Raw genomic sequence first — 57,671 nt, 5'->3', positions numbered from 1 at the left:
CGGTTTCATAGGTCAAAGGTTGGGCATCCGTACTAACATTCTCTTCTCCTACTAGGCGAGAACGAGTCCGACGCCGATTCCAAAAAGCACCAGCTATAAAAGCCGCAGTACCAAACACCCCGCCTCCCACTACACCAATTAACCCTAAAGGTGGCAAGCTGTTAGCTTTCGCGTCTTTTACCTCTGAATTCCCTTTCTTTTCTTCGGAGTGTCCGTCCGTCTCCCCACCTTCCTTGGGTTTACTACCGCCCCGCAACGACTGGGCGTAAAGTTGCGGCGCGCGTTGGGTAACGATTAAATCTTTCTCAAATAAACCGCTCTTGACTTCTACTAAATCCCCAGACTTTTGCCCTAATGTTACTTCCACAGACTGGAAAGCATTGCCATTTTTTACGTAAACCAGTTTCTTGCCATTTACATCCACGATAGCCGAATTGGGAATTGCCAAAATAGCTGTAGCTGTTAGGTCTGTTAGTACCTCTAATTCTGCGAACATTCCCGGCTTGAGTTCCCCACCCGCGTTGTTAAGTTCCGCTTGGACTGGTACTACCCGCGTTTGCCCTTCTACTAGCGAGCCAATGCGTGTAATCTGTCCCTCAAAGATACGGTTGGGTAAGCTGGCAACATTTATCCGCACCCTTTGACCTATCTTTAGCTTGTTTAAATCTTTTTCATAAATATTCGCCGTGGCAAAAACCTGAGTGTCATTAACGATCGTCATCAGCTTGCCACCCGCATCTTGCAGCGATTGACCGATGCTAACTGTGCGCTCTGCAACTGTGCCAGAAATGGGAGCCGTTACCGTTATCAATCCTTTGGCATTTGCTGTCGTTCCCAGTTGTTGCAACCGAGTTTGATAAGTAGCATCGCTTAATTTAAGACGAGCTTGAGCCACCTGTAAGTCTGACTGGGCGCGTTTAAGCTGCGCTTCTGCTTCCAAAACTTCCCGGCGGGTTTCGACTCTGCTAAGTTGGGCTTGGACTTCTGCCACGCGAGCCTGGGAATCTCGCAATTCCCGGAAGGGCAAGTCTACCTCAGCGCGTTTAACTTCGGATTCAGCTTGGACAACTTCCGAGCTGCCTTTGCCTCTGGCAAGTTCGGCTTTGGCTCTTTCTAATTTGGCTTGCGAGTCTAGCATCTGCCGTCGCGGCAGCGCCCCCTGTTCCACCAATAGCTTATCTTTGTCATATTGTTCTTGGGCGACTGCCAGTTCGGTGGTGGCTTGTGCAATTTGGGCAGTTGAAATCTGCAACTGACGCCGATAGTTTTCTTGGGCAACTTTTAAAACCGAGCGTTGGGAAACTACAGCTCGATCGCGGTTATACTGTGCTTGAGCCGCTGCTAATTGGGTTTGTGCTTGTGCTATCTCAGCATTCGATATTGTTTGCCGTCGTTCCAGGTTTTCTTTGGCTAGCTTTAGGTCTACTTGCGCTTTTTGCAAAGCAGCTCGAGCATCGGCTTGTTTTTCCTGGGAGTTAACCCGCAGTTCCACTAGTTCCGGACTGGATAAAACCGCCAGGGGTTGACCTGCTGTGACTTTGGCTCCCGGTTGTACCAATAACTCCATCACTTTTGCTGTTAGCGGTGCTGTCACTTCCACTCTTTGATTGGGCAGGGTTTCGATCTGACCTGTGGTTTTGATACCAATATCTAGCCGCTGACGGGCGGCGGGTTCGACTTTAATTTCTAGCTGTTTGGCTGTTTCTGCATCAACTTCGATCGAACCTGTTGGTTGGCTTCCGCCTTGGAATTCACTGCCGCCGCCATGATCGTGTCCAGCACCCGCTAACACGACTGTGGGGGTTGTTAGCAGCAGGCTCACAATAGCTAAAGATGCACAACGCAGTAGCACAAAAGAACGGTTAGATATTCCCATCGCAAAGAGTACCTTGGAATTACTGAAGAGCCAAGTCGCCGTGAGAGAGAGCGCTTGAGGATTACTAATTACATAGTATTTCATACCCAGATGAAATACGAGTGAAATTTTTTAGAAATTAGAGATCTCCTAAAAAGATTCTGGAAGCCTTAACCTATCTAGACAAAAACCTACAGCAGATTGCAGGTTTATGAAGTACACCCGCTTGCCGAACAATCCCCGCCCGGACACGGCTTAGCCTAAGTCCCTACCAGCCTAATTGGTGTACCTCACTTATATGAAAAGTGCTGTAATTCATCTGCATCTGGCACAGGAGCTGGGACTTCACCTGCAATGGCACTCTGGGCAACTGTTAAGACAAGACTCAGGATAGTTAGAACCTCCAGTGAAGTAACTCGGGAGGATTTGGACATGATTTGTTTCAAGCTTATTACAATAATTTCTTTTTTATTGTAATTTCAGCTCATGGTGAAATCAAGATGAAATTTTGGCTGACGCCCATTCCGTCCTTTGACTGTACCTGTCGGATTTTTTTTGAAAAATTTGGTACAACTATTTGACAAATGTGTGATATGTACGGTTGAACAGTCCTCTCTTATTTAGAGATGAAATGTACCCAGAAATTCCCATCTGCCATACAGACGCGGCGAATTAAGTCGTAGGAATAATGAAGATAAGCTCCATTGGCGTTGTTGTTATATCCGTTAGTAAACCATTCTCCATAAGGATCGTGAACAAAAAAGCCAGTTTCGTCATATCCAACTACGGGCATAATATGACCGAAAGATGTAAAATATCCATGTATAACAGTTGGGTTTCCATCTACTAACCAATCTTTAACTTCCTCAAATGTCGCATTCTCTTTAAAGGTGTCTTTAGCACCGTAATCTATGACAATTTTTACCAAGTCGTAGGGGTTCCACCGATTGTAACCTTTGTTGAGAGCGTATTCATAAAGTTCGTCCTCAAATTGACCGATATTGTTTCGGCGAGGTTTGCCGAGGAATTGCAAGCACATTGCCATTGATGTGACATTGCAAGCACCAGTCGGGTTATAGTAATTATCGAGTTGGGGTTTGTAAGGAAAATTAGCCAGTTGAAAGCTCTTAGGCTTAAGTTTTGGATAAATTACCTTTCCTTCTTCTAAAATTTGGACGTGGGGCCTATAGACATACCAGATTTTAGAATTTTTAAAGGAATCTTTTCGGAAAGCTACTCGGATGCGATCGCGAACTACTTCATAAGAGACAAGCTCAAATACTTTCCCCGCTTCTACTTTTTGTTTCTCTGCATCAGATAAATCAAACACATCGATAGGTCTAGCCAGGAGAAATGTGTCCTTAACTATCTTGAGGACAGGAGGTGGAAATTTGAGATCAGATCGCTTGGCTTCAATAAGTTTCCCGGCTGTTTTTGCTCCGATAAATCCTGGTTCGTCAGTACACTGGATCAGCTTGTGAAATCGATTCAGAGCCGCAGTAGAGACTGGGCCAAAGATGCCGTCGGCTGGAGGGTCTAGCAAACCTAAGTCGATGAGGCGAATTTGAATTTGGCGAGTTAGCTCTCGATCGGCAGCGATCGCCTTCACGTCATATCTTTTATCTTTTCCCAGAATGTCTTGCAGTTTCATAATTGATTTTTTAAACTTTTGAACTCGGCGAATCTACGAATCTACGAATGATGAATGCTTGCTACTAAAGAACATTCACCCAAAAATCAGCAATGACAATTTTGCCATTGCGGTTGAACTGGCCCCACAGCTTGTATTTTCCGGGCTGAGGAAAACTGGTCATAAACTGTACTATACCATCGGGAGAATCTTTCATAGCATGGGCATGAATGTAATCTGCTTTTGTCAGTGGAGATGACTGTTTGAGGATGACTAAATGCCCCCGTTCTCCCAAATAAGGCTGCAAATCTGTAACGGGTTGATTGTTGGACTTCTGTTGCAAGTTAAACATTAAGGTGACTTCTTCACCTGCTTTGACCTTTGGTTGAGAAAAGGTGAGATTAGCTTTGGTATCTCCAAACGTTTTGGTCGAATTAAAATCAATTGCTGCGGCTGGCAGATTGTCGCCGGCAACTTGTTGTTTCATCACAGAAACTTGTTCTTTTTCGCCTGATGGTTTGTAGTCACCAAACAGCGTGTAACTGCCCGATCGCGGAAAATTAGCCTCGACTTCAAAGCTACCGTTTCCTTTGTAGGTGGGATGAAGGTGGCTGAAAAATTGCAGATTGTTGCTGACAACAATTAGGTGCATCAGCTTTTGTTGAAAAGTGTCAAAATTAGCGATCGCTTTCCCGGCTGAATCTCGAACCTCGATCGATAACTTAACTGGCGTTTTGGGGGCGATGTCTCTTGAAGCAGTGAGTTTTGCCTGAGTCGCTGTCGTCTGAGTCGCTGTTGAATGTCCTCGATCGGGGTTATTGGATTTTTCCCCATGTTGCATTCCAGCCATTGAGGCATCGCCCTGTTGCATGGGTGGCATTTGAGAGCTTTGATTTGGGACTTTGCTATTGGTTAGCCCACTGGCTGCGATCGCCCCAGCAGCAACTAAACCAGCAAAACTGTAAATCATTAATTTTTTATCCATACTGTTACCTCATTGATTCAAAACCTTCAGTTGAATTGGCTCTAGCCTGCCTCTTCCTTACTGTTTGCAGACAAGGTGAGTATTACAAATCCCACCTTGCCGAAGCGCGATTAATTAAGCAGCAGCAGTTGCCATCTGGCGGCATTCCGCAGCACAGCGCCGACAAACTTCAGCGCATTTTTGACAGTGTTCGTTTTGATGTTTCTCGCACTCGCTAGCGCAAGCTTCGCAGATATCCGCACAGACTTTACAGATTGCCTCTGCAAAGCGCGAACCGCGACTCATAAAACTAGCGCAAGTCCAGCAGATGCTTGCACAATCGCGGCACAGACGCGCACATTCTGGCATTTCTCCGATGCAGGAGTCAGCGCATTTTTCGCATTCAGTAGCGCACTGAACCACTGTATCGCAACAGGATTTACCGTTGTGTTGGTGTTCGTTCATAGATAAAGAACCCTGAAAAATTTGATGTTTTAAACGATTGGGCAGCATTTAACTGTCCTTAACTTCAGATTGACATCTATAAATGAAATCAGGATGAAATTGTTAAACGCATTTTTGGCATTTTCGATCGCCACCAAACCCGGGTATGTTGCGGAAATCCCGATTAAATTCCCAGAATGTATTGGCTGTAATTCTTGGGTAAAACTTTTTGCAACAGGTAAATAATCCCAAAACAAACTAGCAAATCCACCGTTACTAAAAATACGAGCTTGAGCAGCGGCTCAGCAGGAGACACAATTGTATAAGACACTGAAAAAACAGACCTTACTACCATCAAATCCAGCAGGTAGATGGGGAATGAGTAAGCAGCCAATATTTTGATTAATCCAGATACTTTACTGGGAAGTCTGATGCTTTGAGAAAATGCCAAGATCGACAGTACGAACAAAATTGCGTATCCTTGAGTAGATAGTTTAAAAAACGATCTGGCAAACCAGGCATCAGAATTTACTTCACTAAGTAGGTAATATTCCCAAATACTAGCTAGATAGAACAAGATAGTTGCTGCTAAAACAGGCATTTTGTGGCGCTGAAGGTATTTTTGAATGTTGTCATAATAACTGCCAAGAACTAAACCAGTTGAAAACGGCAAAATCCAACTAAAAATCCAGCGCTCCATCAGCGGTATAGGTATTGAAGGTAAGTATTTGAGAGCAGCTAAGTAAAAGACTATGGTAAAAGCTATTTGAATTGTGAAACCCAAAGCCAAAATTTTTCGGGGTTCTAAGAATCTTAATTTAACTAGAAGCCACCACCACAAATAGCATTGCACGATCGCAACTATAAAGTAATAGGGGGGCATCACAGAGCCTGTCAGCACATCTCTGACTAATCCAAGTAGATCGAATTGTTTGAGGTTGCTCAAATTATTTAAGATGTAGAAAACTACTGACCAAAAAAGATAGGGCGGTATAATTCTCGACAGCCTTTTCTTTAATATCAGCGTCGGATTATTCTGATTGTCAAGCTTGTTGGCAAGAAAAAACCCGCTGAGCAGTAAAAATGCAGGTACGCAGAAAAGCTGGAGTGTATCGATCGAGATCAATAGAATTCTGCGATCTTGACCAAATGCAAAGAAACCTGCATGAATAATCACAACACTGACGATCGCCAAAGCTCTGATTAAATCGAATTCAGCAAACCTAGTAGATGCTTTTTGCATTGTAAAAACAGGGGTAGTGATGGTAGCCGCACTCGGCTGGAAACGATATTTATCAAGGGTTTCAGTCTTAAGTTGACACCTGCGGGCAGTGATGTATCCCTACTGCATGGTGGGTGCAACACCAGAAACGTTACAGTCTGATTAGACAGCGTTTAACCGCGCTCAACTTAAGGTTTACATTCATAAATGAAATCAGGATGAAAATTTTAATATTGATGCGAATTTATAGTCCGGCTAAATAGCTCATTCTCTGACAGAAATTCGGTATAATACAATAAAGTGGCAGAATTACCCTACTGTAAAAATGACCGAATGAAACTTATAAAAATGAGCGAGCCAAAATTTAAAAACCCAATTCTCCAATGGATGGGTATGGGGATAGCAATGCTGGCGTGTTGCCTTGTGCCTATGGCTGCTTTCTTCTTTCTAAACGGAAGTTGGCGGGCATTAGTTGGTCACGACAACAAACAGCCCGCCAGCAACCAGTCAACCAGTCAACAGCAGCTTCAACCTCCTACAAAGTCTACCGAGTGAAGGTGAATCGACCGTCTACCTTTTGACCGTTAATATCAGCAGTAATCTTCATCTGATACTGACCAGCCACTTTTCCAGGCAGCAAAGCTGTATAGTGCTGCTCTTTCTGGTCATAAGTGAAGGTAACAGTCTTTTGAGTGCGATCGGGCATCTGAATTTGACCGGTTATCTTCGCATTAGGTATTGCCTGGTGGTTGTCGCCTTTTTGCAAATAGAAATCCAGGTGAGTTTGAGTGGCTTCTTTCCCGACAACTAACTCTAGATGATAGGGCCCTGATTCAACGACTTGACCGCCTTTGTTTTGAGCGGCGGCTATCTCTGTTCTTGCAATGGGTTTTGAAGACGAGACGGCAGAACTGTTGGCTGAAGTAGCAGCTTGGCTGTTGTTACTTCCAACTCCCAAAAATATTAGCCCCACAGTACCCAGAACAATTAAACCTGACTTTACTGTTTTCATGGTCTTTCTTCCTTAGATTAGGGATTTTGTACTCTTATAAATTTCCGAGCATTGACTTTCATTAATGCTAGGACATCCAACCAAATGATTATTCCTTCTATTCGTCGCTCAACCGGATAATCTTGGTAATTTAGACTATTCATTTTGCGAGAAAGCTATGGTGCTTCTCCTCTGTTTAAATCATTTTAGGGGATTTCCGATCAATTGTAATAAAACTTGCATTCTATTGACTGAAGGTAAAACGACCGTCAACTTTTTCTCCGTTAATATCCGCAGTCACCTTCACTGGATAATTTCCTGCATCTTTGCCTGGAAATACAACGGCGTAATGTTTGCCATCAGCATCGTATTTGAAGTCCAGCGTTTGCTGCTCTCCATTCGGAGACTGCACTTGTGCCGTCACTTTTGCATTAGGAATCGGTTCGTGGGTATCACCTTTTTGCAAATAAAGATCTAAGTGAGTTCCGGTATCCTCTTTCAGAGTTAAAAGTTCTAGGTGGTAAGGTCCAGACTCGACAACTTGACCTCCTTTAGATGGTTTGGGAGATTCTGTTTTAGCAGATGCTGCAGGAGAAGCGGCCGGACTGGAAGTATTAGGTTGAGAGGCAACAGGAGCGGATGTTGGGCTGCTGTTTGGGCCGGTTCCTTGGTCGCTTTTGCTGCAAGCTCCCAAAAACAGCAATCCGACACTGCCTAGAATAACTAAGCTTGACTTGAGCGCTTTCATTCGATTTATTTTTTGGGTACAATAATTAGAATATGACACCCAAAAATGAAATCTGGATGAAATCTTCAGACTTTCATACAGGTATTCGGATCGTGACCTCGGAAATTCAATATTTTTATCATTTTTAATCTTTCCCCCCCTTGACTCTATAGCCGACTTGAGGGTTTATGCTATATATAGTTTTCCAAAGAAACTTTTCGATTCTAGATTCCCAGGTAAAAATTCATGATTAAAGCAACTCAGACTAAACGCTTCACTCTTGCAGCTTTGACGGCAGTTCTCCTGACAGCCGGTACAGCCGCGGTTGTCTTTGCCGCCGGCCCCTGTACTACTCCTACTCCTGACTGCCCTCAAGCTAATTGCGATAAATAATCCTTATTTTTCCACTGCGTGTAGATTCCATCGCCAATTTTTCGCCGGATAAGCAAGAAAATATCCGACAGCAGCACGATCTCAATTTTGAGTGACTGCTGCTTTTTTCTCCAATATTATTCTTGACAATATAGAGTATTTTATCGAAAAATTGGATGACTATAACCACTACACAAAACTGAAAGTGGCTATCACTATAATGATTGGGTTCAAACTTGCCTAAAACTGCTATGAAAAAAATTGGAACAGAATCCTTAGAACAGCAGCTACTAAAAAGTCGTTCAACAATTATACTTACTCACATCAAATCTGGTAGCTAGTTTTCTAATTGCTCTTTTACCCTGCTTCTCGAATAGTGCGATCTTGCTTGTGTGCAGACTATATAGTGTGCACACAAGTAAGTCCTGAGATAGTATAACACCCTGGCGGGGTGACAACCCCGCCAACTGTAATCGACAATTAAAGCGATGGCGATGGGGAAACTAATGATGATGCCAAGAAGTAAATACTGATTAGCGATCTCTCAAAATTTTGATGGTTTACTCCATGCGATCGAGGATGTCTTACGCCTTGCGTCCGGCGCCGCCTTGGCGGTTGCTATAATTGTTTGCGTAAATTGAACGCGAGACATGATACTTCTATTGTTAAAGAAATAATCATCGCGCTCGCAGCCGCAATTGCACCCGATGCCCCAAGCTGAACTGCACCGAACGCAACTAAAAGCAATATAGTCGTGCCAATCCAAGTTGCATAATTCAGACCTTTGGTTTGACCTGCCCCGACCAAAAAACCTTGAGTAGCATTTTGTACCGCCACCAGAAGGGGTACAAACGCGCACAACAGCAATACGGGACGGATACTCTCAACCAGGGCTTCATCGTTGCCGATAAAACTTTGCACAACCTGCAACCCAAATGGCGTTGTACTACCTAAAAACAACAGTAGCGAACAAAATCCACCCACACTGAGGGCAAATGCAATTAATTGGCGATCGCTCACTTGATCTCGATTTTTGATAATCACCTGCTGCACCATGCGAGTCGCATTGGCAATCACCAAAACCAATCCCCAAGCCGCAGGCCAAGCCGCCAATGCAATATTAGCGTCTTGGGCGCGGGCAATAATTCCCACCAGGACAGCACGTCCGCCCCAGACTACCAGCATTGAAGAGCCTAATGGCCAGTAGAAATTCCACACACTTTTGAGATTGGTGGGTAGCTTTAACTCAGAATCAATTGTTCCAGGCGAACGAGTGGCTCCTAGCCGGTGCGCCGCAATGGTTACAACCAGCGCCTCTGAGAGAACCCCCGCGATCAAAGCAGTCCCCGCCAGCACTGCGCCTGACATTTTCAACACAAATCCGCCCCATAACGTTAGGGCTACAATTAACAAACGAACCATGCTAGCTTTGGCAACCGCCTGAGAATGACCTGTGTGGATGAGCAATCCTTGAAAATAACGCCGCCACGCGATCGCCAAAGGCCAGAGAAACATTAACGTCAACACACTCTGCACCGTCTGCCGCAATTGGGGTGGAATTCCCAACAGCGTCCCTCCCAGCGTGGCGAAAATAAACGGCAGCGTCAGCAGCAACAGTAACGCACTCAGTCCGCCCCCTGCTAAAAGCGTAAATCGCCACAAGGCGCGACGCGATCGCCCATTCGGTGCCAGCGCATTCGAGGCGTGCAGAAGCATAATAATCGGACTTTCAAAAAAGACCGCGAGGGCTTTGGCAATGCCCACGGCTGCCAAATTCACCCGTGCATCGGGTAAATGAGCTAGGGCAGCCGTCATCATCGGATCGCCAAAAGCCATTGCCACATCGCTGAGGGAGAGGGGAATAAATTGCCGCCATAAATCTAGCAGACCGATTTTAGACGGACTTTGAGAAGCCTTTAAGGTCATTGTTTATACAGGTTGTTGCTGTCGCACGAGGGTAAGAGGGACGCTTTGAAGGGCGTTAATTGTAGCGGTGAGGGCTTTTTGTTCCAAGATTTCAATCCCTTGCTCGGACAGCCATTCTGGATTGTAGACTGTTTCGAGATAGCGATCGCCTCGATCCGGGTTCAACAGTACCATGCGTTGAGAATGGGGATGCTGCTGGCTGTAAGCCAGGGCAGCGGCAACGATAGCGCCTGTGGATGCTCCTAACAACAAGCCTTCTCGACGTGCCAGGGCATGACAAACAGAAAAGGCAATGCGATCGTTCACAGAATATGCTGCATCCAGAACCATTGGATCAAAATTGGGCGGTACAAAAGATAACCCCAATCCTGTCATTTTATAGGGGTGAGACGGCGTGCCAAAAATAGCCGAACCTGCCACATCTACGCCGACAATTCGAGTTTGGGGATGACGCTGTTTAAAATATCGGCTAATTCCCGCCAATTGTCCCGCCGTACTAATGCCAATAACGATAACATCTGGTGCTACGGGAAAAGCCTGTTCGATTTCGCGAGCAGTAAATTGCTCGTGGGCAGTTGGGTTTTCAGGATTGCGGTGCTGGCAAGGATACCAGGCACCAGGAATGGTTTCGGCGAGTTCTTTGGCTTTTTTCATCCTCGCAACTTGCATCGATCCATTGGCATCGGCCGCACTCAGGGGGACATCTACCAATTCTGCTCCATAGGCAGCCAGCATTCGCCGAATCGGGGGCGGTGTTTTAGCATCGATGACAATCATCACGCGATAGCCTCGCGCTGCACCAATCATTGCTAAACCAATGCCGAAATTACCAGAACTAGATTCAACAATTGTGCCGCCGGGGGCGAGTAACCTGGTACGTTCTGCGTGTTGAACCAGACATACAGCATTTTTCTCTTTAATGCTGCCACCGGGATTACAGGATTCTAATTTGAGATAAAATTCGTGATGCTGACAGAGTTCGCTCAAGCGATTGAGACGAACAATGGGAACCTGTCCTATTGCCTGGGTGATATCGCCAGCTAGGGAGGATTTCAGCGGTGTTTGTAAGAGTTGAATCATTGATTTAGATCCTTCAAAATACACGGTAGTTAGTCCTGGTTATCTCTCTTGCTTGCCTGCGGAAAACGTTAGTATCTGAGCGCGAGATCATGCTTATCAATTAGCCAGAAGCCCTCTTTGCCTAATTACAAGCTTGCAACGCCATAATCAGGGTAAACGCATCTAATTTCTAAATTCCCATATATAGCTTCTGAGTAGAGACAAAAGCGCTATAGGTGGAAAATTAGATCCTTCAAAATACACGGTAGTTAGTCATGGTCATCTATCTTCCTTGCCTGCGATAAATTTCAGCATTTGAGCGCGAGATTATGCTCATCAATTAGCCAGAGGGCATCTTTGCCTAATTACAAGCTTGCAACGCCAGAATGAAATTGGGGTGAAATAAGTCAGGTTCATTGATTTAAAAAATTATAGGAAAGAGCGCAGGTATAAGTGGTTTTTATATTTCAGGGATAAGCAAGAGAATATCCGACAGCAGCAGTAACTCAAAACAGAGTTACTGCTGCTTTTTGAGTCACTAAAATTATTGACAAAATAAAATATTTTATCAGCAAAAATTGGGTAAGTATAAACAGCACAAAAAAGTAAAACTGGCTATCGCTATAATGATAGGGTTCCAATTTACCTAGAACTGCTATGACAACATTTGAAACAGAATCCCTAGAACAGCAGCTACTAAAAATAGGAAAACTAGCCAAGCAAACTGGTGTTACTGTAGGCACCCTGCGATACTATGAAAGCCTAGGGTTACTGGAACCTGCCTTACGCAACAGTAGCGGTTATCGTTACTACACAGCCGATGCTGCCAGACAAGTGCAATTTATTAAGAAAGCCCAAAGACTCAACTTTTCTCTTCAAGAAATTCAGCAAATTTTGACCTCTCGCCGTCAAGGAATAACAGCTTGTCCGCTAGTGCAAGACTTATTAAGTCGCAAAATAAATTTCTTTGAGCAGGAAATTCAGCGCATGAGTGCGTTCAAAGCTGAGTTGGAAGCTTATAAAAAACTTTGGACAAATCGAACTTCAGACAATCCCGATAGCGAGGAACTTTGCACTTTGATTGAGGGAGTGAAGGAGGCTTAATCAGCTAGCTATTTCAGCTTTAGCTACCTTGCCGTCTTCAATAACTGGCTGAGGTTGTTGAGGTCGTAAAGAATGCCCGAATTGAGCATACAAAGCGGGCAAAACTAACAGAGTTAAGGCTGTAGAAGTAAACAATCCGCCTAAAACTACTACTGACAAAGGTTGCAGGATTTCCTTTCCGGGTCCGCCCTCTACTACTAAAGGTGCTAAACCTAAAGCTGAAGTTGAAGCTGTCATCAAAATAGCATTGAGTCGTTCCATCGAGCCTTTAATAATTGCTTCCTTAAAAGGCATTCCCTCGGCAAATTTAGTGTTGTAGTTGTCTACTAAAAGCAAACCGTTACGGGTAGCAACGCCAAATAAAGTGACAAAGCCAACCAGGGAAGCTACAGAGATGATGCCGCCCGTCAAAGCTACCGCAATTACTCCTCCTACTAATCCGATCGGCAAATTAATCATAATCATAGCAGTTGAAGGAATTGACTTGACTGACAAGTACATCAATACTGTAATTACCAAAAAAGCGATCCCACTAAATATCATAATATTTTCTGAAGCTCTTTGTTCTGCTTCAAATTGACCGCCGTACTGGATAAAATAGCCAAAAGGCAACTCCACCTCTTGTTTGACTTTAGCTTGAATTTCATTCACAACCGATCGCAAATCCCTACCTTTAGCATTAGCCGCCGCCACAATCAAGCGAGAAACATTCTCGCGGTTAATCGTATTGGGGCCAGTACCGTATTTGACAGTAGCAACTTGGGCGAGAGGAATTTTATTACCGCTTGGAGTATCAACCAACAAATTCTGAATAGTTTCTAAGTTATTTCGGGCTTCAGGCTGCAACCAAACAACTAAGTCAAAAGTTTGCTGCACTTCCAAAACTTGAGAAACAACTTTGCCGTTCAAGGCTGTCTCAATTATTTCAGAAAGCTCTCCGATTTTCAAACCGTATCTACCCGCAGCTTGACGGTTAAAATTAATTTGAATTTGTTGCACTGGCACCTGCGGTTCGAGTTGCAAGTCTACAATTCCTTCAACAGTTTTCATTTGCTCTTCAACTTTGGCACCGAGGATGCGAAGCTGATCCAAATCCGGGCCAAAGATTTTGACAGCAATCTGACTTCTGACACCAGATAAAACCTCATCCATCCGGTGAGAAATAAAACCGCCGATATTTGGTGCAACTCCCGGCAATTTAGCAAATTCCTGCCGCAGCGCCTCCAAAGTTTTCGGCCTGTGTTCCATGCCCTCCTCGCTCAAACCGATATCAATGTGAGCTAAATTGACTCCCGCAGCATCAGCATCTCCCGGAGCCCTGCCCGATCGCACTTGCACGTATTCAAACCTGCTATCATCCTTAAGTGCATCTTCGATCGCAAAAGCCGCGCTATCTGTTGTTTCCAAAGACACCCCCGGATAAAGGAGAATAGTATTCACCAAAGTTTGCTCCTGAAACTCCGGTAAAAACACCCGTCCAAAAGATGGCAAAATAATTAATGCAGCCACCATGCTAGCAGCAGCAAAAGCTAAAATTATCGTCGAATAGCGCATTGACAATTCTATAAAAAAATGATATAAGCGCTTGCAAAATCTCGGCAACCAAGGTTCCTCGGAACTCATGCGTTTGGTAGGCAACAAAATAGCACAAAGGGCCGGAGATATTAACAGCGATTCTAGACTAGAAATCACCACAACTACCAGATAAGTAATCCCCATCGGCGTAAAAATTCGACCTTCTACACCGGGCAAAGTAAAAATAGGAGAAAACACCACAATGCCAATAACAGTCGCTCCAATTAAAGAATCGCGCACCTCTTGACTGCCATCAAAAATCACATCCATTACCGGACGCGGATTAAGAGAAGACCTATTTTCTCTCAAGTTGCGGTAGGTATTTTCGGCATAGACGATCGCATCGTCGATCGCAGTGCCGATCGCCACCGACAAACCCCCCAAAGTCATCGTATTTAATCCCAGCCCCAGCCAATACATCGCCAGCAGCGCCAACAGCCAAGTCAGAAAGAAATCCAGCAAAACAACCGCCAGAGTGCGCCAATTCATCAAAAACGGGATCAGGATGATGGTAACAATGATGCTGCCTTCAACTAAAGCCGATCGCACATTCTCCACCGAGGAATTAATATATTCTTCCTGTCGAAAAGTAACAGTAACTTTAATATCTTTGGGCAGAGCTTGCTGCACCTCAGCCATTGCTGCCTCAACCGCTTTAGTTACCGTGGGAGTATCAGCAACGGGCTGTCTGTTTACCATCACAATCACAGCTTTTTTGCCGTTAAAACTGCCATCTCCCCGCTTGATTGCAGCACCAATCTTGACATCAGCTACATCAGCAATTCTGACGGGTGTTCCCTGGCGAGAGGCGATCGCAGATTGCTGCAAATCTTCCACAGACGCAATCCGCCCCACCCCCCGGATTAAAGTTTCTCGATCCGGCGTAATTAAATACCCCCCCGGCGCGTTAACATTCGCAGCCGCTGTCGCTTCGGCAACTTCCTGCAACGACACATTAAAAGCTTTCAACTTTGCAGGTTCTACTAATACTTGATACTGCCTCTGATCGCCGCCGTAAGCCACCACTTGAGCAACGCCAGTCACAGCTAGAAGGCGATTTGTGACTTGCCAATCAACCAGACGGCGCACTTCCATCAAAGGAGTAGTTTCCGAGGTAAAAGCATAGGTAATAACAAGGCCTACCGGTGAAGTTGTCGGAGAAATTTGTGGTGCTTCTACTCCTGCGGGAAGCTTGCTTTGAGCTTGCTGCAACCTTTCTGTTATCAACTGGCGGGCTTGGTAAATTTCAGTTCCCCAATCAAAGATTACCTTAACGGCAGAAAGCCCTACAGCGGAAGACGATCGCACTGCTGTCACCCCAGGAGTTCCGTTAATCGCACTTTCGATCGGCAGTGTTACTAAAGACTCGATTTCTTCCGGCGCCAGCCCCGGTGCTTCCGTCTGAATTTCGACTTGCGGGGGTGCAAAAGGCGGGAAGACATCAAGGGACATTTGGGGGATGATATACAATGTCCAAAGACTAACAATAATGGTAGCGATAACAACTAGCCAGCGGCGGTTAATTACCCATCTGAGAATAGTGCTGAACATTTTATTATTTTGGAGTTAATATAGCGGTTCTCAAGCGTGGTGAGGTATGGGGGCGAGTCCTATGCCTATGCCCTATGCCCTATGCCCTATGCCCTATGAGCACCTCATGTTACTGAGAAAGGCTATAGATAGATACTTCTGCAAACTAAATTGCTATATTCACGCAATTGTTTACTTCAAACTCTTGACTTCTGTCTCTTGAGCTTTAGCGTGATGGTTGTTATTGTGTAACAGCAGTTCATTGTGCAACGGCGATGCAGAGTCGGAAAAACTATTGTTTCCAGAATCCGCTGCTAATGCTGGCAATTTGCGCCGATTTCCCAACAACACGCCTGCTGTGAAAGTTAGGGATGCGATCGCAACTGCTCCCCCTATTCCCGTCCACCAGAAAGACACGGGTAAATTATTAAAATTAACCTCTGCTACCTTTGGAATTGCCTCTTTTTTTTCCTCGTCTTTTGAGGGCTTGCTGCCGCCCCGCAAAGATTGTGCGTAAAGTTGAGGTGCTCGCTGCGTTACTATCAAATCTCCCTCAAATAAACCACTCTTAACTTCAACTAAATCTCCAGCACTTTGACCGAGTTCAATTTCAACAGCTTGATAAGCATTGCCATTTTGGACGTAAACGGTTTTTTTACCGCTAACATCCACTACCGCCGCACTCGGAATTGCTAAAATATTTGTGGCAGTTTTGTCGGTTAAAATCTCCAACTCAGCAAACAGTCCGGGCTTTAATTCGCCGTTAATATTATCTATTTCTGCTTTCACCGGCACAACCCGCGTTTCTCCTTCGACGGATGACCCAATGAAGGCGATTTTTCCATTGAAAATGCGATCGGGTAAATTAGCGACTTTTACCCTGACTACCTGACCCTGTTTTACTTTATTCAGGTCTTTTTCGTAAATATTGGCTGTGGCAAAAACGCGGCTGTCATTTAACAGACTCATCAACGGTTTTTCAGCGTTTACTGACTCTCCTAGAGTGATTTCGCGATCGGCTACAGTCCCGGAAATCGGAGCAACTACGGTAACGAGTCCTCGATCGTTGGCAGCAGTTCCTAATTGTTGGAGCCGCGCTTGATAGGGTGCGTCAGCCAAACGAATGCGCGACTTAGCAACTTGGACGGCAGTTTTGCCGCGTTTGAGTTGGTTCTCGGCTTCTAGGACTTCCCGGCGGCTCTGAGCTCTGGTAAGTTGAGCTTTTGCTTCTGCAACCATGCCTTGAGATTCCCGCAATTCCCGCATTGGGAGGTCTACTTCGGCTTGTTTAATTTCGGTTTGAGCTTGGATAACTTCAGGACGGCTTTTTGCCTTAGCAACCGCGGCTTGTGCTTCGGCGAAGTGGGCTTGCGACTCCAGCATTGTGCGCCGCGCGATCGCTCCTGATGCCACTAATTCTTTGTCGCGCTCGAACTGTTCTTTTGCCACAGTTAATTCAGTTTCTGCCCGCGCTATTTCGGCTTGCGCTATTTCAACTTGGCGCTGATAGTTTTCTTTAGCGGCTTGCACAACTGAACGCTTGTTTACTAATTCTTGTTCTTGCTGGTACTGCTTAGTTACCGCCGTCAATTGGGTTTTGGCTTGGGCGATTTCTGCTGCGGATATTTGAAGTTGGCGATCGTAATTTTCTCGTGCTAGTTTTAGATCTCCTTCTGCTTGCTGCAAATCTGCCTCAGCTTCGGCACGTTTCGAGAGAGATTCAACCCGCAACTGTCCTAATTCTGAACTCGATAAAACCGCAACCGGTTGACCTTTTGATACTTTGTCCCCAGGCTTAACCAGCAACTCTACTACTTTCCCAGCAACAGGAGCCGTCACTTCTACTTTTTCGTTGGGTAAAGTTTCAATTTGTCCAGTGGTTTTGATGCCGATATCTAGTCGCTGGCGAGCGGCAGGGGAGACTTTAATACCTAATCGTTTTGCTGTTTCGGCATCGACAGAAATAGCAGCAGGAGTTTCAGTTGTTTCGCCACTGTGGTTAAATTCATCTCCGTGTCCCGCGTGGGCAAAAACGGGGGTGGACTCGATGAATAACAAAAGAGTCAGGAGTATTCCCGAAAAGTGAACTATCGGTGCTGAGGAGCGGACACGGCGGTAGTATTGCATGATTGAGTAGGGGAGAATCTGAACTCAAAGATCAGTTTTGCAGATAAAAATGAAATCCGGGTGAAATATGGTGTTACTGTTTGTACCAAGCTTGTCGCCACTCTTTCATTTGCTCGATTTCTTGTTTTTGCGAAGTCACAATCTCTTGGGACAATTTCTTTATTTCCGGCCGTTTCGACTTCTTCAAAGCATCTTGGGCCATCACTAAAGCTCCTTCGTGGTGGGGAATCATCGCATTGATAAATCGCAAGTCAAATTGGTCGTCAGCGGCCCCTAAATCCATGCTCATCATCATGCTTTGCATTTGTTCAGGAGTCATTGCCATCGTGTGACTCATTGGAGCGTGATAAGCCATTGGCGTACTGCTGGCTTTGGCATACCAAGCTTTTCGCCACTCTTTCAGTTGATTGATTTCGCGGTTCTGAGCGGCAATCATCTCATTTGCTATTTTTTTCATTTCCGGGCGTTTGGATTTATTTAGTACCTCTTTTGCCATGTTTACAGCACCTTGATGGTGTAGTGTCATGCCATCAATAAATCGCAAATCGTAGTCGGCATCAGCAGGGCCTAAATCCATTGACATATTGTGATTCATGCCATGATTCATGCCACCCATGCCACCGCCTTGTGCCATGTCTTGCTTGTTGTTTGCTTCGGTTGCAGCCGTAACATTTGGGGCTTGAGTTTCGCTGGAAGGGGCTTTTGAACAAGCTGCAAGCACTCCGCTGGTTAAAGCGGCTGCGGCGGTCAATATCAGGGCTGCAAAGCCTGTTTTTAATGAAATTGGTTTCATCGATTTTATATCCTTAAAGCTGCCATTTATCTTCAGCTTTCCACATATAAATGAAATTAGGATGAAATTTTCGACTGGCAATTGTAAAAAATTATTCCTGTGCCGTCGATCGAACTCAAATTTAAGATTTACAGGACTCATAACCTAATTATGTAGGGTACACAGTGCGCGCCTTACCCTATGGGTAGGCTGTCAAACCACTTTTTCCATAATTCCTGATTAATTTCGCAATCCCCCATTAACTCTCCAGTGGACTAGAGAAGTCCAAGCAGTTGACTCAGCCGCCGTTGTTTAAGGCGATCTCAAGACGAAATTGAGGACAATTCAAACGGTGAAACCGGAAAATGAAGTTAGGAAAGCGATCGCATCTGTTGGCAGTTGAAGACAGAAGGCAGAATATTACCCATTCCCAATTTCAGAGTGCATATATGGATCACCTCACAGTCAAACTCCAAGGGATGAGGTGAGTCGATAGCCCCTTCTGCTGGTATCCAGCGCGTTTTTACTGAAGTTAGACCAGACCAAAAAGCAGCTCAAATCTAAGCACTGCAAGCACCAGGGAAAATTGTAGCGATGGTGGGAGATGGGATTAACGATGCTCCGGCTGGGGAAATAGCAGATGTGAGAATGGCGACGCTGCTCACGTGAGGGTATAAATAAGCTTTCAGGTGTTTACATATCATTATTTGCTGATATGATGATACCAAAGAGCTTTGTATTGGAACTAAGCATATGATTGTCTCTGCTCAATCCCAGTCCACTCGCTTGAAAGCAAAACTCTTTCGTGGGTTTTCCGATCCATCACGATTGGCGATTTTGGACGTGCTGCGATCGCGTCCAATGACTGTAAGTGAAATTGTTGAAGCAACCGGGCTATCGCAATCTAACACCTCAAACCACTTGGGCTGTCTCCGTGATTGCGGTCTGGTAAACACCCTGCAGCAAGGACGGTACACAAGCTATCAACTTGCCGATGCACGAGTTGCTGAGATTTTGGAAATGGTTGAAGAGTTACTGGCTGATGTAGCAAAAGGAGTTTATGAATGTACCCGCTACAACTGCTCAAAGGACGAATAACAACAAGCTAATTAGGAGGCGCACGATGTCAGACTGTGGATGTCACATGGAAGCCAAGAACGCAGCCGAGCGTAAAACGCTGCGAATTCTGTTACTTATCAATGGCACAATGTTTGTCGTCGGAATTGTGGCAGGAGTTTTAGCGGATTCAACTGCCCTAGTGGCAGACTCATTAGATATGTTTGCAGATGCTTCGGTTTACACGATGTCGCTGTATGCAGTTGGCAAATCGGCGCATCACAAGAATCGTGCAGCGACTCTAAGTGGTATTTTTCAGATCACGTTAGCCGTGATGGTTGTCGTCGATGTGATTCGACGGTTTGTTTGGGGGAGTTCACCGGAATCAGGTTGGATGATGGCAATGGCTTTTTTGGCCCTGATTGCTAACAGTTATGGTTTGTACCTTCTCTCAAAGCATCGTAAGGGTGAGGTACATATGCGGGCAAGTTGGATATTTACGCAAAATGATGTAATTGCAAATTTTAGTGTGATAGTCGCAGGTTTCCTAGTCACTCTATTTAATTCTCGGTTTCCTGATTTAATTGTTGGATTTGGAATCGCAAGCCTAGTCGTTTGGGGTGGAATCAGTATTATTCGAGATGCACAACGCGACAGAATGAAGCAACCACGGCTTTAGTAATATTGCTTAACAGGTTTGGCAGCAACGATTTGAACGTTTCTCACTTCGTTTTAGTTTTCTTATCGCCGAGACATAGAAACAGTACCGAAGATAGCTATGAGTAAAATGTACTCCAGCAACTTAACCCTGGAACAATGGGAGTTGATTGAACCTTTTATTTCACCTGCAACATCTAGGGAACGTCTTCGCAAGGTTGAGGTGGGGAATGTCCTGAATGCAATCTTTTACCTGTTAACCCAAGGCTGTACTTGGCGTGACTTATCGAGAGACTTCCCACTTTAGCAGAGCGTCTATCGCTACTTCTGCACCTGGCGTAAAGACGGAACTTTGCTGAGGCTACATGACCGACTTAGAGCCTGGGTTAAAGTTAGCCACAACCGAGCGGTGAGTCCGTCTGAAGCCATCGTGGATAGTCAAAACGTCAAAAACGCAGCAATGGTAAACCAAGCAATGGGATGTGACACAGGCAAGCACATAATATGAGTCAATAATTTTTACTTAACATGAGCAAAACGATAATAATTCTTACTCTCGATCGCAACTTGTGACCGCAAACTCGAACTAACTAGCAGCCCAACTTTTAACTCAACAGTTTCCCAAATTGTCAGCTTTGGAGATATAGTATGAATGTCTGTTCATAAGTTAATTATTTCTTTCAACCTAGGAGACATCATGAACAAGCCAAAAGCATCGGATTCCGGCTGCTGTAGTTGCAGTCACGACGATCGCCCCGATCTCAGTCATGAGAATCATAACCAGAACCAAAGCCACGGCCAGGGGAACGGAGATTTTAACCTGAAGCAAGAATTGATTCCTGTGATATTGGTTGTTGTACTATTTGTCGGCGGTTTAATTTTTGAAGAAAAACTGCACAACACGCCCTATTCTATAGGTGAATATCTGGTTTTCATCCCAGCCTATCTTTTAAGCGGATGGAATGTTTTAACCAGTGCGGGTCGCAACATTCTGCGAGGTCGATTTTTTGATGAAAATTTCTTAATGACTATAGCAACACTGGGCGCTGTAGCCATTCACAAACTCCCTGAAGCAGTCGGGGTGATGTTGTTTTTCAAAATCGGAGAACTTTTTCAAGAATTTGCCGTAGGGCGATCGCGTCAATCGATCCGATCGCTTTTAGAAATTCGCCCAGACAGCGCCAACCTCAAGGCAAATGGCGAAATCAAAAAAGTTTCGCCAGAAACAGTAGCCGTCGGCGAGATCATCCTTGTCAAACCGGGAGAAAAAATTCCCTTAGACGGTGAAATTATAGACGGCAATTCTCAGATTGACACATCTGCACTAACTGGAGAATCAGTACCTCGAACCGTGAAAGTTGGAGAAACAGTTTTAGCAGGAACAATTAACCAGACAGGAGTTCTCACCGTCAAAGTTACCAAACTCTTCGGTGAATCTTCAATATCCCGAATTCTGGAATTAGTAGAAAATGCCAGAAGCAAAAAAGCTGAAACTGAGAAATTTATCACCAAATTTGCCAGTTACTACACGCCGTTTGTAGTATTTGCATCGCTAGCAGTAGCTTTAATTCCGCCTTTGTTCATTTCAGGAGCAACTAATGCAGATAGATTTTTATGGGTTTACCGCGCCCTAGTCTTGTTAGTTATTTCCTGCCCTTGCGGATTGGTGATTAGCATTCCTCTGGGATACTTTGGGGGAATTGGCGGTGCAGCCAAGCGCGGTATTTTGGTTAAAGGCTCGACTTTTTTAGATACCCTCACAGCAGTCAAGACAGTTGTTTTAGACAAAACAGGAACTTTGACTAAAGGAGTATTTAAAGTAGCACAAATTGTGCCTCAGAAGGGTTTTTCACAATCTGGCTTAATGGAAATAGCAGCCCAAGTAGAATCTCAATCAAATCACCCAGTCGCGAAATCTATTATGGAAGCTTACGGCGGAAAGATAGATTCATCGGATGTGAAAGATTACGAAGAAATAGCGGGACACGGCATTCGAGCCAAAGTAAATAATCAAATTGTGCTTGCGGGAAATGACCGTTTTCTACACCGAGAAAACATTGCTCATGATGTCTGCAATGCTGAAGGTACTGTCGTCCATTTAGCGGTAGACAACCGCTACGCTGGGTATATTTTGATTGCTGACGAGCTTAAGGAAGACGCTGTACAGGCTATTCGCGACCTCAAGAAACAGGGTGTCGATCGAATCGTGATGCTAACTGGAGATAATCAAGCTGTAGCTGAGAGTGTTGCCAAAAAGCTCGGTTTAGATTCCTACTTAGCTGAGTTATTACCCGAAGGAAAAGTAGAGGCGATCGAAAAACTGATCTCCCAATCTAAAAAAGGCGATAAAATTATTTTCGTCGGGGACGGAATTAATGATTCACCCGTACTTGCTAGAGCCGATGTTGGCATAGCAATGGGGGGTTTGGGTTCGGATGCGGCGATCGAAACTGCCGATGTTGTAATTATGACCGATGCACCGTCAAAAGTAGCTGAAGCCATTCAAATTGCCCGAAAGACTCACAATATTGTTTGGCAAAATATCATTTTTGCCATGTTAGTCAAAGGCATATTTATTGCTTTTGGTGCTTTTGGGTTAGCTACCATGTGGGAGGCAGTTTTTGCTGATGTTGGGGTGGCTTTAGCAGCTATTTTTAATGCGACTAGAGTTTTAAAATAATCGGCTGAAAACTCCAGGAGGGGGGCAATTCCTCCCTCATTGTAGCAATTTGTAGAGGAAAGCAAATGGAAAGTATGCTCAAAATTCTGTTGGGAAGTCTAGCTCTTAGTATTATTCACGCATTAATTCCCAACCACTGGATGCCTTTAATTGCGATTGGTAAAACTGAAAATTGGTCTCGCAGCGAAACTTTGCGGGCTACAGTAATTACAGGAGTTGCTCATACCCTCAGCATTATCCTAATTGGAATTGTCGTCGGCTTATTCGGTTACAAGTTCGCTGCTACCTATGTAGAGGCCGCTAAAATAATTGCGCCTTTAGTTTTATTAGTTTTAGGAATCATCTATCTTTTGGCAGAGTTAGATAGTTCTCGCAGGCACCACCACCATCACGCGGAAACAGTTAATTTAACTACCAAGCGATCGCAATTTCAAATCCTAGCTGTTTTAGGAACAGGAATGCTTTTCTCGCCTTGCATCGAAATAGAAGCCTATTTTTTTTCAGCAGGAACGATTGGTTTGAGCGGCATACTTGTAGTTTCTGTCGTCTACTTAGTGGTGACAGTTTTAGGAATGGTTTTGCTAGTAGACTTGGGAATGAAAGGAGTTAATGCTTTAGAAGAAAAGCTGCATTTTTTCGAGGATCACGAACAAGGATTAACCGGAGCAGTGTTAATCCTTCTAGGAATTGTGGCTTATTTCATCAAAGTGTAAAATGGTTGGTAATACAATTTAGTCTTGGGAAATATCCAGCACAGGAAAAAATATTATGCGTCGTCAACGTTCCATGCCTTGGATTCACCGCTATTCTCGTCCGCTCACGGCAGGAATTGCCTCGATAGGGGCTGCGATCACTGCTTATCTAACAGTGGTCAAGTTATCCAACGGAACGGCAGTTTGTCCGATCGAAGGCTGCGATATCGTGCTTTCGAGTCCTTATGCCTATGTCTTTGGTTTGCCTCTTTCTTTGTTCGGTTTTTTGGGCTATTTGAGCATGATAGTTTTTGCCGTAGCTCCCCTATTGGTCAATCCCGCAGAACAGAAGAGTCTCCGCTCCAAGTTAGAGTCTTGGACGGGACTATTTCTGTTTGCTGGTAGCACAGCTATGACGATTTTCAGTGGCTATCTGATGTATGTACTGGCTATTGATATCAAAGCAGCTTGTATTTACTGTATTGCGTCTGCTTTGTTTGCAACTAGCTTGTTTGTCTTAGCATTAATAGGTCGCGAATGGGATGATATCGGGCAACTATTTTTTATAGGAATTGTGGTGTCTATGTTAGTGCTGATTTCCTCTCTGGCTCTTTATGCCGATGTGAATAATCTCGGTACAGCTAACGAGACTAGCATCAAGACTACAACATCTTCCGGTACTTCAGAAATTGCTTTAGCGCAGCATTTAAAAAGAGTGGGAGCTAAAATGTACGGCTCTTTTACCTGCGATCATTGTCAAGCACAGAAAGCAAGTTTCGGCAAAGAAGCGGCGGGCATTATCAATTATATCGAGTGCAATCCTCAAGGGAAAAATGCTCGGCGGGATCTTTGCGACGCTGCGAAGATTCAAGGGACTCCCACTTGGGAAATTAACGGTAAGTTTTACCAAGGGCAAAAATCTTTGCAGGAGTTAGCGGATTTATCTGGCTATCAGGGAACTCGCGAATTTAAAGAGCTCTCAAATCAGGAACGTTGACAAGAGTGATTTCTGGCGATCGACCTAATCGTAGTCGATCGCACTTAAATTAAATTATCCGAAATCCGGTTAAATGCGCCCTACTCTCAGCCGCAGCCCAAGCAAACGGCGCTGCAATCCAAATCCGATCGCCATCCCTGCGACTACAATGCCTGTAAAGTAAGCCAAGACAGTCAACCGCACTGAAAGAGGAGGCGCAACTCCCTCAACTTCAATAGTTTGTGAAACCTGGAATGGTGGAAACTGACGCGCTGCATTTGGTTGGGGAGAAACTTCTACCTCAACTTTATGAGGTGCGCCATCAAAAAACTGCTCTTGCCATATCAGTTTTCCGGCTGCATCCGGGACACCTTTGTAGGCAAAAGCAATCCAATCATTTTCGAGTTGGGTGACTTTAACATTGAACAATACATCTGTGACTGGCTGATTTGTTTTGGTATCGGTGAGTTGAACTTGTAAATTAGCAGCTTTCCCTACTGTCGCACTAACATCTCCAGAAAGTCGCACCTGTAAACCCTGAGATTTCACAATGGGGCTAGTTTTTTCTGTCGGTTTAGATTCTGTCATGTGAGACATTGGCATCGACATCTCAGACTGGGCAATTTCAGCACTGACATTAACATATAACAAGGTAGCGATCGCAATTATTATCGCCCCACTTAACAGCAATCGCACTCTCTCGGGCGCTATTTCTCCTGCTTTGATTTTTGGCTTTCCTCCAATCGCCAAGCCGCCACCTAGCCCAACAGCCAACAAAATCGCAGCTAAAATCCAAAAATTGCGATACTTGACCCCGTTTTCCGGCACGGATAGTGTTAAAGTTTGCTCAAAAGGAGTAAAAGCATTTTCTGCGATCGGAGTCACCTTTGCTAACAATTGATAATTTCCCCTAATCGGCAGCATTTGCTGGATTTGCAACTCACCTTTAGCTGCAACAGCTTCTATATCCAGCAACTTTGTTCCCTCCACGATCGGAAAATCGGTGGTAAACCAAGGATTTTTAGGCGGAGTTAAAATTGTCAAACTAATTCGAGCATTCTCTAAGGGAATACCCGCTGCATCTAAAGCTTGCAGCTTTAACGACACTGGAGATAAAGGTGTAGTTGCCTCGGCTTCAAAGGGTAAAATCTGGGTGATTGGCGGTTCAGAAGTCAGTCGCACAGTTGATTGTGGAGACTGCGAAAACCCGACCCAACCATAGAAAAAGATACTCATCATGCAGACAGCACTGATGAGCGCAGAAAACTTTAATTTTGACATTTTAATTCTGGACTTTTAAGGAATCTCGCGCGGGGTGGGGGCGGGTTTATTTAACCTGTCTGCACCGTGAGAAAGCTCGCAGGTTTACCCGCCCCAACCGGTTAAGCAAGAAAGGTGCAATATCTCAAATGAAAACAATCTTGTCTAGTGACAACTAACCATCAAAGTGTGGTGGCGCAGAGAGTGTACCTTGTTATGGACGGCGGGATAAGTTGTAAAGTAAACAGTCCAGACAGTCAAAGCGCATAGGGAGATGTAGAGCGTCGCTTGCACGGGTGTTGAAAGCGTCAACCGTGCCGTTTGTTGCCAAACCGAAGAAGAAGAAGAAGATTGAGTAGTCATCATGTACCTCGCAGATGAATAAAGTAAATTTGGGCATCGGCGGGCATCCTGACTTGGAGAACTTGTCTCCTTCACAGTTGCGGGACAGTGCCGGACTTACACCGAACTTTCCCCGTTACCTCTGGTGGCTGTTCCTCACCAGAACCGATTTGATATTCAGAGCATACCACACATTCTGTTGCTGCATTCACATTACCTGGAGTGTTAGATAAAAAATACACAACTTCATATTTCTTGCAACTTTGGCGGATTTTGAGCCATACGACTGATGAAATTTAACGGAATTTGTGAGATTATGAAAATAATATGAAAATTATTTAACAATAAAACCAATGACTCACCCCGAAAACAGACCCAGCCTTCCTGAAGTCCACCGCAGCATCCCGGTTCCCAACAGCAAAGGTTTCTGGCGTAAAATGCTGGCTTACGCAGGGCCTGGATATTTGGTTTCAGTGGGTTACATGGACCCGGGAAACTGGGCGACTGACTTAGCGGGGGGAGCAAAGTTTGGCTATGCGCTATTAAGTGTGATTTTGCTATCTAATTTGATGGCAATTTTGCTGCAATCCCTCTGCGTGCGTTTGGGAGTGGCAACGGGACGAGATTTGGCACAAGCTTGTCGAGATTATTTCAGTCCGCGAGTCAGTTTTTTGCTGTGGATACTTTGTGAAATTGCTATTTCTGCTTGCGATTTAGCCGAACTTGTTGGCAGTGCGATCGGACTGCAATTGCTATTTGGCATTCCCTTAGTTTGGGGCGTGTGCATCACTGCGCTAGATGTGATAATGGTGTTATTTTTACAAGGTAAAGGCTTTCGTTATATCGAAGCTTTGGTAATTACCATTATTGCAATTATTGGCGGTTGTTTTATTGCCGAAATGATTTTTGCAAAACCAGATGCCGGAGGACTTTTACTCGGTTATGTTCCCAGCCTAGAGATTTTGCAGAATCAGGCAATGCTTTATATTGCGGTTGGTATTTTGGGGGCAACTGTGATGCCGCACAATCTTTACCTGCATTCATCGATCGTGCAAACTCGCTCTTGGGAAGAAACTTCTGATAAAAAATGGGAAGCAATTAAATTTGGCACAATAGATTCCACATTAGCGCTGTCAATAGCTTTGTTTATTAATTCAGCTATTCTGATATTGTCTGCTGCCAGCTTTCATTTTTCCGGCTATCAAGAAGTAGCAGAAATTCAAGATGCTTACAAACTCCTTTCTCCGGTACTGGGTGTGGGTTCGGCCAGTGCAATTTTTGCCTTTGCTTTATTGGCTTCGGGGCAGAACTCAACATTGACTGCAACTCTAGCAGGACAGATTGTGATGGAAGGGTTTCTAAATTTTCGACTGCGGCCTTGGTTGCGGCGCTTGCTGACTCGACTGATTGCAATTGTACCGGCTTTGATCGTAATTATCTTGTTTGGTGAAGGCAGTACAACTAATTTACTGGTTTTCAGTCAAGTGATTCTCAGTTTGCAATTACCGTTTGCAGTAATTCCCTTGGTAATGTTTACCTCAAACCGCCACTTAATGGGAGAGTTTGTGAATCCATTTTGGCTGAAAGCCTTAGCTTGGTTAGTGGCTAGTATTATAGTAGGATTAAATAGCTGGCTGTTATTGCAGACTATTTTCTAGTAATCTGCGATTGCGGTAGAGGCAGGAACACATTTAATATTTGATGCCTTAATGTGTCCATATAAAATGGGAGAAAGAGTAAGAGCGTTAAAGTTGTTACGCTCAGTAACGCCAGGAATGCTATTGATGTGGGATAGAGGCTTATATTACATTCCTATGCGATGATAGAAGCTACAGTCAGTAAAGGTTGTGAGTATTTGGGGCGAATTCCATCCAACGTTAAATTCTTAAACGAAACACAATTAGATGATGGTTCATATTTGAGTTGGATTTATCCCTGACGGCACATTAAGAAAAAAGGGATTTCAGCCCATACAGGTAAGAGTAATTGAGTACACAATTGAGAATTACGACCGCCCAGAAGCACAAATTAGATATCGTTTAATTACCAGCTTGTTGAACGCGGAAAAATTTCCAGCGCACTTACTGGCTTGTGAATATCATCAACGTTGGGAAGTCGAGAATACTATTGATGAACTCAAAGTACATTTATTAGGACGAAAAACTCATATTCGTTCTCAAAGACCAAAGGAGGTGGTACAAGAAATTTATGGTTTACTAATAGGACATTGGGCGGTACGGTCGTTAATTTTTCAAGCAGCCAGCAGCGCAGGTGTTTCACCATTGCGTCTTTCTTTTACTGGAACATTACGAGTTATTCGTCGCACTCTCCCAAAATTTCAGCGGTTACAACCACAGGAACTTCCCTTTTTTTCAATTGGTTAACTTTGGAGATTCTCGATCAAGTTCTACCTAAAAGGGTGAGCGAGAAACAACCCCAGAGTCGTGAAAAAACCTGTCTCAAAATTTCGCTCTAAACAAGTTAAACACAGAGGTACTGGAATAATAATGAATCCTCCTGTATTTATTGTTTTAAGCACTGCATATCCCTTAACTGAACCGTATTGGCGCAGACAGGTGCACACTTGGCCTTGATTGAAGGGAAGCATGACTCCCTGCGTGCGATCGTCGCCCCAATCTAGGATACACCGACTTTGAAAACACGCCCTAGGGATTCAAGAGACAGCAGATCATGGTGCCCAGGGTGTTGATTTCTCCTTTTTAGAGGTTCTCCAAAATTTCTTTTCATTCCCCCTTGACACTCCAGTGGACTGGATACTGCAAGATAGGATTAACCCCTCAAAGGAAAGGAGAAATACAACCATGACTACAGCTAAAAGTCCTTAACATGGCGTGTTCAGCTTGTGGCGAAACCATTACCAAAGCCATCAAGACAGTAGATGCCGCCGCAAATGTTCAGGCAGATCCCAAAACCAAACTGGTCAATATCCAAACTCAAGCATCTGAAGCCGCCATTACAGATGCCATTACAGCGGCAGGTTATTCTGTTACCTGTCACTAAAGATTTCTCAGACCCATTTTAAGGATGAAAATAAGGAGGTTTTGTATGGAAAACGCCACTATGAAACTGCGAGGCATGAGTTGTGCCTCTTGTGCAAGTAACATCGAAGAGGCAATCCGCTCAGTTCCGGGAGTTGAGACGTGCAATGTTAATTTTGGAGCTGAACAAGCCAGCGTTACATATAATCCCAGCCAAACTGATGTAGCAGCGATTCAGGATGCCGTGGATGCGGCTGGATATTCTGCTCTGCCGATGCAAGATGATGTACTTGCCCCAGAAGATGATGCAGAACGGCAGGCGCGGCAAAGTGAAAATCAGGACTTGACCCGCAAGGTGTGGGTTAGCGGTATTATCAGCGCCGTTATCGTGATTGGCTCGCTGCCTGCGATGACGGGATTGCCTATTCCCTTTATTCCCATGTGGCTGCACCATCCCTGGCTACAATTTGTACTCACTACTCCAGTATTGTTTTGGGCCGGTAGGTCTTTCTACATTAATGCCTGGAAAGCCTTGAAGCGTCATACGGCGACAATGGATACGCTAGTAGCGATCGGGACAGGGGCAGCTTACCTCTATTCTCTATTTCCCACCTTCTCTCCCCAGTGGTTTATCAGTCAGGGTCTTAAACCAGATGTGTACTTTGAAGCGGCTTCTGTAATTGTTGCATTGCTCTTGCTAGGACGACTGTTGGAAAACCGCGCTAAGGGACAAACCTCAGAAGCAATTCGTTCTCTTATGGGTTTGCAGGCAAAAACGGCGCGGGTAATTCGTAATGGACGAGAGGTGGACATTCCCATCGCTGAGGTAGTGTTGGGAGATGTCATTCTAGTTCGTCCGGGTGAAAAGATTCCCGTGGATGGCGAGATTATTGATGGCTCCTCAACGATTGATGAGGCAATGGTGACGGGTGAAAGTGTACCCGTGAAAAAGCAGCCTGGTGATGAAGTGATTGGAGCGACTATTAACAAGACTGGAAGCTTCAAATTCCGAGCCACACGAGTGGGTAAAGATACGTTTTTGGCGCAAATCGTTAAACTGGTGCAGCAAGCGCAAGGCTCCAAGGCACCGATTCAGCGATTAGCCGATCGCGTTACGGGATGGTTTGTCCCTGTTGTGATTGCCATTGCGATCGCTACCTTCATCATCTGGTACAACATCATGGGCAACGTCACAATGGCATTGATTACCACCGTGGGCGTGCTGATTATTGCTTGTCCGTGTGCGCTTGGCTTAGCCACGCCAACCTCGATCATGGTGGGTACAGGTAAAGGGGCAGAAAACGGAATTTTGATTAAAGGTGCAGATAGTTTAGAACTAGCGCACAAACTGCAAACTGTTGTTTTAGACAAAACAGGCACGATTACCCAAGGTAAACCCACTGTAACGGACTTTATAACGGTTAATGGTACCGCCAATGGTAACGAGCTAAAACTTCTGCGCCTCGCTGCATCCGTCGAACGGAATTCTGAACATCCTCTGGCAGAAGCGGTGGTGCAATATGCCCAATCTCAAGGAGTGGAGTTGACGGATTCACGGGAGTTCGAGGCTCACGCAGGCAGTGGTGTGCAAGGGTATGTATCCAATCAATGCGTGCAAATTGGAACTCATCGTTGGATGAATGAATTGGGAATTGATACCAGTAGTTTGCAGCCACCGTGGGATCGATTGGAATATCTCGGTAAGACGGTTATCTGGATTGCCATAAATGGCAAAGTAGAAGGAATTATGGGCATTGCCGATGCCGTGAAACCATCTTCTGTTGTCGCAATTCGCACTTTACAAAAGATGGGATTAGAAGTGGTAATGCTAACAGGTGATAACCGTCGCACGGCGGAAGTCATAGCGCAGGAAGTCGGCATCAAACGAGTTATTGCAGAAGTTCGTCCCGATCAAAAAGTCGCTCAAATCGAAAATCTTCAGGCAGAGGGAAAAATTGTCGCAATGGTGGGGGATGGAATCAATGATGCACCTGCACTTGCTCAAGCTGACGTAGGCATGGCAATTGGCACAGGAACAGATGTCGCGATCGCAGCTAGCGATATCACTCTAATTTCTGGTGACTTACAAGGCATTGTTACTGCCATCCAACTGTCTCGCGCTACGATCCAAAACATCAAACAAAATCTGTTTTTTGCCTTTGTCTACAATGTGGCAGGCATTCCCATCGCCGCCGGAATTCTTTTCCCGATTTTTGGATGGCTCCTCAATCCAATTATTGCCGGGGCAGCAATGGCATTTAGTTCCGTTTCTGTAGTAACAAATGCGTTGCGTCTCCGTAACTTTCGACCCAAAAATGTTGGCTAATTTGATTCGTGGTTAAGAGGGAATAATGATGAACAAGCAACTTACATTTCTAGGAACATTAGCAGGATTTGGATTTCTGCTTGGGGTAATTTCCGGTTCAATTTTTGGAGTGTTAACGTAGCCTATTTTTGCACTCTGATGAATGAAACATCGAACGATAGCGCGGGTTTAGTCAATCACGAAGGAAATTCACTAAATACCTTTGTTCAAAACCCGCTCTTACTCCCATAATCTTGTTTATTTTTTAGGAGGTTTTCAAATGAGCGGCAAAACAACAATTATCGGTACTATTGCTAGTCTGGGGGTTGTACTAGGAATGTTATCTGGTGAAGGAATAGCGCAAAATACCCATGAAACACACCCAAGTCAAACACAGCAAAAAAGTCAGTTTCATCGCATTGAACAGCCCTTAAGTAACAAGATTTTAGTTACTTTGGCTGGAATCGGATTAATTAGTTTAGAACTTTGGTGGTTTCTCCTTAGCAAACCCAAATCTCAGAAAGCAGTTACAGCCAGTGGAGGAATTCAAGAAGTAACCGTCACCGTTGATGGTGGTTATGAACCCAGCCGCATTGTTGTGCAAGCTGGACAACCAGTGCGTCTTAACTTTCACCGCCAAGATCCTAGCAGTTGTTTGGAACAAGTCTTAATTCCAGATTTTCATATTGCAGCAGATTTGCCTCTGAATCAAGTAACCTCTGTTGAATTCACACCTAAAAAAGCTGGCAGTTATGTCTTTAGCTGTGGCATGAATATGTTTCGAGGCGAAATTATCGCCGCCGAAGACCAACAACTTGAATCAACGGGGTTCGAGGAACCTCAAACACTAACAGAATCCCAGTTCAATTCATCCATGTCAACACATCAGCCTGAAACAAAAATTGACGCTGAAGCTATGCAAATCAATCCAACTGTTGACCAGGGCATCCAGAAAGTGACTATCATGGTTAACAAAGGCTACACGCCCAATCATCTGGTAGTTAAAGCAGGTAAACCCGTTCAACTCAATTTTTTACGCGAAACTTCTAGTGGTTGTTTAGCGAAAGTGCTGATTCCCGATTTTGGCATTGCTACCGATTTGTCTTTGAATCAAGTAACAACCATTGAATTCACTCCCGAAGACATAGGAGAACACACTTTTAGTTGTGGCATGAATATGTTTCGCGGTACCATAGAAGTGCAAGTCGCTAACGTCTCTGACCCAGATGAAATGGCTGCTCAAGCCTTAAATAACTGACCGTCAACCAAGTGCGATCGCTCGAATGGTTGGTCCAGACGCCTACTGCTACCCAAAGTTGCGACATTCAGGCGATCGCCACTCTGTCATTCAAAAAAATGTCTAGCCCCTCTTGACTCTCCATCCCACTGGATAGTTTATCATAAGCTTAGAGTTGGATTCAGTAGAGGAAATGAGTATGTTAGTTCAAGAAAAGCAAAAACTCATTGGTTTAGTTGCGAAGGAAAGCGGCGTACCGATCAAAACCATTCGCTACTATGAGGAACTCGGTTTAATCAAGGCATCAGGCAGAACCGAAGGGAAATATAGATTATTTAATTCTGATATTTTGACTCGGCTAAGCTTTATTAAACGCGCCCAAACTTTGGGATTAACTTTAGCCGAGATTCAAGAATTATTGACGGTTCACGATGGGGGAGAGTTGCCTTGTGAACACATCAAAGTCCAGTTGCAAGATAAACTGCTCGCTATCGATCTACAAATTCAGCAACTACTTATCCTCAAACTAGAGTTGGAAGGATTACTTTCAGGTGCGCCCACCTTACTAGAAAAGGTTGATTCCATCATTTGTCCTCTGATTCAAAAAAAGTAAATTCTTCTATAACTTAATTGTTTCGATCGGTGTGTCAACGGAGTATAGAAGTTGACACACTGATTTCTTATCAAAAAATAATATCGCTCAACACAACGGCCCCATACACTGATTAAGGCAAGTCCAACAGTTATGGTCAAGAAAAAATCAGGGTTTATATATTTTCTGCTTGCCTAAATATTATAGTTGCAACACATTAAAAAAGATGAATTAGCAGGGCAAATATTTGACAATGAGCTAGAGCTTGCCTACGCCGTAATTCAGGGAGTAGAAGTTAGATAGAGGAGAAAGAAAAAACTACCGTACCCAACGTGTTAAATTTAAATCCAATCACCACACTTAATCTTTCGTTAAATAAAGATAATTTTTCCCGCCTACCTACTTATATGTCGATTTATTCTGGAAAAATTTGTCAATATTTTTTCGCTACCCCTTGACTCTCCAGTCGAATAGAGAATTTAAGCTGTTATTAGGTTGAGTAAGTTGACGAGTGATTTACTCAACAAAGTTCACCCATTAATCACCATCGATTAGAAATTGAAGGCTATGGTACTGCAACTAACTGTTCCTAAACTGGCTTGTTCTGCTTGCGTGAATGCTATCACCAAAGTTATTCAAACGCTTGATTCTACTGCCTCGGTTCAAGCCAATCCAAAAACCAAACTTGTCAGCATAGAAACTCAAGCCTCCGAAACAGCAATCAAAGAAGCAATAGCTGCGGCTGGCTATCCATCCGTGTAAACCTTTTAGTTTTTTTTCCTGCCAGCGGTTAGCTTTTGGCTAGCCGCCAATCCTAAATATTCATCTTAACTCTGGAGTTTATCAGTAGTTTAGAGGATTCATTTACAAGAATGCCCTTAACTAGAAACTCCAAACGAGAACAGCAAAGTCTGAACCCCTGATAAATCGACAACCTCAAGTTTACTAACTGGAGAAAACAATGAAGCCATTTTTAACTGCAATTGCTATCACTTCAACTCTCATCCTAGCTCAAGGTTGCTTCTCACCCTCAAGCACGAAATCTGGCGAAACATCAACTTCTTCTGCCTCAAAAGTAGCAAATACAAGTTCTCACAAGGGTCATGTAATGGATAATGTCCAAACATCAAGAGCTAATAAAAATCTTCATGAGGGTCATAATATGGAGGATTCCAAAACCCATGATGCTGGAGAACAACATCATCATGGTGGTCATTCAGGGCATTCCGATGCCGAACCTGCGAATGCTATCGCTAAGCTGACAGTTCCCTCCAATATCGCGCCCAAAACTCCCGTACCTTTGGTAATTGAAGTCCAAAACAAAGAGGGAAAGTCTATTGCTGATTTTGATAAATTCCAAGAACAATTAATGCACCTGATTGTCGTTAGCGATGACCTCCAATATTTCAATCATATTCACCCCACCTATAAAGGAAATGGACGCTTTGAAGTTCAAACTGATTTTCCCGGCTCAGGTGGTTACACGCTGTTCAGTGATTACAAACCCGCCGAAAAATCAGAACAAGTTTCTGTCTTGAAAATGCAAGTTCCGGGTCAAGCTTTAGCTCGGTCGAAAGTTGACATGGCTACCACCAAAACTTTTGGAAATACTAAGGCTAACCTCACGTTTTCTCAACCTAAAATAAAAGCAGGACAAGGAGTTAACTTAATTTTCAATTTGCAAGATGCTAGTAGCAACCAACCGCTGAAGGATTTACAGCCCTATTTAGGGGAAAGAGGACACTTAGTTATCCTCAAGCAGTCATCACCGTTGACAAAAGCCGACTATATTCATGCTCATGCCTTGAAAGATACTCCAGCAGGAGAGGTTCACTTTATGACCAGTTTCCCCCAACCAGGAAAATATAAGCTTTGGGGGCAGTTCAATCGTAATGGTCAAATTGTCACGGCTGATTTTTGGGTAAACGTGGAATAATTATACTCGCATTTTTCGTTTCTGAAGCAGAGAAACAGATTTTTGTCTCGAAGGCTTGATGTCTAAACATTTTGCTATCAGCTAACTACTGGTGGCTGATAGCAAAACTCCTTGGCGATAAATCATGAGTAAACTATGGAATCATCTGAATTACAACCTTCTTCAAACACCAATCTTTAAATCCATTCAGAGTCCGCTTCTCCACGGCGATCGTCCCCTTGGTTATTGCTCGTGTTGCTCCTTGTGGGCGGTGGAGGGATTGGACTGGGACGCGTTTTTGCTCCGAGTAATCAATCACCTCCAGCAACAGTTCAGCAACCGCCGCCAACGCCTGTAAAAACATTGTCGGTGCAAACCAGCCAAATTGTAGAAAGCTCGGAGTTCATAGCTAGCCTGCAATCGCGTCGCTCTGTCACCCTGCGACCGAGAATTCAGGGTCAGGTTTCTGAAATATTTGTCCGAGCAGGAGAGCGAGTTGAAACAGGTACCCCTGTGTTGAAAGTTGATGCAAACCAGCAGCAAGCTTCGGTTGAAAGTCGGATTGCAGGGGTTGAATCGTCTCAAGCCGATTTGGAAACTGCTAGAGCAGAAGCAGCAAGCGCCCAAGCTGACGCCAAAAATGTCAGAGCGGTACTCAAAGCATTACAGACTCGTCGAGTTTCTGAACTGTCTGACCTAAAACTCAATCAGCGAGAGTACGAACGGTTCAGCTACCTATAGAGCCCATTTGACATCTAACATTTGACATCTAAGAGACCAGCCTCTTAATCATCAGCCTAATAAAACAAAGAGTAACTTTGGCAGTTGCATTATCCAAAGTTCTCTCGAAGTCAAGAGTGAGGATTTTGCACCAATAATCCAAGCATTCGATCGTTCGATTCTCCATCTCGCTTTAACTGGAACAAATCCTGATTTACCTTGGGCTTCTTTTTTTGTTGTTTCGATGGTTTTTCCGAGAGTTCAAACTTAATTTTGGTCAGAATCTGTGGGTAAATCTTCTTTAACTCAGTAATCAAATGTTCGGGATGATATCCGTTGGTAGATTTGTAAAAACAATATCCTTTCGATGCAATACTGGCATTACAGGTATTTTTTACTGCTTGTGAGTCGATCATCATCAATGTAGTCCACTTCGGTTTTTTTTAACTTGCAATCTGACTTGAGAATGTCAGACCCTCATCAACTCTTCAAGCACACCTTGAGAGCGCCACTGTTTGTAATGCCAATATACGGTTGAGTAGGGAGGTAAGTCTAATGGTCGCGTCTGCTCAATTGCCACCATTCTTGAGTTGATAGAAGATGCCATTTAAAATTTCTCTTTGAGTCCAGTTAGGGGGTCGAATTTTTTTTTTAGCGGCAATATTTGAGAGAGTAAGGGTGACAAAACTTCCCATTCACCATCTGTGAGATTAGTAGAGTACGGGATCGCCCGAGAGAGTGTTTTGATGGTAATTTTACATCAACGAGCGTCAGCGGGGACAACCAATTTGAAAACTTTTCCAGGCTAAGCTTTAAACCCCAAAACCTCAACAAACAGCTCACAGCAGGCAATCAACTGCTATGAGCCTCACGCCCGCTATGAGTCGATCGTCAAAAGATGTCAAATGGGTTCTATAAGGGCGTGAGCATAATCCCCTTCTTAAAAACACGATCGCCCAAGAGGTTATGTGTCATTAATTCAACAAGTAGTAAGAACCCAAAGCGCTTCTCTAAACTGTGTAAGACTCAATGGCTGTACTTGAGAGCGATGCCTACGCCCCCTTCCGACGCATCTATCTAATCCGTTGACATCTAGGTTTTGGCTCACATCATCTTCCATCCCGATTGCCGAGCGTATCCAACTCAACATTACGCTCGCACTTTGGGTTTCATCTCGCACAAATCTTACAGCACAACCGTGACGTTGGGAATGGGAAACGCAAAATATTCCGTCAGTATGCCAATGCGGTAATTAAAAACTTTGTAGCGATATTTGAAGTACAGTTCGACATCTCCCTAGTCTTCCCAAATTAGTAAACAGCGGGTGAACGCCTAAAACTTCTAAGTGTTGCACGATAAGTTCGCCATTTTAGTAGCTCGCGCCCTCTTCCATAAATTATCCATCCAGTTTGGTGTTGGGGCTTTCTTAAAAATCCGGTTAAGTCAGTTAACTAATCAAGATGGAATGTTTGGATCCAATAATTTAGTAATGCAAAGGTTTAATAAAGTAGTAAAAGTACAATATAATTAATTGTATAGATTTTACCGGAAGCAACAACTTTAAAATTAACAGGTGCTGACATCGGCTACACTTGTCTACGTTCGTTGGTTGCAAGAAGTGAGGTATGTGTGCAGACTAGGTGTTTAGAGTCAAAGGTGGTATTTGCTTCGAGCGAGGAGCTATTTCAGATTAAGGTGCTTGCCGATGTGCATCGGCAAGAGATAGGCTTTGTGAATCGGGCAGTTCTGGCAGAAGCGATCGCAAGCCGTGAAATTCTTTACCACCCCTTCGGCTTTCTCCATTTTCATCACCGTCGAGACAAAATCTCTACTCTTTACCATCTTTGCGTTTCCCCCGACCACCGCAGGCTAGGCATGGGTCGTCAGCTTATTTGTGCATGGGAAAAACACAGTAGGAAGTGCGGTATTACAAAACTGCGCCTAAAATGCCCCCTGGACATAGAAGCTAACGGGTTTTACAACAAGATGGGATTCGATCGAGTACAAATTGAGCCTGGTAAACGTCGCTCTTTAGTTGTTTGGGAAAAGATATTATGCAATAATGCTCTCACAACTCCCCAGTTTGTGGCGGCTGTAAGTGCTGGCGGCCCTGAAATTGAACGCAGTAGACAGTTGTGGATTTCTGGCGGCGATCAGCGTAATCCTTTTGATCGCGTTCTTTACTCACCAATAACGTGCCCAGCTTCTACTACAGAATACTTTCATCAACAAAAAGATGTGGGCAACATTTCGGAAGTTTGGCTAGATTGCGGGGCATATCAGGTGCAACAGGGGAAATTTACTTACGATCGACTGCTGGAATTTTTAGATAATTTTTATCGCAATAATACTTGGGCAGATGGGTATGTATTGCCCGATATTGTACCCATCTCAACTGATTCAGATAAAATAGTGGAGTACAAAGTTCGCGAAACGCTTTACCATTGCGAAAAATTTTTCAGTAAAATGCCAATTTATGTACAAGAACGTGCGATCGCTCCTGTACATGGACGCAACATTAACCAAATCAATCGCTGCATTGAGACCTATGCAAAAATGGGTATTACCCGTATCGGTTTCGGTTCTTGGGGAACGTCAGGGCCTAACGGCAGCGTTAATATGATTTCTGAATCTAGTTTGGCATTGTTTAAGATTGTTTGCAGTATCGCCAGTGAAAAAAACATGAAAGTTCACTGCTTTGGCATTGGCGGTCCAAACAGCTTTTATCGCCTCCGCAATAACTCTCTTGTCCCTCATAGTTTGGATAGCTCAACTTGGTCGAAAGCTGGAGCTTTCGGTAGCATCTTTTTTCCGGGTACTTCTCAAATTCAAATAACCGTTAGACGCAGCTTTGAAACTACTAAAACAGGTTTAGAGGCCCTTAAAGAGTCTACACAGCATTCATGTTATTTTTGTCAAAATATTGATAAATTGAGAACCAGCAGAGAATATCGGATTATGCACAATTTAACAGCTTGGTTAGATACCTTACAACGCGCTTTATGAGCAACAAATTAACTTTACACATTCAGCAAAACACCACACTAGAAAGAGTAGCTGCAATTCTTGATTTCTTAAAAAACCAAGAAACAAATTTTGAAGAATTGGCAGCTACTTGTAATTTAGGAGTTTCCGTTATCCAAAAGGTAGTATTCCCATTTTTGCGAAACATTTCAATTATTTCAAAAAAAAATCCACCCTCACTGACACCTCTTGGTGGAATTGCAGCTATAATTCAACAGTCTAACCCCGAATTGTTAGGAGATTTTTTACATTTACTAATTTATAACTTGCACCACAAAGAAGCTGAAAAAAGGTTTTCTTGGACTTATGCTACAGTTGTACAACAACTCTGGCTGCGAAAAGAAGTTGTTTTATCGCCTCCCGAGAAAAAATCTCTAGTGGGAGAAGTAATTGAAAAGGCTGCTGTCAAGTTTGAACTACCTACCAGTGAAATAGCATTTAGTGATACGAGTGTGGCGGGTGCCCTCAATTGGTTGCGCTCGCTATCACCCAGTGTTATAGAACCAGAAGGCAAATACGAACACTTCAGCCGTCGCTACTTCAGCGCCGCTCCTATTTTACTTCAGGCAGTAGACACAATCTACAAACAGCAACAACGAACCTATGGAGTCAAGATTTTCTTGCGAGAAGAAGTTCAAGAGGCTATTTGTCAAATGTTGTTGCTAGATCCGAGCGGATTAGATGGTAGCATAGATAATGCTAAATGCACCTATGATTATGATCGAGGTGGCTTCTTTGACTGTGGCTATGAAGGGGGATACGGACAATGGGTAATGCTGACTCAATCCCCTGAGTGGACTCAATTGCTTTAGCTAAATATTAGCATTCTCCGAGACAAACTTTATATTTACAATCCATGAAAAGATTATTAGAACAACTAAACTCAATCCAAGCAATTGTCGATACAGTCAATCCCTCCCAGATAGAAAATGAGCCTCAAGAAGTAGCCAGAGTTTATAATCTATATGCAAGCAGCTATAACCCAATTGAACCCGTAAAAACTCTAAAAGACCATTTGGTTGAGGAAATTGGTAAGGGTAAACCTGTTACTGGCTACCTCAGTGCCGACTATGGGTATGGTAAGACAGCAACACTAATTTATTTATGGCAGCAGTGTCAGGATCATAAGATAATGGCGGTGCCACCTTTCAAGTTTAAAGAGCTGGGAGATTTGATGGTTGCCACTTATGGCTGGATAAAAACGTGCCTCCAACCAGAATTTATTCCTCAGATTGAGGTACTGTATCGCAAATATGGCTTGAAGTCTCAGCAAAATATAGCAGCAGAAATAGCGCTCAAGTACAAGTTATCTGAAGACAAAGCTTTAAAAATTATTCAACAATTAAATACTGACACCACAAATACTGATAATGTTTTGAATTTTTGGCAGGAAACAGTTTCTATCCTCCGACAAGCAGGTTTTGCAGGTTTAGCAATATTTGCGGATGAAAGCCAAGAATTTTTGCGAACAGAAGAAGGTGCTAGCGTTCGCATCCAGATTTTGAGCGATTTAGTTAAAGGAATGCGAGCTTTGGGTTCTACGCCTGTTGCATTAATTCTAAGTATGCCGACTACTCCGACTGAATCAGCTATTGAAGAACAAGCGGGTGATATTATTCACCGTATGAAGGAACAGAAAGTCTCTCTTAGATTAGCTGGTGCGTACAGTTCTGAGTTCCCAGGAAAACTGTGGAATTATTTGTGTACTAATTTTCTGGAAGACAAGGCGCAGCAAAATCACTTGGCACATCCAGCAACAATTGAAAGTTTAGGGCAATTATGCGATCGACAAAACTTCAGCAATGGCCCTCGCACCGTCATTGAAGTATTTAAACGCATCGTCCATTTTGCCCAAAATAATCAGCATCCCTATACTCCTTTAGATTTGATTCAGGATTATCTAGAAGGACAAGTACAGTTATATGGTACGGAACAACACAAAATTAGCAATACTATCAAAACTTTGGAGCCGTTGATCTCCTTTCCAAAACACCCCAAAGGACGAGAGGTAATCAAGCTACTCGCGGGTTTCCCTTCAGGTCTTTCTGAAAATGTAGCTAAACAATTTCACCTATTAAAGGAGTTGAAAAAACTAGCAGAAGATGACAATTTTTACGGGCTGCACATTATACAGCCGACTGAGCGTACTTTTGCTTTAGTCGCCCTTCTTCAGACAAGCATTCCCACAGTTGTAGATAAAATTTTAAATCGATTTCGTCAGCAATGGTTTGGAGAGTGGAATGATACTCAAAAAGAAGAGATGGCTACAACAATTTTCAAGTCGGAAATTATTTCTTTACTCTTCCCAGTTTCGAGAACGGGTCAGAAAGCCAATTGGTCTTGGCGTTATAAAGGGGAGTGGAAGCAGGATAGATTTGGAGTTTTTAATTTATTAGATGGGGCTCCAGAAAGATATAATGGGGATTTTCCTAAGCGTTCTCTTGTTATCAGTGTCGGGAGTAAAGAATCTGGTTTAATGAGGTTTCAATCCCCAGAAGAAACTCACTTAGATTGGCGGTTTTACTTTAGCTATGAGCGAAAAGCAACCGTCGTCCCACAAGTTTTAACTGCGATCGCCGGAACTAATCAAGTAGACTTCCATCTTCAGTTAGGTCGAAGTTTTGAAGGCGAATATCCCACATCCTTCGGCTTACTCCGCAAAGTCATGGCTTCCGAACAATGTTCTGTTTGTACGCTGCTGAGTTTGTCTCATTATATTCAAGACTGGCTCTCCAAAAATCCTGAAGTCAGTAAAGCCGATCGCTCTAGATTAGAACACCATCGCCAAGAGTGTCACCAGTATGCCATGCGATTGCTGTTTCCGGCGATTTCGCCTCAAACTTGGGAAATTGGGGGTCTCAAGGGGGTAAATGGCTCAGACAGTAAACTTATCGAATCAGTGTTCTATCAAAAATGTAAAGCCTTATTTACCGATTATAAGTCTTTCTATAATAGTCTGAACCCGACGTTACGTAAATATAAGTTCCTCTTGGGAAAAATACCTTTATCTGTTCGCAAAGGTCGTCAGTTATATCAAGTTTCTAAAGAAGAATTTGAAAAATTGTTTGAAATGGGAAGTTCTAGCCTACCCAGTGTTTTAGCAGTTTTCAAACAACATGGCTTGATGAGTGGGGAAAAAATTGCAAAACGGAAAGAAGGAAATTCCCAAGTTAAATTTACAGAACATCCTTTGGAATCGTTTATTAAAGAGAAACTGCAATCACAAGGCAGAACACAGACAGTTGAGACGACGTGGGGAAACCAAGATGTTAAAGCATTAGAGTATTCAAAGTTATGGAAAGCAGTAAAACTGCTTGGCTATCTTGAAGACGAGTTTCAAGAAGCTCTTGAATGGTTGCAGCGACGACGCTACATAGAGTGGGCGCGTTCAACGGATGTTATCCGCGAAGCCAGTTTGGAATTAGAGCCAGATGAGTTAAATGCTCAATTAAAAGAACTCCGCGTTCGGGTTTCTTCGTTACTTGAAACTTTTGATGAGACGATTTTACATGAAATCAATGAAAAGATAAATGAGGAGGAAAAAATTATTGATGCTAACCATGAGTCTGAGGTAGCTCTCGATCAAGTTCATAGAAATATCCAAGCCGAACGGGAGCTTCTAGAAAATTTTTGCATTGAGAGGCGCTCAACCCTGCAAAAAGAACTGCGTGGAATTAAACTCAGGCTAGAAAAATTTACCCTAGACTTGAATGCTTCTAAAATTAGTCAAATGATTGAGAGTGATAGTGGCCTAGAATCTTGTCTCAATGACTACCGGATAATTTTGGAAAGGCAAGTAAATCAGCTAGATAAAGATTGCCAAAGCCTAGCTAGTTCGCTTAAAGTAAATGAAATTGATATACTTGCATTGCATCATCAGCTAAAGCATTGTCAGCAGTTTTTGCTAACTTACGAAACCACTAAATTAAGGCTTGAGGAGTTGGTAGATGGTTTAGAGAAGTGGCGGATTATTCTAAATCGAGCACAGATGTTACGAGAGAATTTGAATAAAGACCCAGTTCGCTTGATGCGTTATGATGATGACTTTGTTGACCGGGTTGTTAAGCATTTTAGCAACAATCAGCTTGAGAGTTTTAGACAGTACGATTTACTGCAACAACCTTTGGTTGAACTTGAAGAGGAAATTAATGGTGAACAGCGCTCGCGTCGAGAGGCTTTCGAGCAAATGCTTAGTCGTTACGAAGTCTTACTGGATCTAATTTCAATTAATGAATCTCCTTTGAAAAATAGATGCAAATTTGATGATGAAGACCGGGATGGATCTTACCAGATTATGAAAGGAGTTTTGTGGGAAATTTTGCAAAAATTCTGCGAAGGTTTGGTTTCAGAATGGGAGCAATTGGAGCGTGATTTTTCCTTTATTTCCCAAGAACGCGACCACGATATGACAGAGTTTTTGAGTCAACTCACTGATTTAAAAACACAGCTATCATTACAAAGAGAACAGTTGCGATCTGCGATCGACAACTTAACCAACCTTGAAGAACGAATAACCCAACTCAAATCTATTTTTGAATACGGTCAGGTTCTTCAGGATAAATTGAAAGAAATTCATTTTAAAAGAGATGAAAGCCTTCAGGAGGAAGAAAGACAGCTTTTAAATGCCATTAGCTCTGACAACAGTGCGATCGCCATTAGCCAACTTCGTCAAAATTTGCCACATAATCAGGAGGTATGGGAACTCTTAAAGACTTTGTACAAAAAGGGACATCTAGAGATTATCCTTCGCCGCCGCGATTAATTTTTAAATAGTATATACTTCGACTTCTAAACTACTTTTATTTACAGTCTGTTAGGCTCATATCTTAACTTCTGTGAGGATGTAGAGCCACAAGTTTATATTTCAGTTTTCCCTCTGGGATAGTAGGTGATATTTCCTTAACTTCCCGAATAGTTGAAAAGTAAATCTCACTTAGAGTTGCTGTTTTAACTCTAGGTATAGCTTCATCAATAATACGCCCTAAGTATTTCTTGTTAGTTTCATTAGCCAAAATTTCATAACTTTTAGTCCTGATATTCAATCCAATTAGTTTGCCAATAATTTCATACTCTCTTACTGTTTCATCTTCAGTTCTACTAATAACTTTTAAAGCTTTTTTTATAGATGAAAGGGGTAATTCAACAGAACCTCCTCGTTCATGATTAGGGGAACCCCAGTTAAAACGAAGATTAGTTTCAGATTTAGATAAATTCAATAGAAAATCTCTATATCCCGAAGCTACTCTACTTTTCAATGTCCAGAGTTTCTGACGTAAAATATCTGCGTTATCTTCAGGATTACCACTCATTTTAACCAATTCCAAAAATTCGTTAAGAGCAATTTCCACTAAATAATTAGCGTTGTCTTTTTCTATTCCTTCAGGTAAGGTTGCTAGTTCTATGCCAAAAGAACCCGGGAAAGTTCCTAGTACAGTTAACTGTGTTTTTTCAGTAATTGAACGAGGTATCATTCCTGTTGGAGTCGGTGTACCATCTATTGCTTGACCAAGAGCATTAAAGACACTTTGTACAGATTCTAAAATTCTTCCCAAAAATGCTACAGGGGCTTCAGTTGGATTCGGGGTAGGAAATTGAAAGGTCAGGTTAAGAGTTTCTCGTTGAATTTGTATTGCAGTGCGAGGTGCATCTTTTACTTCCCAAATGAGAGGTAATTCGTTGCCTACCTCAATAAATTCATTGGGCATAGGTAACCAATCGTCAATTAGATTTTCACACCAGATAATTTCAACTTTATCAGGGCTATCATCTGAGTTGATGATTACTTCATAAACAAAGCCATCTTCTGAATTTAAAAAAGCATTTCGTATATCAATCAAGCCAGCCCGGATATTTTCAAATCTACGTTTAGACATAGAGACATAAAGCCATTTTTCCAATTTTTTTGTTTGAGAGTACAAAATAGCAATGAATAGATGTCCTGATATATTCCGACACGAAAAAAGGCAGGGCGTATCGTAATATTCATACACCTCGATCAATTCCAATTTCCCTAAATGAGTCGATTGTGGAAGAAGTCTCATAAATATGCCTCATTCAGTATTGGGGCAAGTGATAGTAACAATTTGAAACTCTTTCCAGGCTTCAGTATTCTCAGGGAACCACCAAGTATGGTGATTTTTGCCTGTTCCTTTTGCAGGGGTATTCTGTATTACTCCTAAATCTAAATCGGGGCTTAGATGTCCCAAGGCAACTTTCTTCTCGCGAAGGAAAGGTTTTCTGCGAAGAGCAGTGCAGACACCTTCTTCTGTAGTAAACACAGAAAGACCACAAGTTTGACATTCCGTTAAACCTTTAGGGCAAGGCTCACTTGGATTCATTTCGCGCCACGAAAGAAAATCCTCTAGCTGTGGGGGATCTTTATCAACAAAGCGATACACCGAACCTGCGACTGGGTGAGCATTTTCAGGTGGGCATCCATCAGGGAGGTTTTCAGACCAAGGCATCAAGTGCTAATTCTATTTTAATTATTTACGCCAACATTTAAAAGCAGAGTAATCATCTTACCGAATCCTTGGTATTTTTCAACAACATTAGGCACAATCTCCCGGTCGCCGGAGAACCATAAATGGGTTGGCAGCCTCCACCTCATAACCAGAATACTGCGTATGTGCGCTCGCCACCGCTGCAATCCACTCTGGATGGTCATCATTCCATAAAGGATGTCGAATCATTTTGATTGTCCGCCGTCGAGCATTCTGGTGAACGTAGCCAGTGAGAGTCCCAAACGGCACCGACGCACCATAACCCAAGCGTTGAAGTGTAGCAGGAATTGGGCCTTGGACTAGGTTAAGCCAAGGATTCTGGAAATGGTCCCAAGAAGAGTTGAGATCGATCGCCGACGCAGGATTAGACACCAATCGTGCCATATCTAAAGCCAGTCGCCAATCCAATAACCCGTGATAAGCAAGGTTTTGATAGTCCCGCAAACACAAATTGCATGAAGTATCACATTTACTTCCGTGTTCTTCGTGAGGATTCGTCCATTTCCAGGCAATGCTGTTTGAAATTGTTGGATCTGCCCGATCGATTAGTTGTTGAAACTCATCTGGTTGGGCTAGAAACCGACAATAACCCGCCCCATTCTCCAATTGATCGCAAAGAAAAGCTTGACCTATAATCGCTCCATTCTGCTCTAATGAACGAAAACCAGCCTGCAACTCAAGTGCATCCACATCAAGCAGAGAAGCAGCCGCTACCCGCAGCCAGAACGCAAAAGAATACCAAGCAGCACGACCTTCAACTGTAGTTGGAGTGGCAAATATGCCATTAGGCCATTGCACGAGATTAACTAGCAGAATGTCGGTTTTTCGACGAGACAATAACGCTACTCGGTAGGCAAGTCCAGACGTACCAACCAGGCTATTCGGGTTAGAAGACACAGTATAAGCTCCGGGTTTCTGCCGTCCAAAAACAGTTGCCTGCTGAAAGTCGAATCCCCCCTCGCCACCATTATCATTAACCGAAATGATAGTGTCATTGAATGCAGATACAGAAGCATTAAGGACAAATGCAGGCGTGCCATTATTTGCACGCCTGCCATCATCATTCGGAGGGATACTCAAAGAAGGTCGTGTTGATCGCGGTTGCCACTCAAATTGCCCATCAAAGTCCTCTGGTTGCAAGTCTGTAAAAAATGCCTTGGGTTCCCTGGCATCAATGCAACGCATCGCATCATTTACACCGCAAACTGGACATTGAGTTGTTGGCGGTGTTTGACCGCCCGGTAGTGGTTGATTTAAGATTATGTGCGGGTACATTACCGCTTGACAGTTACTACAAAGTCCGAGAGATTGGTTGCCATTTGGTAGTGCAGGGGCAAACCCTGAATCTGAAGCAATTGTGTTGCCTTGAGGATATAATTCAACTACACCACAGGCAGTGTGAACCGCCTTATCTTTGACAGTCTCAGAGCCGGGTGCAAATTGGCTGATAGCCACATCAAGGTTGCGATCGACTATTCCCGTCTCTGGTGGCCATTGAGCGCCAGGTGACGGCCAGCGCGTGTAAAGTAAACGCACCCGCGTCGGGAAGCCAAACATCGGCAATAACCCCGCGTTTGCCAGACGTTCGCTCAGTGCATTCTGAGTGTATGTAGAGTCATTGACTTCAGTTTGAATGTCGGAGATCAGTTGATCGCGGAGATAATTCAACATTTGAGAATTACTAGCATTCGGTAATGTTGTTTGCACCCGCAAAATATCTAAAACTGACAAAATCTTCGGTTCATTGGCTGGATTGTTTAACCAACCTGCGATCGCTACTTCATAATTAGGCCAATTAGCAACATCACCAAACTCACCGTGTACGTTGTCAGTCCCACCTAAAGACGCAGTGATTCCCGTGTCTGTGAAAGCTTGCCTTAACACCTCTTTTCTGAGGACGCGCTGAAAAATTTCTTGACTCTTCATATCAACATAAGGCGGTGGGGGTGCGTCCCCTGTAATACTTTCAGGACGCTGAAAGTAAAAGTCATCGTGGCTTCTGCCTCGACAGAAGGTAACAGCTAATGAAACTCCCGCAGAACGTCTGCCAGCACGACCTACCCGCTGTTGATAATTAAATCGGCGTGGTGGCATATTTGCCATCATTACTGCTAGGAGTGCACCAATATCAACCCCTGCTTCCATTGTCGTTGTTACGCTCAGTAAATTGATTCCCTGAACCCGTCCGTTCTCGTCATTAATAAAAATGTCTTGAAACCAGCGCTGACGCTTAGTTCGCTCTTTCTTGTCAGTTTGACCCGTTAATTCCTCGGCATTCATGCGGAAAGGTTGACCTGATTGCTCTGAAAGATAGGTATAGTAATCAAAGTCGCTTGTTGTCTCTCCGGGTATCAGTTGAATGGTGGAAAAATTGGGATTGTTAGAACGGCGATCGCTGTTACATTCGGGGCAAACTCCAGCCGCAGGTTGAAGAAAGAAAGCATTGCATTGGGGACAACGGAATCCCGGACGCAAACCATCAGGATTGGCTGCTGGTGGTAGAACGAGATAGAGGCGATCGGGATCGAGTGCAAGTCCTCCACCGCTAGGTATGCCAACGTGTGACTGGATTAATTGTTGCTGGATATCGGCTGGTGCTAAACTCGTTTTTGTAATATAACGTTGAGCAAAATTTGATAAATTTGAGTCAGTCCCCAGGCGGAAATAAGGGAAATAGCGGTGCAATTTCCGAGTCCCTAATTGTCGAATAACTGCCTCAGTTGCTTGAATCAGATTAGGTGTTGGGTTCCCTTGAGGTTGATAGCTAACCCAACCCTGTCCGAGTCCTTCAATTGTCCGAGCTATGTGTGGGAAAATAGCGTACATCAACTCAGCGGTTAGCAAATCCTCTAACCGATTAATGTGATTGCTCTGTTGCGGTGTGGGAGAGACAATTGGTGTGACTGAATTGCTTCCCCAGTGATAACAATCAAACCAAGGTTGCCAATTTTGACCGTTTCCTTGTCCAAGTGAATATTTTAAAGCCTTAAAATCCGTTCCCCCCGGACAAATCCCGTATTCTAGTAGCTTATCTCTAACTGTTCGTCGCAAATCTAAAAGAAGAATTCGCTGTGGGTAGCGCTGGAGTAAATCAAGCCATTGGTTGCGAGCTTGCGGGTTGAATGGGGGTGAATCCATCACCCAGGAAACAGCTTCATTTACCTGGGTAGAATAGGCATTACCAAATCGGTTGCGCCTTTCCATATCGTCTAGGCAACTGGATGATGTTACCGCAGCATGAAGATTGGGATTTAAAGCCTGTAATCTAGCCAGTGCTGCTTGGTTATTCGTACAAGTGATGCGGAGAAAGGCTACAAGATCATTCCAGTAATCTTGGAAAGACTGAATCAACAACATCCGCGCCATATCGCGATAATGATCTCGCTCCATTCCCGCTGCCAACTTCGCCGCATCCTGGCGGCTATCGGAGAAGATAACTAACTTGCGAGATGAAGCTCCTGTAGGGCTTTGTTGTGATGGCATTTCTCTCAGGAGTCCACTAGCAAGTACCTGACAAGCTTTTTGAAATCCGGTGCGGTGGAAACGCAGGGGAGTAGGAAATTTGTCTCGTTTTCCATAGTCAGCATCACAGCGAGGACATTTACTTGGCAATGCTCGTTCTTCTGGATGATTGCCAACCACTTGATACAGCCACCCCGGTATTTCCTCTGCTTGTGGTTGAGCGTTATTCTGTGCGATCGCGCCTGTACTCCGGTTCAGCTTGGCGCGAACCCATTTTCGTTTTATCTTGTCAAGCGTCCATTCTGGGTCTTGTGGCTGCGTATCCCAAACAGGTGTCTCTCCAGGCAAAGGCCAAAAAACTCTATAATTTCCGTAGCGTTGATTAAGAGTAATACGGTCAGGGATTCCCTCTAAATCGGGTTGATCTGGTGTAAGAATTTCTATATTCGTGTTGCCTATCCGTCGAGTAGCTCTGTAACCGCCAACAAAAACTTCTCCACAAACTTCACAAATAATTAAATCCAAAACACGAGAACCACAGGAGCAGCTAAGGCAATGAGTGGCATGAATTGCACCAACAGTCGGAGGATTCGGATCGTTATTCCTGATAGTGCGATCGACTGCTGAATCGTCGGTACAGTCAGGGTTACAGCAAGCCCATAAGTTTTGCAGGTTGTGAAAGAATAGATGACCGCGTACAGGTTGGGGCGATCGCCCTGTACTTACTCGTTGAGACATTCCCAGTGCTAGAAGCAGTCCGCGCATCGCATCAGATACCAAACCATTAGTCGCCGCACCAGAGAAAATTTGACGGTCTAAATCTGTGGGATTATTTGAGTTATCTGGGTCTCTAACTTTCGCAGCTCGAACTGTAGGATTAGGATTATTTGGGTTAAGCAGACGATCGATTTCTCGGCAAGCATCCCTCAGTGCAGCGGCAGCACCTACAGTAGCCAGAGCTTCGCCAAGATGTTGTTCGGCACTTAGTCCTGAGGCCACTGGCTGTCCCAGTTGCACCGCCAAATTAGACATAGCATCCCGCACCTGATTTGATGCTGAATCGGGCGGTTGCATTTCCTGCAATGGATCAGCTTGTACTGACTGAGCAAACTGGGCAAAAGCACTTTGATACTGATACGAAGAAAGATTGAATCGCTCCCCAGAAGTAGGTGGTGTTTGTTGCCCCGTGATGAAGGCAAAATTATCGCGTCCAAAAAATTCGCGCAGGAAATCTTTGCCCTGTTGATTTTCTTCAAGGCTAGCTGTCGTCGTCAATATCCGCAGTTGCGGCGAGTCGGGTGTCAATCCCAAACGCGAATACAACAATCGCAGAATATAGGCAACCTCTGTTCCCGGCGTACCCCGATAAGCATGAAGTTCGTCAATAATTAGGAAAAATTGGTTATTTGGGTTGCTTGCCAACCAATTACAAGTTTCATCAAAAATATTGTTTTCGATACTCCGCATCATCATAATGTTGAGCATCGAATAATTAGTAATTAAAATATCCGGCGGACTATCTTGCATATCCCAGCGAGACCACATCTCGCCGCCATCAAGTCGCGGGAAGTAGTAAGGCAAATCGGGCATATCATGAAGTAGAGACGGATTGTTTTGGATAGCCGTTTCTATCTTTTGCCGCTCCTGTTCAATCTCCCTTAATTCGTTCCTCAGTCGTTTGATGCTCTCGTCTTTTTGTATCCCTGAAACTGGCGTTTGTCCCGTATAACGACCGAAAGTAATTCGGTTTCTGCCTCTATTTTGATCTAACCACTGATGTACTGAGGGTGCTTCCAGTGCTTTTCTCAGCCGGCGCAATTGGTCTTCAACTAAGGCATTGAGGGGATAAAGAATTAGGGCGCGGAGGGCTTTTGGTCGCTGGGTGTGCGCCAATTGAGATACTCGGTTTCCATTGCCATTCCACCAGCCATAATTATTTAGCGTTGGAGGATTAGCTGACCAAGTGCTCGATTCCCTCGCTAACTGTGCTAGTAGTGGTAACAGGAAACATTCGGTTTTACCGGAACCCGTACCAGTAGTCACAACTAAATCTTTTTGGTTGACTAGCACTTCCCGCAGGCTTTCCCATTGGTGTCGGTAAAGCTGGACTCCCGGATCGAAAATCATTTGCCCAAGTTCTGCCAAGTTGTGGTATTCGGAGGGCAGTTGATTGGCTGCGGCTGACAAATTCATCCCTGATGATGGATAAATAGGGACAGGCTCAACTAAAGGAGGCTGACTCAAGGTGCCTGGTTTCTGGAGGATGCGATCGCGTTCATCAGCCAAAGCGCGGTAACGCAGGGGAAAAGCACTTTTGATATATAGCTGATAGATGCGATCTAGTCTTTGATACGCCCCAACTAAGTCATGCACTGGCAGGTACCTCTGAGCACTTTACATTAAGTTTATCAGTTAGCAGAGAGATTACTTCCATCGGCACGTTCTCGTACACGAGCCAGGAGTTTTGATAAGTCGGGAGTTGTCCAGATGCTAGCACTAGCGCACGTTCGTAAATTTCAGGCCAACGCTGGGAGACAGGTATTGCTAAACGCCCGATCGCGCGATCGTAACGTGCAATACATTCAAAGCCACTGTGCTGCAACGCTAAAAATCGTAGACCATACCAGTCGCCCTGTCGCCAACTAGCGCTTTCTTGGTCATAAAAGAGTGTATAGCCAGGACGATCGCTCTCCTCTATCCTCCACATCTGGTACATACCTGTTTGATTGGGAGAGATACAGCTAACAAAATCATTACCATCAAAGCGCTTCCACTCGTATATACTCGGCACAATTCCTTGCAAGCTTCTGAGATTCTGCATCCAAATGTCAATATTGGGTATAATTTCAGCAAGTCGGCTCGATACTTCCCCAGCATAAAGGATAGAAAACTGGCTTGTAATTATATTAAAGTCACTCAAATTGAGACGAAGGCAAGGCGGTGCGTCTCTTCTTGATTGGTGACTGGAAATTATATCTGTATATTTTTCCAACTCCTTCAGCAACTTGATGCTGCGTTGACCGCAAAGAAGATATTCTGGAGAGTCTGATTTAATCTTAACGAGGGCTGTAGGAGCCATAGACCATCGTGTACCGTCTGAAGAAGACTCAATATGCCCAAGCAACCTAAGCCTCCGTAAAATGCGTTTTGGTTCCTCAAGTCTCAGAGCATCGCAGGCTTTTTTGAAGGATTCCCACGTTCCGCTACCAAGGGTAGATAGCCAGTAGAGAAGGTGTTCGTAACGCTGGGAAAGTGCCTCATCAATATCTGGTGACGATTGATTGATAGGCGATGAGGCGCTCGCCTCAAATGGGTTATCATAGGTAACTTTCTCTACAGGCTGATAAGGAATAGGGTTCGTGTAATCGTAAACTTCATGGGCTGCCCCAACCATAGATTTTATTTGTTCATAGGTGAAGCTCTTATTGCCGGGAACTGCCGAAGTTTTAAAACAGGGAAATTTGAGCAAATTAGAGTTTACAATTTCTAGAGGTATTTCTCCTAGGGTACTACTTTCAATTGCCAGAAAAAAATAAAAGCTTTTTCTAGAAGTGGCTCCTTTTTCCAGTCGCAGAAGTGGCACATATTGACTGATATTTTGGTGTTGTATGTGTTTGGAAACTTCCTGGATAAGTTGTTTTGGGTTCCCTTTGTATGAAAATCCTCTGTACCAACGTTGAATTTTGGTCATTTTACTTCTGAATTTATTTAACTTTATTGAGCCAATGACTGAAGGACGCTGCCACAAATATTATGACTTGAACCGATCGGCATCACTTCACAACTTGATGGTTCTACTATTGACAGACCACTCCAATCAACAATTCTGACAAAGCGCTCGCTAGATTCACCTCCACAAGTAGCTTTTACGAGATAGTCACCTACACTAGGAAAGTTAACTACAATGGGAATATTTGTACTTTGCTGTAACTTTTCCCAAATTTGGGAATCATCCGATAATCGAGTTACTTGTAACTCAACTGTGGGATGGAAACCAAAGATAGTTACTAGAGGGCTATGTCCCTCTAGCCATGCACCCAATTGAGGTACGCGCAAACCACCTGAAAAGCTAATAGATAAACGGACACTGGGTTGCAAAGCATCTTTAAGTTCTTGACTTTTGATAAAGACTGCATCCCAAGCTTGGGAAACAACCATGCAGGTGTGAATTTCAAACCAGGTAGAATTTTTAAATACTGGTTGTGCTCCACCCTGCCATTTCAATAGCTGCTCATCTTGCAACCGTTGAATATCTGAGAGCAGTTCTTTTTTGTAGAGTAGGATAAATGGCGTACCGAGGGATGGCGTTCCCCAAGAAGCATAGGCTCCTGAATCTGGGTTATCGGGATCTGGAATTAATATCCAAAAGTTACGCTCGGGCAAAATTAGGGAATCCAGGTCTGTAGAACAACTAATTTGGTATCTTGCACCGCGATCCAATTCATTCCTATTTATTGGATCTTTTAGAGGGAAATACCATCCAGCGCGTTCGTCCCGAAGCTGGTGAACGTTATCTCTGTACTGAACTTGTACCGATTCTACTGGTCGCCCTTTTAGCTGTTTCGGGTAGAGATAGTAATCAATCTGGCCCAAGAATGGATCTTCAGTGCGATATAAACCTGCAAAAAGGTAGCGGCTCCAGGTGCGTACTCCTTGTTTTAGTGTTACTGGTTTCCCCTCATTTTGCCATTGTTCGTAAACTTCGTGAATTGCTTCGGCAACGGCTTCATACCGCTGCCTGTTGCTCGTCAGTAACTCTTTTAAGTGTTGGCAAAGCCTTGATGTCTCGCGGCGGACATGAGTAAATAAAGTTTGGGCATCCCATTGGGCTGTCCATTGCTTTTCGTTAAATAGATCTAGAAGTCGGTTTTTATCAGCGTGGCGCAGAAGAGATTGCGAAATTGGATAATTTATATAGGTAGTTGGACCACCGCGACCTCGAACTGCTGAAGGTAAGAATCCCTGTTGCCTTAGCCAAAGATTCCATTCTTTCCATAGCGGTTCTTCAGCTCCGTAACCAAATTCCATGCCCGGTGGACGACAAGCGCCGGACAGACCTAAAATATTCTGCAATCGCCGGAAGTAGTTTAGTTCTGATATTTTTTCTTCCTCAGCCATCTGATAGGCGGCTAGAACTGTGGCACTGAGAAAGGCAATACTTTTGGGTAAACCGTCAGAATCACACCCTCGCAAGTTGCTCAAATTAACTTGTTGGTCAAGGATGACTTTTTTCCTTACGGCAATCAAAAAGTCATCGCGACCGTTGTTGACGCCCGTATCCTTTCCAAATTCTAGACCAATACGCTCGAGTACATCGTCGTCAACGCTTACGTAAAGTTTAGTACCGCGCGGTACACCACTGGTAAAGTAAGACACTAATGCTTGGTTCCATTCTCTGTAGCTTGCCATTGCTGTTTTCGCTTCTTTGGCTTACCATCTGAGCCGTTTGTTTAAATTATCCCAGGTTTGTGTGACTATTGGTAGTTAATGAGATTCAGCCTGGCGTTGCTGAATACAGGTATAAATTCAAGATTTCGGAAGGGCTATAAGCCAAGTAGGGTGAGTTTTGTAACTTCAAGCCAAAAGTTGATTCATACCGTGAATCAGCAACGCCTCAAACGATCTTTTTCACGAGCTTTAAAACTTGAAGCATACCAAACTAGCAGTAAAATGGTAATTACAGGAAGAAATACTATACACGTCAGCAGCAAGATGAACGAAATAATCATCATTAGAACTTGGAAAAGTTAGCTAACTTCTGGGTAAAGTCACACCAGTGTTCAATCCTTAAATTTACGATACTCTGGCGATTCTACCCAAATTGTACAGAATCCCGAAATAGCTGGCCTTCCCGCCACTTCCAAAGTCACCCCCAGACGCTTGACATCCTTTTTACATTCCAGATCAGTAAGACTATCCGAATTCCACCTCATCAAATTCCGAGCAAACTTCCCCTCAGCACTCGTTGCCCACCGCAAAGTCTCCGCCTGCTCCTGAGTTAAAGAAACTGCTTCCCCCGGTGCCAACCCTCCTTGCGACCAAAGTAAACCCATCCACCCTATCAAAGCACCGACACCCAACGCTACCAACAGGATCCCCGCAGCCGGTATCAAAGCAAGAGCCGATGTCCTCCACCGAGTCAACTCCGTCTGACGCACCAAAGAATTGACTGCTTGAGCAATTTTCCCCTCTTGCTTCTCAACCGCCACCCGTTCGTAACTCGCCAAAGTCTTGTTAATCCGCCCCACCCACCGATCGAACGCTAACTCAAAATCCTCTGGTTTTGGACTCTCTTGAATCAGCACTTCCAATCGGCCAGCAGCCAACAAAATCAGAAAAATCGGGTCAGTTGGCTCAATTTTCCCCTTAAAAGCCAACTCCAAAACTTTGCGCCTATACTCCTCAGATTGCCCCTCTAAAGCAATATCAAGCAAAGATTTAGTATCAACAGCACCATAACTCACGGCAACATCCCCGTAGTTTCAAACGCCTCATAAGCTGACAACATAAACGACTTAATCCGCTGTCGGCCCAGCACCCCGAGTTCCTGGCTATTCCTTGCCAAATCAAAAGTTATCCCCCGAGCATCGATCGCATTCCTTTCCCGTGAATAAAACTTAGGAAAATCAATCACCTTCACCTCATACTTTTTAATCGCATTCTGCACCTCCTCCATCTCTTCCACAGAACTCCAATCATCCTCCAATCCCAAATTCCGGACGAGGACGTGAGCAATCTTATTGTCAAAATGCTTAACTGACTTCAAAAAGAGCTGCACGCTATCGTAGCCCCCCGTGCAAATAAACCACTTGCAAAAACTAATGCGAGACTGCTTCCCCAACTCAATTAAATTGTTTCTTCCCATCCACTTAGTTACCAAAGGATAAACCTGAGCCGGTAAATTGACAATTACGCTCTTTTCAAACGCCAATTCAAAAATCCGATCCGCTTCGTAAAACTTCTTCTCGTCCTCGCTAAACAGAGCTTCACGGCATACGCTCTCATAGATTCGAGATACATCAGGATTAGAGCGATCGGTATCTACGGCAAAAAATGGGAAATTCTTGTCCAAGAAATACTGAATCAAAACCCTAGCAAATAAGCTCTTGCCAACCCCGCCTTTCTCTCCATCAATCAGATGAATTTTAGTAGCCGATTTTTCAACCTTCTCTAACCCGCACTCTTTGAAACCATTCGAGTTTTCTATCGCTGTATCCATACCGGAATCTCCTCCTTCATCTACCTGTTTAACCACAGAATCGGTTAGTTGCACTTGATATTTCGAGTTTCTACTTCTACTTGCCATGTCGAACTGTCCTATTTCAGGTTGATTTCCTAACAAAAATACACTTATTTCTGCTTTGTATGGATAGCTAATAACTGCCCAACCAGCAAGAAAATGTGCCTAATCTTTAACTAAATTTGCAAATACAACACAATGACTATCATCCCTGTATTTGCAGAGGTAATTAGAGTCAAATTCCGCTCAATAATTGAAGCTCATTCATGCGAATCCTGAATCATCGAAATCCTCGCCACCCTCTAATTCAAAGAAGTCATCCGCCGTCAATCCGCTACGGGTGGAATGGTTAGGAGGCGTCAAGCTTTCCACACCGTAAAGCAGAGAACGGTCTGCCTCCTCAATGCCAGCAGGTACTTCTCGCGAAAATGGTATTTTGGAAATAGGCATTCCCCCTATATTAGTAGGAGGATATTCAATCCCGCCTCGCTCGCGCAAATAGAGAGCGTGCTTTTCCAGAGCATAGACGGCATTTCTAAATAACCGCCCTAAAATAACTGGATCGATATTCTCTTTTTCCAGATATGCTAGCGGCAGCCAGTAAGGTCGCAGAGATTGGAGAATCATTTCTCTCGAAGGCAGCAATAAATTGCCTTTAATATAGGACATCAAAACTCCATCATGAGTAGATTTTAAAGGCTGATAGCGCCACAAAAAATCAACCCTTTCTTTTTCCTTAGCCACGACCAACTATCTCCTGTAAAACGGAAGTTTTTGACCCACAAACAGCGGATTCTGTGACCTGAGAATTGAACTGCTTTTTCAAATTTGCCTTGAAATACGAAAACATCCCATAGACATCATTGAGCCGATTTTCAAACCCTTTCTTTTCCAAAATAGGTGGCATAGCAATTTCGGCATTCCAAATAATCGGAAAGCGATCGTAATGTTCGTTTAACTCCTTACCGAGATAATCAGCCGTCCCACCGCAGAACACCAACTCATCACAATCCGGCGGCAAATTCTCATCCAACCAACTGGTGAGACTCCGCGCATATTCAGGCCGTGCCTCTTTGATTGCTGCTATCATCTGCTGCACTTCTTCAGCCCGCCCTTGCTTAGTCGTGCTGCGAGCCAACCGCATTAAAGGAGCTGCCTTGAACTCAGATCCCGCTGCTGCGATCGCCGGAGTCAATCGCTCCGCAGTCTGCCCTGAAGTCCTAGCTACCACCCTCTCCACCATGCGGATGAAGCCCAAATCGCTCGTTTTTCCCGGTCTAACATCCCCCCGTTGCACCACCAGGAGGCTAGCATTACGGTAGCCAATCATGGCGATCGCGCACACCCGCTCTTTCAAAACAGAGCCGACTTTCTTGTTGTGCATCAGGTAAATGCCACCCCCCTCTGGCTTGCAGTTAAACGCCAACAATTCCACGCTCATCTGACCTGTAGGAGTTTGGTAATCTGCTAAAGCTTCCCGCAGCACCCGCTCGAACCTCCCCCGGTCTTCATATTCCCCCGGTGGCAACAACACGGCGATCGCCGCCGTAAATTTCGCAGGCAAATTCAGCTTTTCCTTAATCGCCCACATCCCAGCCAGAGTTTTGTGCAGCGCCCTCTCGTACTTAAGCTCCGAAAGGCCAGCATTGGCGTGAAACCTCTCTTTCGCCAAATACCCTACTGCCCTGTAATCGTTCCTAAAGGCAACCCAAG

The 57,671-nt window shown here is 44.0% G+C and carries 42 protein-coding genes, 4 pseudogenes and 1 riboswitch (2 of these 47 only partly in view); of the genes and pseudogenes, 22 read left to right on the top strand and 24 right to left on the bottom strand.

Annotation, left to right across the window (positions count from 1 at the left end):
- The 7 genes from OSC7112_RS32145 to OSC7112_RS32110 form a co-directional block, all read right to left on the bottom strand.
- Positions 1 to 1,960, bottom strand: the 5' portion of a protein-coding gene (locus OSC7112_RS32145; RefSeq protein ID WP_015211810.1) for an efflux RND transporter periplasmic adaptor subunit. The gene continues 83 nt to the left of window position 1, outside the view; 1,960 of the gene's 2,043 nt are visible here — the first part of the coding sequence; its start codon is at positions 1,958 to 1,960; its stop codon lies beyond the left edge, outside the window.
- A gap of 511 nt (positions 1,961 to 2,471) precedes the next feature.
- Complete coding sequence (locus tag OSC7112_RS32140) at positions 2,472 to 3,506, bottom strand: C39 family peptidase (protein WP_015211808.1); 1,035 nt, start codon at positions 3,504 to 3,506, stop codon at positions 2,472 to 2,474.
- Between the two features lie 64 nt (positions 3,507 to 3,570).
- Complete coding sequence (locus OSC7112_RS32135; RefSeq protein WP_015211807.1) at positions 3,571 to 4,470, bottom strand: DUF8832 domain-containing protein; 900 nt, start codon at positions 4,468 to 4,470, stop codon at positions 3,571 to 3,573.
- A 114-nt stretch (positions 4,471 to 4,584) separates the two neighbouring features.
- Positions 4,585 to 4,914 (bottom strand): four-helix bundle copper-binding protein, encoded by a 330-nt coding sequence (locus tag OSC7112_RS32130; protein ID WP_041623863.1) that lies wholly within the window; start codon positions 4,912 to 4,914, stop codon positions 4,585 to 4,587.
- A gap of 163 nt (positions 4,915 to 5,077) precedes the next feature.
- Complete coding sequence (locus OSC7112_RS32125) at positions 5,078 to 6,136, bottom strand: acyltransferase (RefSeq protein WP_015211805.1); 1,059 nt, start codon at positions 6,134 to 6,136, stop codon at positions 5,078 to 5,080.
- 523 nt (positions 6,137 to 6,659) lie between these two features.
- Positions 6,660 to 7,127: a hypothetical protein gene (locus OSC7112_RS32115; protein WP_015211803.1), complete on the bottom strand. Its 468-nt coding sequence runs from the start codon at positions 7,125 to 7,127 to the stop codon at positions 6,660 to 6,662.
- 223 nt (positions 7,128 to 7,350) lie between these two features.
- Positions 7,351 to 7,854, bottom strand: a complete 504-nt coding sequence (locus OSC7112_RS32110; RefSeq protein WP_015211801.1) for a hypothetical protein — start codon at positions 7,852 to 7,854, stop codon at positions 7,351 to 7,353.
- A gap of 225 nt (positions 7,855 to 8,079) precedes the next feature.
- Here OSC7112_RS32110 and OSC7112_RS32105 point away from each other — a divergent pair, with 225 nt between their 5' ends.
- Positions 8,080 to 8,226, top strand: a complete 147-nt coding sequence (locus OSC7112_RS32105) for a hypothetical protein (RefSeq protein ID WP_015211800.1) — start codon at positions 8,080 to 8,082, stop codon at positions 8,224 to 8,226.
- A gap of 597 nt (positions 8,227 to 8,823) precedes the next feature.
- On the opposite strand, the gene OSC7112_RS32100 is transcribed toward OSC7112_RS32105, so the two are convergent.
- Together OSC7112_RS32100 and OSC7112_RS32095 are read right to left on the bottom strand one after the other, a co-directional pair.
- Complete coding sequence (locus tag OSC7112_RS32100) at positions 8,824 to 10,131, bottom strand: hypothetical protein (protein WP_015211799.1); 1,308 nt, start codon at positions 10,129 to 10,131, stop codon at positions 8,824 to 8,826.
- Between the two features lie 3 nt (positions 10,132 to 10,134).
- On the bottom strand, positions 10,135 to 11,211 hold the full coding sequence (locus tag OSC7112_RS32095) for a cysteine synthase family protein (RefSeq protein WP_015211798.1): 1,077 nt from the start codon (positions 11,209 to 11,211) through the stop codon (positions 10,135 to 10,137).
- Positions 11,212 to 11,847: 636 nt separating this feature from the next.
- Between OSC7112_RS32095 and OSC7112_RS32090 the strand changes: the two genes are divergently transcribed.
- Positions 11,848 to 12,294, top strand: coding sequence for a heavy metal-responsive transcriptional regulator (locus tag OSC7112_RS32090; RefSeq protein WP_015211797.1), 447 nt, complete (start codon positions 11,848 to 11,850; stop codon positions 12,292 to 12,294).
- Here OSC7112_RS32090 and OSC7112_RS32085 read toward each other — a convergent pair whose 3' ends face one another.
- The 3 genes from OSC7112_RS32085 to OSC7112_RS32075 form a co-directional block, all read right to left on the bottom strand.
- The gene (locus OSC7112_RS32085; RefSeq protein WP_015211796.1) at positions 12,295 to 15,420 is read right to left on the bottom strand and encodes an efflux RND transporter permease subunit; all 3,126 of its coding nucleotides are present in this window, start codon (positions 15,418 to 15,420) and stop codon (positions 12,295 to 12,297) included.
- 171 nt (positions 15,421 to 15,591) lie between these two features.
- Positions 15,592 to 17,526: an efflux RND transporter periplasmic adaptor subunit gene (locus OSC7112_RS32080; RefSeq protein WP_015211795.1), complete on the bottom strand. Its 1,935-nt coding sequence runs from the start codon at positions 17,524 to 17,526 to the stop codon at positions 15,592 to 15,594.
- Positions 17,527 to 17,599: 73 nt separating this feature from the next.
- The gene (locus OSC7112_RS32075) at positions 17,600 to 18,319 is read right to left on the bottom strand and encodes a DUF305 domain-containing protein (protein WP_015211794.1); all 720 of its coding nucleotides are present in this window, start codon (positions 18,317 to 18,319) and stop codon (positions 17,600 to 17,602) included.
- Positions 18,320 to 18,663: 344 nt separating this feature from the next.
- Here OSC7112_RS32075 and OSC7112_RS42040 point away from each other — a divergent pair, with 344 nt between their 5' ends.
- The 8 genes and pseudogenes from OSC7112_RS42040 to OSC7112_RS32050 all read left to right on the top strand — a co-directional run bounded on the left by OSC7112_RS42040 (position 18,664) and on the right by OSC7112_RS32050 (position 24,380).
- Complete coding sequence (locus tag OSC7112_RS42040) at positions 18,664 to 18,786, top strand: hypothetical protein (RefSeq protein ID WP_263053637.1); 123 nt, start codon at positions 18,664 to 18,666, stop codon at positions 18,784 to 18,786.
- A pseudogene (locus tag OSC7112_RS38930) lies at positions 18,785 to 18,952 on the top strand (HAD family hydrolase); the annotation flags it as partial. The gene OSC7112_RS42040 and the pseudogene OSC7112_RS38930, both read left to right, overlap by 2 nt.
- Positions 18,953 to 19,051: 99 nt before the next feature.
- Positions 19,052 to 19,396, top strand: a complete 345-nt coding sequence (locus OSC7112_RS32070) for an ArsR/SmtB family transcription factor (protein WP_015211793.1) — start codon at positions 19,052 to 19,054, stop codon at positions 19,394 to 19,396.
- A 25-nt stretch (positions 19,397 to 19,421) separates the two neighbouring features.
- Entirely contained in the window at positions 19,422 to 20,033 is a 612-nt protein-coding gene (locus OSC7112_RS32065; RefSeq protein WP_015211792.1) for a cation efflux transmembrane domain-containing protein, read from the top strand.
- 99 nt (positions 20,034 to 20,132) lie between these two features.
- Positions 20,133 to 20,318, top strand: coding sequence for an IS5 family transposase (locus tag OSC7112_RS36575; RefSeq protein ID WP_071884053.1), 186 nt, complete (start codon positions 20,133 to 20,135; stop codon positions 20,316 to 20,318).
- Between the two features lie 390 nt (positions 20,319 to 20,708).
- A complete protein-coding gene (locus tag OSC7112_RS32060; RefSeq protein WP_015211791.1) occupies positions 20,709 to 22,691 on the top strand; it encodes a heavy metal translocating P-type ATPase in 1,983 nt (660 codons plus the stop codon).
- 65 nt (positions 22,692 to 22,756) lie between these two features.
- The gene (locus OSC7112_RS32055; protein ID WP_015211790.1) at positions 22,757 to 23,404 is read left to right on the top strand and encodes a hypothetical protein; all 648 of its coding nucleotides are present in this window, start codon (positions 22,757 to 22,759) and stop codon (positions 23,402 to 23,404) included.
- A 55-nt stretch (positions 23,405 to 23,459) separates the two neighbouring features.
- Positions 23,460 to 24,380, top strand: coding sequence for a vitamin K epoxide reductase family protein (locus tag OSC7112_RS32050; protein WP_015211789.1), 921 nt, complete (start codon positions 23,460 to 23,462; stop codon positions 24,378 to 24,380).
- Positions 24,381 to 24,449: 69 nt separating this feature from the next.
- Here OSC7112_RS32050 and OSC7112_RS32045 read toward each other — a convergent pair whose 3' ends face one another.
- Together OSC7112_RS32045 and OSC7112_RS36570 are read right to left on the bottom strand one after the other, a co-directional pair.
- Positions 24,450 to 25,640 (bottom strand): hypothetical protein, encoded by a 1,191-nt coding sequence (locus tag OSC7112_RS32045; RefSeq protein WP_015211788.1) that lies wholly within the window; start codon positions 25,638 to 25,640, stop codon positions 24,450 to 24,452.
- Between the two features lie 144 nt (positions 25,641 to 25,784).
- Positions 25,785 to 25,985, bottom strand: a complete 201-nt coding sequence (locus OSC7112_RS36570; protein ID WP_339374343.1) for a CbtB-domain containing protein — start codon at positions 25,983 to 25,985, stop codon at positions 25,785 to 25,787.
- Between the two features lie 18 nt (positions 25,986 to 26,003).
- A riboswitch (cobalamin riboswitch) is annotated at positions 26,004 to 26,146 on the bottom strand.
- 168 nt (positions 26,147 to 26,314) lie between these two features.
- Between OSC7112_RS36570 and OSC7112_RS32040 the strand changes: the two genes are divergently transcribed.
- The 9 genes and pseudogenes from OSC7112_RS32040 (at position 26,315) to OSC7112_RS34930 (ending at position 35,750) form a co-directional block, all read left to right on the top strand.
- Positions 26,315 to 27,619 carry an Nramp family divalent metal transporter gene (locus OSC7112_RS32040; protein ID WP_015211786.1) on the top strand — a complete coding sequence of 435 codons (1,305 nt, stop codon included), beginning with the start codon at positions 26,315 to 26,317 and terminating at the stop codon, positions 27,617 to 27,619.
- Positions 27,620 to 27,628: 9 nt separating this feature from the next.
- Positions 27,629 to 28,345 (top strand): annotated as a pseudogene (locus tag OSC7112_RS36565) (transposase); the annotation flags it as partial.
- 442 nt (positions 28,346 to 28,787) lie between these two features.
- Positions 28,788 to 28,982, top strand: a pseudogene (locus tag OSC7112_RS37485) (heavy-metal-associated domain-containing protein); the annotation flags it as partial.
- A gap of 45 nt (positions 28,983 to 29,027) precedes the next feature.
- A complete protein-coding gene (locus OSC7112_RS32030) occupies positions 29,028 to 31,286 on the top strand; it encodes a heavy metal translocating P-type ATPase (protein WP_015211783.1) in 2,259 nt (752 codons plus the stop codon).
- A gap of 259 nt (positions 31,287 to 31,545) precedes the next feature.
- On the top strand, positions 31,546 to 32,523 hold the full coding sequence (locus tag OSC7112_RS32025) for a cupredoxin domain-containing protein (protein WP_015211782.1): 978 nt from the start codon (positions 31,546 to 31,548) through the stop codon (positions 32,521 to 32,523).
- Between the two features lie 178 nt (positions 32,524 to 32,701).
- Positions 32,702 to 33,115: a heavy metal-responsive transcriptional regulator gene (locus tag OSC7112_RS32020; protein ID WP_015211781.1), complete on the top strand. Its 414-nt coding sequence runs from the start codon at positions 32,702 to 32,704 to the stop codon at positions 33,113 to 33,115.
- 546 nt (positions 33,116 to 33,661) lie between these two features.
- A complete protein-coding gene (locus OSC7112_RS32015) occupies positions 33,662 to 33,856 on the top strand; it encodes a heavy-metal-associated domain-containing protein (protein WP_015211780.1) in 195 nt (64 codons plus the stop codon).
- Between the two features lie 199 nt (positions 33,857 to 34,055).
- On the top strand, positions 34,056 to 35,030 hold the full coding sequence (locus OSC7112_RS32010) for a DUF8832 domain-containing protein (RefSeq protein ID WP_015211779.1): 975 nt from the start codon (positions 34,056 to 34,058) through the stop codon (positions 35,028 to 35,030).
- Positions 35,031 to 35,261: 231 nt separating this feature from the next.
- Complete coding sequence (locus tag OSC7112_RS34930; protein WP_150111732.1) at positions 35,262 to 35,750, top strand: efflux RND transporter periplasmic adaptor subunit; 489 nt, start codon at positions 35,262 to 35,264, stop codon at positions 35,748 to 35,750.
- 28 nt (positions 35,751 to 35,778) lie between these two features.
- On the opposite strand, the pseudogene OSC7112_RS40470 reads toward OSC7112_RS34930, so the two are convergent.
- A pseudogene (locus OSC7112_RS40470) lies at positions 35,779 to 36,145 on the bottom strand (transposase family protein).
- Between the two features lie 1,213 nt (positions 36,146 to 37,358).
- Here OSC7112_RS40470 and OSC7112_RS31990 point away from each other — a divergent pair.
- The 3 genes from OSC7112_RS31990 to OSC7112_RS31980 are packed head-to-tail and all read left to right on the top strand — an operon-like array spanning position 37,359 to position 43,515.
- The gene (locus OSC7112_RS31990; protein ID WP_015211778.1) at positions 37,359 to 38,735 is read left to right on the top strand and encodes a GNAT family N-acetyltransferase; all 1,377 of its coding nucleotides are present in this window, start codon (positions 37,359 to 37,361) and stop codon (positions 38,733 to 38,735) included.
- Positions 38,732 to 39,565 (top strand): hypothetical protein, encoded by an 834-nt coding sequence (locus tag OSC7112_RS31985; RefSeq protein ID WP_015211777.1) that lies wholly within the window; start codon positions 38,732 to 38,734, stop codon positions 39,563 to 39,565. Before OSC7112_RS31990 ends, OSC7112_RS31985 begins: the two co-directional genes overlap by 4 nt.
- Positions 39,566 to 39,609: 44 nt before the next feature.
- On the top strand, positions 39,610 to 43,515 hold the full coding sequence (locus tag OSC7112_RS31980; RefSeq protein ID WP_015211776.1) for a hypothetical protein: 3,906 nt from the start codon (positions 39,610 to 39,612) through the stop codon (positions 43,513 to 43,515).
- 64 nt (positions 43,516 to 43,579) lie between these two features.
- Here the strand turns inward: OSC7112_RS31980 and OSC7112_RS40465 are convergent, their stop codons facing one another.
- The 9 genes from OSC7112_RS40465 to OSC7112_RS31935 all read right to left on the bottom strand — a co-directional run.
- Complete coding sequence (locus tag OSC7112_RS40465; RefSeq protein WP_015211775.1) at positions 43,580 to 44,794, bottom strand: DUF6575 domain-containing protein; 1,215 nt, start codon at positions 44,792 to 44,794, stop codon at positions 43,580 to 43,582.
- A gap of 9 nt (positions 44,795 to 44,803) precedes the next feature.
- Complete coding sequence (locus tag OSC7112_RS31970) at positions 44,804 to 45,217, bottom strand: hypothetical protein (RefSeq protein ID WP_015211774.1); 414 nt, start codon at positions 45,215 to 45,217, stop codon at positions 44,804 to 44,806.
- Positions 45,218 to 45,304: 87 nt separating this feature from the next.
- Positions 45,305 to 51,091: a DEAD/DEAH box helicase gene (locus OSC7112_RS31965; protein WP_015211773.1), complete on the bottom strand. Its 5,787-nt coding sequence runs from the start codon at positions 51,089 to 51,091 to the stop codon at positions 45,305 to 45,307.
- Positions 51,084 to 52,409: a hypothetical protein gene (locus OSC7112_RS31960; protein WP_015211772.1), complete on the bottom strand. Its 1,326-nt coding sequence runs from the start codon at positions 52,407 to 52,409 to the stop codon at positions 51,084 to 51,086. The genes OSC7112_RS31965 and OSC7112_RS31960 overlap by 8 nt, the downstream gene beginning before the upstream one ends.
- 23 nt (positions 52,410 to 52,432) lie before the next feature.
- Positions 52,433 to 54,127 (bottom strand): hypothetical protein, encoded by a 1,695-nt coding sequence (locus OSC7112_RS31955; protein ID WP_015211771.1) that lies wholly within the window; start codon positions 54,125 to 54,127, stop codon positions 52,433 to 52,435.
- Between the two features lie 371 nt (positions 54,128 to 54,498).
- Positions 54,499 to 55,182 carry a DUF6753 family protein gene (locus OSC7112_RS31950; RefSeq protein WP_015211770.1) on the bottom strand — a complete coding sequence of 228 codons (684 nt, stop codon included), beginning with the start codon at positions 55,180 to 55,182 and terminating at the stop codon, positions 54,499 to 54,501.
- On the bottom strand, positions 55,179 to 55,991 hold the full coding sequence (locus OSC7112_RS31945; protein ID WP_223300930.1) for a P-loop NTPase family protein: 813 nt from the start codon (positions 55,989 to 55,991) through the stop codon (positions 55,179 to 55,181). Before OSC7112_RS31945 ends, OSC7112_RS31950 begins: the two co-directional genes overlap by 4 nt.
- Before the next feature lie 231 nt (positions 55,992 to 56,222).
- Complete coding sequence (locus OSC7112_RS31940) at positions 56,223 to 56,702, bottom strand: hypothetical protein (RefSeq protein ID WP_015211768.1); 480 nt, start codon at positions 56,700 to 56,702, stop codon at positions 56,223 to 56,225.
- Positions 56,695 to 57,671, bottom strand: partial view of a ParM/StbA family protein gene (locus OSC7112_RS31935; protein ID WP_015211767.1) — the 3' portion only. The gene runs 205 nt beyond the window's last position; 977 of the gene's 1,182 nt are visible here — the last part of the coding sequence; its start codon lies beyond the right edge, outside the window; its stop codon occupies positions 56,695 to 56,697. Before OSC7112_RS31935 ends, OSC7112_RS31940 begins: the two co-directional genes overlap by 8 nt.

Source organism: Oscillatoria nigro-viridis PCC 7112 (assembly GCF_000317475.1).
Classification (GTDB): domain Bacteria; phylum Cyanobacteriota; class Cyanobacteriia; order Cyanobacteriales; family Microcoleaceae; genus Microcoleus; species Microcoleus nigroviridis.
Note: the sequence above shows the minus strand (reverse complement) of the source record. Positions and strands in the feature narration are given on the sequence as shown.

Excerpts from the sequence above, each read along its gene's own strand:
- OSC7112_RS32140 (WP_015211808.1), bottom strand. The coding sequence starts at position 3,506 with ATGAAACTGCAAGACATTCTGGGAAAAGATAAAAGATATGACGTGAAG.
- OSC7112_RS32135 (WP_015211807.1), bottom strand. The coding sequence starts at position 4,470 with ATGGATAAAAAATTAATGATTTACAGTTTTGCTGGTTTAGTTGCTGCT.
- OSC7112_RS32130 (WP_041623863.1), bottom strand. The coding sequence starts at position 4,914 with ATGAACGAACACCAACACAACGGTAAATCCTGTTGCGATACAGTGGTT.
- OSC7112_RS32125 (WP_015211805.1), bottom strand. The coding sequence starts at position 6,136 with ATGCAAAAAGCATCTACTAGGTTTGCTGAATTCGATTTAATCAGAGCT.
- OSC7112_RS32115 (WP_015211803.1), bottom strand. The coding sequence starts at position 7,127 with ATGAAAACAGTAAAGTCAGGTTTAATTGTTCTGGGTACTGTGGGGCTA.
- OSC7112_RS32110 (WP_015211801.1), bottom strand. The coding sequence starts at position 7,854 with ATGAAAGCGCTCAAGTCAAGCTTAGTTATTCTAGGCAGTGTCGGATTG.
- OSC7112_RS32105 (WP_015211800.1), top strand. The coding sequence starts at position 8,080 with ATGATTAAAGCAACTCAGACTAAACGCTTCACTCTTGCAGCTTTGACG.
- OSC7112_RS32100 (WP_015211799.1), bottom strand. The coding sequence starts at position 10,131 with ATGACCTTAAAGGCTTCTCAAAGTCCGTCTAAAATCGGTCTGCTAGAT.
- OSC7112_RS32095 (WP_015211798.1), bottom strand. The coding sequence starts at position 11,211 with ATGATTCAACTCTTACAAACACCGCTGAAATCCTCCCTAGCTGGCGAT.
- OSC7112_RS32090 (WP_015211797.1), top strand. The coding sequence starts at position 11,848 with ATGACAACATTTGAAACAGAATCCCTAGAACAGCAGCTACTAAAAATA.
- OSC7112_RS32085 (WP_015211796.1), bottom strand. The coding sequence starts at position 15,420 with ATGTTCAGCACTATTCTCAGATGGGTAATTAACCGCCGCTGGCTAGTT.
- OSC7112_RS32080 (WP_015211795.1), bottom strand. The coding sequence starts at position 17,526 with ATGCAATACTACCGCCGTGTCCGCTCCTCAGCACCGATAGTTCACTTT.
- OSC7112_RS32075 (WP_015211794.1), bottom strand. The coding sequence starts at position 18,319 with ATGAAACCAATTTCATTAAAAACAGGCTTTGCAGCCCTGATATTGACC.
- OSC7112_RS42040 (WP_263053637.1), top strand. The coding sequence starts at position 18,664 with ATGAAGTTAGGAAAGCGATCGCATCTGTTGGCAGTTGAAGACAGAAGG.
- OSC7112_RS32070 (WP_015211793.1), top strand. The coding sequence starts at position 19,052 with ATGATTGTCTCTGCTCAATCCCAGTCCACTCGCTTGAAAGCAAAACTC.
- OSC7112_RS32065 (WP_015211792.1), top strand. The coding sequence starts at position 19,422 with ATGTCAGACTGTGGATGTCACATGGAAGCCAAGAACGCAGCCGAGCGT.
- OSC7112_RS36575 (WP_071884053.1), top strand. The coding sequence starts at position 20,133 with ATGAGTAAAATGTACTCCAGCAACTTAACCCTGGAACAATGGGAGTTG.
- OSC7112_RS32060 (WP_015211791.1), top strand. The coding sequence starts at position 20,709 with ATGAACAAGCCAAAAGCATCGGATTCCGGCTGCTGTAGTTGCAGTCAC.
- OSC7112_RS32055 (WP_015211790.1), top strand. The coding sequence starts at position 22,757 with ATGGAAAGTATGCTCAAAATTCTGTTGGGAAGTCTAGCTCTTAGTATT.
- OSC7112_RS32050 (WP_015211789.1), top strand. The coding sequence starts at position 23,460 with ATGCGTCGTCAACGTTCCATGCCTTGGATTCACCGCTATTCTCGTCCG.
- OSC7112_RS32045 (WP_015211788.1), bottom strand. The coding sequence starts at position 25,640 with ATGTCAAAATTAAAGTTTTCTGCGCTCATCAGTGCTGTCTGCATGATG.
- OSC7112_RS36570 (WP_339374343.1), bottom strand. The coding sequence starts at position 25,985 with ATGATGACTACTCAATCTTCTTCTTCTTCTTCGGTTTGGCAACAAACG.
- OSC7112_RS32040 (WP_015211786.1), top strand. The coding sequence starts at position 26,315 with ATGACTCACCCCGAAAACAGACCCAGCCTTCCTGAAGTCCACCGCAGC.
- OSC7112_RS32030 (WP_015211783.1), top strand. The coding sequence starts at position 29,028 with ATGGAAAACGCCACTATGAAACTGCGAGGCATGAGTTGTGCCTCTTGT.
- OSC7112_RS32025 (WP_015211782.1), top strand. The coding sequence starts at position 31,546 with ATGAGCGGCAAAACAACAATTATCGGTACTATTGCTAGTCTGGGGGTT.
- OSC7112_RS32020 (WP_015211781.1), top strand. The coding sequence starts at position 32,702 with ATGTTAGTTCAAGAAAAGCAAAAACTCATTGGTTTAGTTGCGAAGGAA.
- OSC7112_RS32015 (WP_015211780.1), top strand. The coding sequence starts at position 33,662 with ATGGTACTGCAACTAACTGTTCCTAAACTGGCTTGTTCTGCTTGCGTG.
- OSC7112_RS32010 (WP_015211779.1), top strand. The coding sequence starts at position 34,056 with ATGAAGCCATTTTTAACTGCAATTGCTATCACTTCAACTCTCATCCTA.
- OSC7112_RS31985 (WP_015211777.1), top strand. The coding sequence starts at position 38,732 with ATGAGCAACAAATTAACTTTACACATTCAGCAAAACACCACACTAGAA.
- OSC7112_RS31980 (WP_015211776.1), top strand. The coding sequence starts at position 39,610 with ATGAAAAGATTATTAGAACAACTAAACTCAATCCAAGCAATTGTCGAT.
- OSC7112_RS40465 (WP_015211775.1), bottom strand. The coding sequence starts at position 44,794 with ATGAGACTTCTTCCACAATCGACTCATTTAGGGAAATTGGAATTGATC.
- OSC7112_RS31970 (WP_015211774.1), bottom strand. The coding sequence starts at position 45,217 with ATGCCTTGGTCTGAAAACCTCCCTGATGGATGCCCACCTGAAAATGCT.
- OSC7112_RS31960 (WP_015211772.1), bottom strand. The coding sequence starts at position 52,409 with ATGACCAAAATTCAACGTTGGTACAGAGGATTTTCATACAAAGGGAAC.
- OSC7112_RS31955 (WP_015211771.1), bottom strand. The coding sequence starts at position 54,127 with ATGGCAAGCTACAGAGAATGGAACCAAGCATTAGTGTCTTACTTTACC.